This window comes from Streptomyces sp. NPDC097640 (assembly GCF_040302705.1).
Classification (GTDB): domain Bacteria; phylum Actinomycetota; class Actinomycetes; order Streptomycetales; family Streptomycetaceae; genus Streptomyces.
In genome coordinates this window covers 1-55662 of sequence record NZ_JBEOSB010000013.1, presented here as the reverse complement: position 1 = coordinate 55662, position 55662 = coordinate 1, and the positions used below count along the sequence as shown (strand labels likewise).

The window sequence follows — 55662 nt, the reverse complement described above, 5'->3', positions numbered from 1 at the left end:
CCCCATGAGCGACCGCGTACGCGCTGCGCAGCCCGCCGCAGCCGGGGCAGTACACGCCGGTGAGCCTCAGCAGCGGGCAGGCGGGGTAGTGGCCCGGCTCGTTGGGGTCGACGAGCCCGACGAAGGCGAAGGCGGCCAGGACCGCCGCGAGCACCCCCAAGGGAGCGCCCAGCCGACCCACAAGCCCGGCCCCAGGGCCATCCGACGGCGCAGGTGTTTCCTCGGTCACATCGCCGAGTCTCCCCGCGGATACACGAAGGCGCAGCTCAGGGCCCGCGTACCCGCCCCCGTACGGACGTACACCGGACCCCGCGCCACGCGTCGAATCGGATCAGGCGGGTCGCAGCCCCTCGCCCCGGCCTACTACTGGGTCTGCGCCTGCGGCTGCGGCTGGCCCTGCGGCTGCCGCTTCGGCGCCTGCCCGAGGCCGGCCGCGCGCATCGCCATGCCGACGACACCACCGAGGGCCACCACGACCATGCCCGCCCAGAAGCCGATCGGGTTGGCCAGCACGACGAACGCGCCTGCGACACAGAAGCCGATGAAGGCGATGGTGACGCCGGTCCAGGCGGCCGGGGTGTGTCCGTGGTTGTTACCCGCCATGAATACTCCTCGTTGCTCTACTGCCCCCGGGTCCCGGGCGCGCGGGGCGAACGCTCCCACGTCATTGTCCCCGACGCGCGAAACCGCCTTGAGTGGGGGTACCGCTCAGACCGGGGTCGGCCCACCGGGCCGGGCCGGCCACAAACCGCTCACAAACCGCTCAGGCCGAATCCGCCCGCTCCGTCGGGTCCTCGCCGCGGTCGAGGGCCTTCCACAGCTCCTCGGGCCGCTCCGGATCCGCTGCGGGCCCTCCGCGCCGCGCCCGGGCCGCCGGGCCGTGGCTCTCCCCGCCGCCCGCGCGCTCGTAGCGGCCGGACATGGCGGGCCAGTGGCGGCCGTAGCCCAGCGCGAGCAACCCGGCGAGCAGCAGCAGCAGCCCGCCCACCATGGCGACCCAGGGCCACGGGGTGTACGCCACGTCGTGGATGGCGCTGTCGGCCAGGCCGGTCGCTTTGGACGCCTTCTCCTCCAGCGCCGCCTTGTCGGACGCGCCCAGCATCGCGCTGACCACGATCCCCGCCCCGCTGAGGGCCAGCAGCCCGGAGACGACGTAGCGGCCGAGGCGGCTGACGGCGAACACCGCGACGAGCGCGGCGAGGCCGACGATGGCCAGCGCTCCGGGCAGCCCCGTGATGTCGTCACCGTTCGCACGCTGCGGCAGGGTGCCCTGGGCGACCGCGGCCGTGCCCTCGGCCCAAGTACGGCTGGTGGCCAGCAGGACGAGTGCGGCGCCGAGCGCGCCGGACAGCAGCGCTATGCCGAGGCTGCGTCTACGGCCGCGCGCGGCTGAGGCGGTGGGCTCGTGATGGGCCCGGGGCTGGGGTACGGCTGCTGCGCTCACGCGTACCACTATCCCCCACGGGTCGGACAGCCCCGTCGCGGGGATACGTTATGCCTGATTCGACGCCGGACACCCGGAACGTCAACCGCTCCAGAACATCGGCCGCTCCAGAACATCGGCCGACCCGAAACGTCAGCCCCGCTCCAGCCGCCCCGCCGTGTGCACGGCCCGCAGCACCGCCGCCGCCTTGTTCCGGCACTCCGCGTCCTCCGCCACCGGGTCGGAGTCGGCGACGATCCCCGCGCCGGCCTGGACGTATGCCGTCCCGTCCCGCAGCAGCGCCGTACGGATCGCGATCGCGGTGTCGGAGTCGCCCGCGAAGTCGAGATAGCCGACGCACCCCCCGTACAGGCCGCGGCGGCTCGGCTCCAGCTCCTCGATGATCTGCATGGCGCGCGGCTTGGGGGCGCCGGAGAGGGTGCCCGCGGGGAAGCAGGCGGTGAGCACGTCGAAGGCCGTGCGGCCCTCGGCGAGCGTGCCGGTCACGGTGGAGACGATGTGCATGACATGGCTGTAGCGCTCGACCGACATGAAGTCGACGACCTCGACGCTGCCGGGCTCGCAGACCCGGCCGAGGTCGTTGCGCCCGAGGTCGACGAGCATGAGGTGCTCGGCGCGCTCCTTGGGGTCGGCGAGGAGCTCGTCGGCGAGGGCGGCGTCCTCCTGCGGGGTGGCCCCGCGCGGGCGCGTGCCGGCGATCGGGTGCACCATCGCCTGCCCGTCCTCGACCTTGACCAGCGCTTCGGGGCTGGAGCCCACGACGTCGAACCCCTCGAAGCGCAAGAGGTACATATACGGGCTCGGGTTGGTGGCCCGCAGCACGCGGTAGACGTCCAGGGCGCTCGCCTCGCAGGGCGTCTCGAACCGCTGGGAGGGCACGACCTGGAACGCCTCGCCCGCGCGGATGCGCTCCTTGATGTCCTCGACGGCCGCCATGAAGTCCGGCCCGCCCCACAGCGCGGTGTACTCGGGGAGCTCGGAGGCCGGCAGCGCGGTGGGGCCCGTGGGGACGGGGCGGGCGAGGTCGGCGGCCATCGCGTCGAGCCGCGCCACCGCGTCCGCGTAGGCCGCGTCGACGCCCGTGTCGAGGTCGTTGTGGTTGATCGCGTTGGCGATCAGCAGGACGGTGCCGTCCCAGTGGTCGAGCACGGCGAGGTCCGAGGTGAGCAGCATGGTCAGCTCGGGCAGCCGCAGATCGTCCCGGCCGCTCTCGCCGATCTTCTCCAGGCGGCGCACGATGTCGTAGCCGAGATAGCCGACCATGCCGCCGGTGAACGGCGGCAGATGGACCAGCCCGCCGAGGTCGCGCGGGGTGTGCAGGGTCTCGATGGTGGCGCGCAGCGCCTGGAGCGGGTCACCCTCGGTGGGGACGCCGACGGGCGGGGTGCCCAGCCAGCGCGTGCGGCCGTCGCGCTCGGTGAGGGTGGCGGCGCTGCGTACACCGATGAAGGAGTAACGGGACCAGGACCGGCCGTTCTCGGCGGACTCCAGGAGGAACGTGCCGGGGCGCTCGGCGGCGAGCTTGCGGTACAGCCCGACCGGGGTGTCGCCGTCCGCCAGCAGCTTCCGGCTGACGGGGATGACACGGCGGTCGGCCGCCAGCTTGCGGAAGGTCTCGAGGTCCATCGTGTGCGCAGCCTGAGTCATGGCTGGCGAGCCTACTGGCCGAGCGGCAGGACGTCGGAATCGAAGCAGGTGCGGTCGCCGGTGTGGCAGGCCGCGCCGACCTGGTCGACCTTGACCAGGACGGTGTCGGCGTCGCAGTCGAGGGCGACGGACTTGACCAACTGGATGTGGCCCGAGGTGTCGCCCTTGACCCAGTACTCCTGGCGGCTGCGGCTCCAGTAGGTGCAGCGGCCGGTGGTGAGGGTGCGGTGCAGCGCCTCGTCGTCCATCCAGCCGAGCATCAGCACCTCGCCGGTGTCGTACTGCTGGGCGATGGCGGGGACGAGACCGTCGGCGTTGCGCTTGAGGCGGGCGGCGAGGGCCGGGTCGAGGGCGGAGGGGCGGTCTGAGCCGGTCATGCGACCATTCTGCACTCCCGGAGCCCGGGGTCGGGCCGCGCGCCGGGGCGCCGGGAGTGCGTGGGATCCCGATGGCTCGGATGTCGGTGGGATGGGGCATGCTTCGGGCATGACGTTTCCGCCGTCGCCGAACGATCCCAACCGGCCTGGAAACGGCGGGGGGTTCGGGCCACCGCCGGAGCAGGGCTTCGGACCACCTCCCGAGCAGGGCTTCGGGCCGCCCACACAGCCCGGCCCGCCCGCGCCGCAGGGCCAGCTGCCACCGTCGGGCGGCTTCGGGCCGCCCGCCGCCGCGCTGCCACCCGGCGCACCGCCTTCCGGTGCGCTCCCGCCCGGCGCGTTCCAGCCCCCCGGCGCGCTTCCCCCCGGTGCCTATCCTCCGGGTTCACTGCCGCCCCCGCCCCCGCCGGGCCGCGGCTCCAGGACGGCGGCGATCGCCATCGCCGCCGTGGTGGCGGGCGCGCTGGTCATCGGGGGAATCGTCCTCGCCACACGGGACAGCGGCGACAAGAACGAGGCGTCCAACGACACGAAGTCGTCGAGCTCCCCTTCGGGCCCTCCGTCCGCCTCGGCCTCGTCCTCCCCGTCGGCGTCCGCTTCCCCCTCCGACGAGGGGTCCGGCTCGGCCGACCCCGGGCAGGGCGCGCCGCTGGGCGGCGGCAGCGACGTCCCCGACGACGGCACGTCCCCGTCGGCCTCGTCCTCCGACTCCGCGGACCCCGGCGGCCTGGTGCCGTATGCGGTGCTCAAGCCCGGTGAGTGCTTCGACCACCCCGCGCTGGACAGCAGCGTGACGAAGATCGAGAAGCGGGGGTGCAGCAGCCCGCATGACGGCGAGGTAGTCGCCAACGAGACCCTGACCGGGGACTTCTCCACCGAGAAGGAGATCCAGGACAAGGCGCTCACGCTGTGCGAGACGGACGCCAAGAAACGGCTGAAGTCCATACCGAACGACGGCCGGATGTATTACTACTACGCGCTGTACCCGGCGCTGGGCACCTATCGGATCCAGGGCGAGGACCAGGTCTCCTGCGCCCTGACGCTCAGCTCGGGCCCGGGCGGCAAGAAGCTGAGCAAGCCGCTTCCGGGCTGACGGACCGACGGCTGCTGACGGGCTGACGGGCTGACGTGGCCTCATCCGGGGTGGCTCCGGGGGCGTCCCGGAGCCACCCCGGAGGCATCCCACTGGCACCCCGGCCGCGCGATGGCACGGCGTGCCAGTGGCGGGGGCCGAGGGGCGGTCGTAGGGTGGGCGGTATGTCCACTCACGCGAGGCGCGAACGGCTGCTCCTGGCCGACCTGTTGGAGACCGCAGGCCCCGAGGCCCCGACGCTGTGCGAGGGCTGGACCACCCAGGACCTCGCCGCCCATCTGGTCGTGCGCGAGCGCCGCGCCGACGCGGCCGCCGGTCTGCTGCTCAAGCCGCTCGCCAAGCGGCTGGACCGGGTGCAGGCCGAGTTCGCGGCGAAGCCGTACGCGGAGCTGGTCCGGCTGTTCCGCGAGGGCCCGCCGCGGAGCTCGCCGTTCGCCGTCAAGCAGGTGGACGAGGCGGCCAACACCATCGAGTTCTATGTGCACGCCGAGGACGTCCGCCGGGCCCAGCCGGACTGGCAGCCGCGCGAGATCGACCCGGTCTTCGCCGACGCGCTGTGGTCCCGGGTCGAGCGGATCGCCAAGGTGGTGGGCCGCAAGTCCCCGGTCGGCCTGGTGCTGCGCCGCCCGGACGGCCGTACGGTGGTGGCGCACCGCGGCACCCCGGTGGTCACGGTCACCGCGGAACCGGCAGAGCTGGCGGTCTTTCTGTTCGGCCGCCAGGACGTCGCCCGGGTCGAGCTGGAGGGCGACAAGGAGGCGGTGGCCACGATCCAGACCGCGAAGCTGGGCCTCTAGCCCCGCGTCGGTCGGAGCGTCGGCGCACCACCCCCTCACCTCAGCTCACCACGGTCACAGCGCCCGGTTCACCGCGGCCAGGACGGCGTGCACCGAGGCGGTGAGCACGGAGGTGTCCTGACCGGCCCCCCAGCGGACGGTGTCGCCGACGCGGCATTCGACGTAGGCCATGGCGGGGCTGCCGGGCCCCGCGGCGATCGCGTGCTCGGCGTAGTCGAGGATGTCCACGGCGAGCCCGGCGCCCGCCAGGGCGTCGGCGAAGGCGGACAGCGGCCCGTTGCCCGTCCCCTCGTACCGGCGTTCGCCGTCGCCCGCGCGCCGCAGGTCGCAGACGAACCGGTGCTCGCCGGGGGCGGTCTCCTCGGTGCTCCATGACGCGAGGGTGACCGGCCCGTCGTGACCGGGCGCCAGATACGCGCCCCGGAACAGCTCCCACAGCTCCTTCGCCATGGCCTCCCGGCCGCTGTCGTCGGTGGCGGCCTGCACGACGTGGGAGAAGTCGGCGCGCAGCCGCTTCGGCAGGTCGAGGCCGTGGTGCGCCCGCAGCAGATGGGCGATGCCGCCCTTGCCGGACTGGCTGTTGACGCGGATGACCGCCTCGTAGGTGCGCCCCACGTCGGCCGGGTCGATGGGCAGATACGGCACCGCCCATGGCGCCTGCCCCTCCGGCACCCCGGACTCGGCGGCCTGCCGGGCGTGCCTGGCCAGCCCCTTGCTGATGGCGTCCTGGTGGGTGCCGGAGAAGGCCGTGTAGACCAGTTCGCCGCCGTAGGGGTGGCGGGGGTGGACGGGCAGCCGGTTGCAGTGCTCCACGGTGTCGCGGACGGCGTCGATGTCGGAGAAGTCGATCATCGGGTCCACGCCCTGGGCGTACAGGTTCAGGGCGAGCGTGACCAGGTCGACGTTGCCCGTGCGCTCGCCGTTGCCGAACAGACAGCCCTCGACGCGCTGGGCGCCCGCCAGGACGGCCAGTTCGGCGCAGGCGACCCCGGTGCCGCGGTCGTTGTGCGGGTGCACGGAGAGGACAACGTCCGAGCGCCGCTCCAGGTGGCGGTGCATGTACTCGATCTGGTCGGCGTACACGTTGGGGGTGGCGCACTCGACGGTGGCGGGCAGGTTGTGGATCACCGGCCGCTCGGGGCAGGCGTCCCACAGCGCGGTGAGGCCGTTGCAGACCTCCAGTACGAAGTCGGGCTCGGTGAGGTTGAAGACCTCCGGGGAGAACTGGAACCGGATGTCCTCGGGCCGCGCCGCCGCGAGCCGGGCCAGCTGCCCGGCCGCGTCCCGGATCATCCCGTACACCTCGGCGCGCCCGCGGCCGAGCACCACCTCGCGCCAGACCGGGGCGGTGGCGGTGTAGAGGTGCACCACCGAGCGGGGCAGGCCCTCGATCGCGGCGAAGGTCCGCTCGATCAGGTCGCGGCGGGCGGGGGTGAAGACCACCACGGTCACATCGGCGGGGACCGCGTCGCTCTCCGCAAGGTGCCGTACGAAGTCGAAGTCGGTCCGGCTCGCCGAGGGATAGCCGATCTCGATCTCCTTGAAGCCCATCGCGACCAGGAGATCGAACATCCGGCGCTTGCGCGGGGTGTCCATCGGCTCGGCCAGCGCCTGGTTGCCGTCGCGCAGATCCACCGGCACCCACAGCGGTGCCCGCTCGATCCGGCGGGCCGGCCAGGCGCGGTCGCCGGTCAGCGGCACCGCGACCCTGTCGTACACGGACTGGTAGCGGTGGTACGGCATGGCGCTGGGCCGCTGCGGGTTCCAGGAGGGGACGTGGTCGTCATGAAGAGCCATGGGCCGGGGTTTCCTTCTCTCGATCGGAGGGCGACCGGCGAGCAGCACGGCACTCCGCGGCGGGGTGCCGGTCGGATCAGGCCCCGCCGCGGCAGCCGAGAAGGAGACCACGCAGCGTCATGCGGAACAGGCTAGCCACACCTCAGGTCCTCAGACAAGCTGAGGACCTGAGGAATACTGGAGAGCGTCCGGACGTGCCGCGGGGCGGCCGGCCCTGGGAAGCCATGAGCGCTCCTGGGAAGCTATGACCCTCCGCGAACGCGATGAGACAACGCTCGCTGAAAGACGCTCCCTGAAAGGTGAACCGGATGCCGCTGGGCGCCCTCCGTCCCACTCCCCTGGTCGACCAGGCGGCCGCGCGGCTGCGCGAGGAGATCACCGGGGGCCATTGGCCGGTCGGCACCAGGCTCCCCGGCGAGACCACCCTGGCCAAGACGCTGGGCGTGGGCCGCTCCACCGTGCGCGAGGCGGTGCGTGCCCTGGCCGGAGCGGGGCTGGTCCAGGCCCGACAGGGCTCCGGGGTCTTCGTCATCGCCACCGAGCCCGCCGAGGACTGGCCGGCCCGGCTCCGCCGCGCGGCCGTCACGGACGTGTTCGAGGTGCGCATGCTGGTCGAGGTGCAGGCCGCCCGGCTGGCCGCGCTGCGCCGCACCGACGCCGACCTCACCGCCCTCGGCGCGGCCCTGGACGCCCGGAGCGCCGCCGCCGCGGGCGACGACGCCTCGTTCGTCGACGCCGACATCGCGCTGCACGCGGCGGTGGTCGGCGCCGCGCACAACCCCGTACTCACGGACCTGTTCGCCGAGTTCGTCCCCCGGCTGCGGCAGGGCCTGATCGACCTGGTGGACCTGCTCGCCCTGCGGACCGGAGCGGCCGGGACGCCGAACCCGGGCGACGAGGCCCACACCGCGCTGGTCCGGGCCGTCGAGGGGGGCGACGCGGAGACGGCGGGCCGTGTGCTCCAGGCCGAGCTGGAGCAGACCCTGACCCGGCTGCGCGACGGCGACGGCAACGGCGACGACCGCCTCGGCTGAGCGACACCGCGCTGACGGCCAGGGGGCGGCGGCCATCCGGTCGGCGAGCGCGCGCTTCTGCCCCTCGGTGTCGTATCAGCGATCGAACCCCGCTGACGAATCGAGGCTGACTTTGCCCGGCCGCAGCCGGAGTGATGTCATCCGATTCGGCTAGCATGCGTTTTTATTCGCGATGTGCTGCGGCGGGCCAGGGGAGAGACGGCCGCAGCACCGGACGCGCTGATGTCCTCTTCGGGAGGTAACGGGGAAATGTCGTTCGACAGCGAGTGGTCTCAGCTCAAGGCGGACGCGGCCGGGCAGCAGAGCGCCCAAACGCGACTCAACCAGCTTGCCGCGGCCGACGGTGGCGGCGGGGGCAAGGACGGCGGCAAAACCTCCGATCTCATCGTCCACCAGGACGACTTGGACGCCGTGGGGCACGAGGCCTTCATCCTGCACGGGGAGCTGCAGAAGGCGGCCGACATCGCCGGGGCCGAGGGGCTCGGCCGTGAGCGTTTCCGAGATATCCGAGATATCCGAGATGGTGAAGTAGCGGAAACGGGGGAATGACGATGGGGACTCTCACTTACACGGATCTCGTCGGGGTCGATCTGGGAAAGCTCAGTACCGCGGTCACGGACTGGAAGTCCGTTGTCGATGGTTTGAAGAAGCTGGAGAGCGACGCGCGTTCGGGCCTGCTGAAGAAGTCGGAAGAGGCGCGGTGGGCCGGGCTCAACGCGACCGTCACGCATGAATTCGTCAAGAAGACCGTGAAAGAGTTCGAGGACCTGCACAAGGAGGCCAACAGCATCTGGGTCATCCTTGACGACGGGCATTCCGAGCTGACCAGGATTCAGTCCAAAGTCAAGTGGCTCGTCGCAAGGGCGCAGGAAGACGGATTCAAGGTCTCCGACGACTCCGACGGCACCGTGAGTTTCCATGAGTCCGGGGAGGGCGGGTCGAGGTGGTCACTGGACTCCACACAGTCGTACACCGACGCCGTCAATCATGAAATGCGCCGGGCCGCCACGACCGACCTTCTGGTCAAGCGCGCACTGGCCAAGATCCACGGCGGAGACCCGTCCGACGCGGGCCACACCTACTACCACACTCTGCTGGACGTATAACGGGGAGTCGTGACGGTGGAGCCCGGTGGCCACGGGAAGCCCAAGGTGTCTGCGCGCACGGCCGGAGGGGCCGGTGCCGGGTCGGCGCCGGCCCACGTCCCCGCCGACGCCGCCCTGCGCCCTCCCACCCTGCGCCTACGCGACGGCCCCCTCCTGATGACCGATTGGCCTGATGACAGCGAGATGGCGTTCTTGGCCCGCTCAACCGACTCCTCGGAGGCCGACCCGCCGGGATTCTCCGTGGCCAGCGCCTGGTTGAGCGCGACGAACGGCCGCATGCGTCGCTCGTAGTCGTCGAACGCCGCGCCGTGACCGCCGTAATCCCGCACCGGCCAAGAACATTACGGGCGAACCACTGGATCGATCGGCAATCGAACCCCGCTGACGAATCGAGGCTGGCTTTGCCCGGCCGCAGCCGGAGTGATGTCATCCGATTCGGCTAGCATGCGTTTTTATTCGCGATGTGCTGCGGCGGGCAAGGGGAGAGACGGCCGCAGCACCGGACGCGCTGATGCTCTTTACGGGAGGTAACGGGGAAATGTCGTTCGACAGCGAGTGGTCTCAGCTCAAGGCGGACGCGGCCGGGCAGCAGAGCGCCCAAACGCGACTCAACCAGCTTGCCGCGGCCGGCGGGGGCGGCGGGGGCGGCGGAGGCAAGGACGGCGGCAAAACCTCCGATCTCATCGTCCACCAGGACGACTTGGGCGCCGTGGGGCACGAGGCCTTCATCCTGCACGGGGAGCTGCAGAAGGCGGCCGACATCGCCGGGGCCGGGGCGGACAAGGACGGCGTGGGGTCGTCCATGCAGTCGGCCAAGGCTCTCAGCGACCACAACTTCACCATGGGCGCGGAGCTGAGCACGACGGTGTCCGTCTGGACTTCCCAGGTGAACACCATGCTGCAGATGTGCGCCCATATCTCCAATCACCTGGACTACTCGAAGAAGAGTCACGCGAACGACGACGAGCTGATCGCGGCCTCGCTTCGACACCGGGACGGCTCGGCCGTCAGCGTTTCCGAGATATCCAAGATGGTGAAGTAGCGAAAACAGGGGAATGACGATGGGAACTCTCACTTACACGGATCTCGTCGAGCTCGATCTGGGAAAGCTCAGCAGCGCGGCCATGGACTGGAAGTCCGTTGTCGATGGTTTGAAGAAGCTGACGAGCGATGCGCGTTCGGGCCTGCTGAAGAAGTCGGAGGGTGCGCGGTGGGCCGGGCTCAACGCGACCGTCACGCATGAATTCGTCAAGAAGACCGTGAAAGAGTTCGAGGACCTGCACAAGGAGGCCAGCAGCATCTATGCCATCCTGAACGACGCGTATGACCAGCTGGCTGAGATTCAGGACACAGTCAAGGGGATCGTCATAGGGGCGGAGGTCTATGGATACAAGGTCTCCGACAACTCCGACGGCACCGTGCGTTTCGATTCTCCTGAGGGTGACGATTCGCGGTTGGCACGGGACTTGGGGCAGTCGTACGCCAATTCCATCGAGCGAGAAATTGACCAGGCCGTCACGACCGACCATCTGGTCAAGCGCGCACTGGCCAAGATCCACGACGGAGACCCGTCCGACGCGGGCCACGCCCAGTACCACTCTCTCCGGGACGTAGAAAGGGAGTCGTGACCGTGGAGCCCGGTGGCCATGGCGCTCGGCAAACAGCTCGACCAGGCCGAATCCTGGCCGCCGATGACCACCGCACCCATGTGATACACGATGACCGAAGCAGCAGCCCCGGCAGCCGGCCGCCGGAGAAACCCCGGCTATGACTCGGCGGCTCCGTTCCCGGCAGATGGGCGCCAGTGCCCGACGTATCCCTCCCGGAGGGGACCGCCCAGCAACTCGAGCACGCCGCGGGCCGCGGTGATCAGCGGTGCCGGGTCGGCGCGCTCGGCGAGGGCCAGGTGCCCACGGAGCAGTTCCCGGCCGAGGACCGGATCGGCCGCGATCAGGCGCCGGGGCAGCCACTTGCCGACCCCGTTCCAGGCGCGGCGATGAGCGATCAGGAGGTGTGCGGCTTCGTTCAGCGTCCGGTCGGCGATGGCCAGTTGCTCATGTCGGTCACTGCCGAGACCGGTCTCGGCCATGTCGTCCAGAAGGTCGGTGAGCAGGAAGCGGCCGAGCTCGCTCTCGTTCGGGGTAAGGGGTTCGGGCCCGGCAGCGAGCAGGGCCTGGGCCTCGGCACGCAAGGTTTCGACATGGCCATCCGGGTCGTGCAGCAAAACGGACTCGGCGTAGATGAAGAGCGCGGTCGCCCGGCGGGTGGCCCTGGCTGCCGCGAACACCTCCCCCAAGTCGACACGGGTGTGCAGGAACACCTCGGCGAGGCGGCCTTCGTGACGGAGCACTTCCCGGCGGCTGATGCCGTCGTCAGGGAGAAGGACAGCGATGTCGAGGTCGCTGCCGGGGGTGGCCCGACCAGAGGCGCTGGACCCGCCGAGCGTGGCGCCAAGTGCGTCCGGGTAGCGGGCGAAGACCAGTCGCCGGGCTTCTCGAACGTACTCAGCGACCGCGCCGGAACCGGTCGTCTCCGGGAAGGTTGCGGGGTCAGGCTGTGACTGGGCATCCATGGCTGCCATCGTTCCAAGCGGACGGCGTGCTCGACGCCGCTTCCTGCATCCTGCATCCTGGAATACGACTTGGACGCGTGACCGGGCAGTTCGGCGCTCACGTCTCCCGGACCCGGCCGCCGAAGAAGACCTGGGTCTCGGTGATCCTTCCGTCCCGCACGGTGATCAGCTCGACGTTGCGATAGCGTCCGCCGGCCTTCAGCTCGTACTCGTAGAGGAGGAAGACGTCGTCGCCCCCGGCGGGGACCGCTTCCAGGACCTTCTGGTACCGGAGGCGGTCGACCGTGGGGAAGCAGCGTTCGAAGAACGCGGCCTTGTCGATGTGGTCGTCCTGCGGGCTCGTGAAGACGAAGTCCTCGGCGATCAGCCGGTCCGCGGTGTCACGGTCCTGTGCGAGGTAGCTCTCCATGCATGCGCGGACGACGTCGACGTTCGCCATGGCTGCCCTTCCTTCCGGTCCGGGTCTTTCTCCTGGCCCCCAGAAGGGCAGACCGATCCCGCCGCCGGAACTCATCGGCGATCGCCGTCGGCGTGTGTCCGGCCGCGTGTGCGGCGCCGGTAGTAGTGCACGGTGACGACAGCCGGCAGCGGCCCCCACGCCACCATCGGCACGTAGCACGCGTTCATCAGCCACTCCCCCCACTGCGTGACCTCCATATCGGCGTGCAGCGTCGTCCGGACGAAGAGCGCGCCGTAGACCGTGCAGGCGACCGCGCCCAGCGCCGCGGGCACGACCGCGGCGTGCACGGGGATGCGGTGGCCTCTCAGGCGCGGGATCCAGCGCGGCCACACCTCGCCCCACGGCCGCACCAGCCCCAGTGTCAGGAAGGCCAGTGCCTCCTGCACCGCTGACAGCAACGGCAGGACGAGATACCTCCATCCGGGTATGAGCATCGCGTCGTACTCGGACTCGGCGAGCCCCAGTGGAACACCGAGCACCACGCCCAGCCGCCACAGCGCGGAAGGCACGGATGCCCATAAGGTCGCGGCCGCCGCGCGCCTGGCCCACAGGGGGACGGGGGCGGCGGTCGCGAGGGGCGAGGGGGCGGGTGGCGGCGCGCTGGTGGGCAGACCTTGGTCCGCCCGCCGCGTTCGCCGAAGCAGCTCAGTTCAGGGCGGCGAGCAGGCCCACGTGGAAGGGGCTGAGGTCCGCTGTGCGGTCGGTCAGGACCTTGGTGAGCCAGTCGGGGTCGCCGAGCAGGGCACGGCCGACGGCGGCGAGGTCGAACTCGTCGCGCTCCATGCGGTCGAGCAGTTCTCCGATGCCCGTGACCTCGCCCTGCCGGCCCTGGATCACATCGGTGAACTCGTTGTCGAGGCCGATCGCGCCGACGGAGATCGAAGGCTTGCCCGTGAGCTTCTTCGCCCAGCCTGCGAGGTTGAGGTCGGACCCCTCGAACTCGGGCTGGTGGAAGCGGCGGGTGGAGCAGTGGAAGGCGTCGGCCCCGGCGTCCGCCAGCGGGGCGAGCAGGGCTTCGAGTTCCTGCGGCGAGCGCGCGAGCCTGGCGTCGTAGGCGCCCATCTTCCACTGTGAGAACCGGATGGTGATCGGGAAACCCGACGAGACCGCCCGGCGGACCGCGGCGACGACCTCGGCGGCGAAGCGGGAGCGGGCGGCGAGGTTGCCGCCGTAGGCGTCGGTGCGCCGGTTGGTCCGCTCCCAGAGGAACTGGTCGATGAGATAGCCATGGCCCGCGTGTATCTCCACGCCGTCGAACCCGATCCGCTCGGCGGCTTCGGCAGCCGTGGCATAGGCCGCGACAACATCGTCGATGTCCGTCCGCGTCATCGCCCGGCCGGACTCCGTACCGTCGACGGCGATGCCGGAGGGGCCCATGGGCGGGGCGGCGGGCACGGGCGGGGAGCCGGGCTTGCGGTCCATGCCCACATGCCACAGCTGCGACATGATTCTCCCGCCGACGCCGTGCACCGCGTCCGTCACCCCGGCCCAGCCCGCCAGGGCCTGTTCTCCGTGGATACGGGGGACGCGGTCGCTGCTGCCCGCCGATTCATGGCCGATGTACGTCCCCTCGGTGATGATCAGGCCCACTCCGCCCGCGGCCCGCCGGGCGTAGTACGCCGCCACGTCCTCGCCCGGTATGCCGCCGGGCGAGAACTCACGGGTCATCGGCGCCATCACGATCCGGTTGGGAAGGGTGAGGTCGCCCACGGTGAAGGGGCGCAGCAGGACGTCCTTGGCGCGTGCGGCGGAGGTGCTGGACATGGCTGGTCTGCTTTCTCTCTCGGGGCGGTGTGACAAGGTCTCAGTCCGTCGCCGCCGTCGGGATCCGGGCGCGGTCCGCCTCTTCCGCCGGATCGGACTGCTTGGCGGCCGCGTTTCCCCCGACGAACCAGGCGAGGGCGAAGGCGGCCGCGGCGAGGACTGCCGTGCCGATGACGACGCCGCGCAGTCCGCCGATGAACGCCTCCTGGACGGCGTGGCGCACCTGGGCGGGCATGCGGTCGACCGAGGCCGGGGTCACCTCGCCCGTGGAGGTGAGCCTTTCGGCGGTGCGGTGGCCGAGCCGGTCGGCCAGTTCGGCCGTCATCCGGCCGATGTGTACGGCGCCGAGGGCGGCGACGCCGAGTGAGCCGCCGATCGTACGCAGCAGGGTGACGGTGCCGGTGGCGGCGCCCATGTCGCGCGGCGGGGCGGTGTTCATCGTGGTGAGCAGCGTGCTCTGCATCAGCATGCCGACGCCTGCGCCGAACACCAGGGGGAGGGCCGTGGCGGCGAACACCGGGGTGCCGGTGTCGAGCAGGAGCAGCAGGAACACGCCGGTGACGGTGAGGGCGGCACCGGTGATCGGCACCACGCGCTCCAGACCGCCCCGGTCCATCAGCCGGCCGGTGATGAGCTGCGCCGCCAGCATGCCCATCATCAGGGGCAGGCCCTGCATGCCGCTGACGGTGGAGGAGGAGCCCTGCACGAACTGCATGTACTGGGGCAGGTAGCTCGCCACCGAGATCAGCGCGGCGCCGACCAGGAAGCTGAGGGCCTGGGCGAGGGTGAAGTCGCGGCTGCGGAACAGCCGCAGCGGGATGACGGGCTCCGCCGCGCGCCGTTCCACCCGGACGAAGGCGGCGAGGGCCGCGGCGGCCACCGCGCCGAGCAGCACGATCTGCGGTGAGGTCCAGTCGTAGCGGGTGCCGCCCCAGCCGGCCAGCAGGGTGAGGGACAGGATGGCGGCGGTCAGCAGGGCCGTACCGGGGTAGTCGATCCGTCCGCCGGCGCGCGCTTGTGGCAGCCGTACGCCCTTGCCGACGGCGAGCAGCGCGGCGATGCCGAAGGGCACGTTGACGTAGAAGACCCAGCGCCAGTCCAGGACGTCGGTGATGAATCCGCCGAGCAGCGGCCCGCCGACGAAGGCGACGGGCAGCATCACGCCGATCATCGACTGGACGCGGCCGCGTTCCTGAGCGGGGATCAGTACGCCGATGATGGACATCGCACCGACCATGAGACCGCCGGCCCCGAGGCCCTGGGCGGCGCGGAAGGCGATGAGTTGTCCCATGTTCTGCGCGAGGCCGCACAGGACGGTGCCGATCAGGAAGAGCACCACGGACCAGAGGTAGGCGCCTTTGCGGCCGTAGAGGTCGCCGAGTTTGCCCCAGATCGGGGTGGTCGCGGCCAGGGTGAGCAGGTAGGACGTGACGGCCCAGGAGAAGTGGTCGAGGCCGCCCAGGTCGCCGACGATGGTCGGTAGTGCCACGCCGACGATCTGCCCGTCGAGTGTGGCGAGGAAGATGCCGAGCATCAGGCCGAAGATGCCCAGGTAGGGAGCGTTCCGCCGGGCGGGAGGGGGATTGTCCCCCGGGTCGCCGGTCATGGCGTCGTCGGTCGTGGCGTCGCCTGTCATGGCCGCGCTCCCCCGCCTCAGCCGGTGTACGGGCGGGCGGCGCGGGCGTCCCGCAGCGCGAGCCCCCACCAGGTCAGCTGGTCGAGCAGGGACTTGGCCGCGGCGTCGCACTCCGGGTCCAGGGGCTTGCCGTCCGCGTCGAACTTGTCGCCGTAGTTGTGGAAGCTGACGGTGTTGCGGATGGTCACCGCGTGCAGCTCGGCCAGGACGCCCCGCAGGTGCTCGACGGCGCGCAGACCGCCGGAGATGCCGCCGTAGGAGACGAAGGCGACCGGCTTGGCGTGCCACTGCTGGTTGTGCCAGTCGATCGCGTTCTTCAGGGCCGCCGGGTAGCTGTGGTTGTACTCCGGGGTGACGATGACGAACGCGTCGGCCGCCGCCAGCCGCGGAGCGACGGCGCCGAGCAGCGCCACGTTCTCCTCCGACGGCTGCTGCCCGAACGCCGGCATGACGGTCGGGACCGGGGTCTCGACCAGGTCGACAAGGTCGGCTTCCATGTCCTCGCGCTGGGCGATGTGGCCGGCCGTCCACTCGGCCACCACGGGTCCGAAGCGGCCGTCCCGGGTGCTGCCGACGAGGACCGCCACCCGCAGGGGGCTGTCGTTGAGGTTGCTCATGGAGAGGCTCCGTTCGGTGCGTACAACGTATCCGTCGCGATACAACGTACACATCGGTGTGTACGTTGTCCACACACGGATACTCTGTACACTGGGCGGTTCTGAAAGGAGCTCACCCCATGCCTCCTCGGAAAAAGCGGGAGCCGCAGGCGAAGCCGGAGCGGTCCGAGCGGCCGGAGCCCGCCTTCCTCTGGGAGCGGCTGGACCGCCCGGCCCCCGCCCCGCGCTCCACGCTCACCCCCCGGCGCATCGCCCAGGCCGCGGTGGCGATCGCCGACGCGGAAGGCCTCGACGCCGTCACCATGCGCCGCCTCGCGACCGATCTGGGGGTCGCCCCGATGGCCGCGTACCGCTATGTGTCGGGCAAGGACGAGCTCCTCGAGCTGATGGTCGACCATGTCTACGGCGAGATGACGCCGCCCGAGGGCGCCAAGGACTGGCGGGAGGCCGCGCGGGCGCGCGCCCAGCGCACCAGGGCGGTGCTCCTCCAGCACCCCTGGGTGGCCCGCGCGGCGGTGTTCACGCTGACCCCGAACCAAGTGGCCGTGGTCGAAGCCACCCTGGCCTCGCTCGCCGAGCTCGATCTGGACGTCGACACGATGATGGCGGTCTGTCGCGCAGTGGACTCCTATGTGAAAGGCGCCGTGGACCGGGAGATCGGTCTCGCGGAGCTGATGCAGGAGCAGGGGTGGTCCAGCGCCGACGAGACGCGCATCGCCCTCGCCCCGCGCATGAACTGGCTGATGAACACCGGCCGGTACCCGACATTCGCCCGCTACATCAACGAGGCGACCCGCAAGGACGACGCGCAGTGGCAGTTCGAGATCGGGCTCGACGCCGTCCTCGACGGGATCGCGGCCCGCTTGGGGATCTGAGCCATGAGCGGCGGAGTCCGGCCGGCCGCCCCGCCCGCCCCGGCCCGCCCCGCCCCGCCCCGCCCCGCCCCGCCCTTGGCACAACGTGCACCTGGTACCACGTGCAACGCTTCGGCGCCTGTCGTCGTCTCTTCACACGGGCACATGACGTGACCCGGTCACGACTGGGACGGGGGCCGGAACGGTGACATACGAGGGCGACAACGAGGACGGACAGCCGGCGAACCAGCGGCCGCCCGCACCGCCGAGACCGCCGACCCCGCCCGCCGCCGGGCCACAGCCCACGCTGCCCGCCTATCCGCAGCAGCCGCCCGGCGGGCCCGGGCCCGCCCCGGGCCCGCCGTGGCCGACTCCCCCGGCTCCCCCGCCGCCCCCGCGGCGCGGCGGGGGCAGGGTCACGGCCATCCTCGCCATCGTCGTGCTGCTGCTGGCGGGCGGCATCGCGGTCGCGCTGTTCGAGCACGCCGGCTCCGGCGACCCGGCGGCGAAGAAGTCGTCGCGTCCGGCCCATGCCCTGCGGCAGAAGTGGGAGACGCGGCTGCCCGACGCGCACGTCCGCGGCACCCTCAGCGGACTGCCCGCCCTCTGGACCACCTCGCGCGGCCCCGTCTACGCCGACGACAACGGCGTACGCGCCTTCGACCCCGAAACCGGCAGGACGCTGTGGACGGTGCGAACGCCGAAGGGGGCGAGCGAGGTCTGTGCCATTGCCCCGCACCCGAACTCCGACGGTGTCGCCGCCGCCGTCTATGACGCCGGCGGCAATGACTGCGCGTACCTCGTCGTCTTCGACACGGACACCGGGCAGACCCTGTGGTCCAAGAACCTGGCGGGCGACAGCAAATCCTTCACGCCGCATGTCGAGGTCGGCGAGGACGTGGTGGTCGCGGGGATCGGCCCGGTGTCGGCCTATGCCATCTCCGGGGGCGAGAAGAAGTGGACGCTGACGTCACGCGGCCGCGACTGCGGGACCGACATCGCGTGGTCCGCCGGCTATCTGGCCGCCTCCAGCAGTTGCAGCGACGTCACGCCGGAAAACCAGCTGAGCATCCTGGATCTACGGGACGGAAATGCCGGCTCCTGGAAGTTCCCGAACGAGAAGCGGGACGTGGAGCTGGTGGTGGGGAACGACCCGCTGACGCTCATGCTCGCCGAGGAAAAAGACAGCAACGACACCAAGCGCTATCTCCAGACCTACACAAAGGACGGAAAGCCCGACAAGACCTTCCCGATGACGGGCAAGCTCAAAAACCTCCAGTTCGACCCCGCGGCCACCGCCATGGGGGACGACTCGGTACTGCTGTCCTCCTACGACAACACCTCGGGCCTGGGGGCCACCGACCTCAGGACCGGCACGGTGCTGTGGTCCAAGGCGGACACGATCCAGATCGGCCTGGAGTCCGGCAAGGTGCTCGCCGTGAAGGCCCCCGAGCAGCCGGGGCAGGATCCGAGCGTCGTCTCCATCGGGCTGCGGGACGGCAAGGAGGAGTCCCGGGGTCTGCTCCCCACCCCCCGGCACTCCCTGAGCCGCGTACAGAGCCTGACGGCCGGCGTGTGGGGAAACACGCTCTACGTGGTCAACCAGGAGATCGACGACCCGAAGGGCGGGCGAGTGCTGCGCGCCTACGACATCAGCGGGTGACACCCCCTACAGGCGCACCGGGTGCCCCGCCTCCCGCAGCGCCTCCTTGACCTGGCCGATGCGCAGGTCACCGAAGTGGAAGACCGAGGCGGCGAGCACCGCGTCCGCGCCGGCGTCGATCGCCGGGGAGAAGTCGGCGAGCTTCCCGGCGCCGCCGCTGGCGATGACGGGGACGGTGACGTGCTTGCGCACCGCCTCGACCATCGCGGTGTCGTAGCCGTCCTTGGTGCCGTCGGCGTCCATCGAGTTCAGCAGGATCTCCCCCGCGCCCAGCTCGGCGGCGCGGTGGGCCCACTCGACGGCGTCGATGCCGGTGCCGCGGCGGCCGCCGTGGGTGGTGACCTCGTAGCCGGACGGAGTGACCGTGCCCTCACCGCAGCGGCGGGCGTCGACGGACAGGACCAGGACCTGGCTGCCGAAGCGCTCGGCGATCTCCCGGATCAGCTCGGGGTGGGCGATGGCGGCCGTGTTGACGCCGACCTTGTCCGCGCCGGCCCGCAGCAGCTTGTCGACGTCGTCCACGGTCCGGACCCCACCGCCCACGGTGAGCGGAATGAAGACCTGCTCGGCGGTGCGGCGCACCACGTCGTAGGTGGTCTCGCGGTTGCCCGAGGAGGCCGTGATGTCGAGGAAGGTCAGCTCGTCGGCGCCCTCCTCGCCGTAGATCTTGGCCATCTCGACGGGGTCACCCGCGTCCCGCAGGTTCTGGAAGTTGACTCCCTTGACGACCCGGCCGTTGTCCACGTCCAGGCAGGGGATGACTCGGACCGCCAGGGTCATGACGCTCGGGCTCCTCGGAATGCTTCTACTTCGACTTCCACCAGGACGCGCGAGTCGACGAAGCCGGACACCACGACCAGGGTCGCGGCGGGGCGTACGGCGTCGAAGAGCTCCTTGTGGGCGCGGCCCACCTCGTCCACATCGCGCGCGTGGGTGAGATACATACGGGTACGGATGACCGATTCGACGCCGAGGTCGAACTTCCGCAGCGCGTCCAGCGCGTTGCGGAAGGCCGCCAGCGTCTGTTCGTACGGATCGCCCTCGCCCTGGAGGACCCCGCCCACCAGCGGCATCGTCCCGGCGACCAGGACCCGGTCACCGGCCGCGACGGCCCGGGCGAAGCCGATGGTCTCTTCCCAGGGGCTGTCCGCCTGGACGCGCCGCACGCTCTCGGCTGAGGTCATACGGATACCGCCTCCAACGCCTCTTCCAAGGTGAACGCCTTGGCGTAGAGGGCCTTGCCGACGATGGCGCCCTCCACACCCTCCGGTACCAGGGTCGCAAGGGCACGCAGATCGTCAAGGGAGGAAACGCCGCCGGAGGCGACGACCGGCTTGTCGGTCGCGGCGCAGACGTTCTTCAGCAGCTCCAGGTTGGGGCCCTGGAGGGTGCCGTCCTTGGCGATGTCGGTGACGACGTAGCGGGCGCAGCCCTCGGAGTCCAGGCGGGCCAGGGTCTCGTACAGGTCGCCGCCGTCGCGGGTCCAGCCGCGGCCGCGCAGGGTGGTGCCGCGGACGTCGAGGCCGACCGCGATGCGGTCCCCGAACTCCGCGATGATCTTGGCGACCCACTCCGGGGACTCCAGCGCGGCGGTGCCGAGGTTGACGCGGGTGCAGCCGGTGGCGAGGGCCGCGGCGAGCGAGGCGTCGTCGCGGATGCCGCCGGAGAGCTCGACCTTGATGTCCATGGTGCGCACGACCTCGGCGATCCGCTCGCGGTTGTCGCCGGTGCCGAAGGCCGCGTCCAGGTCCACCAGGTGCAGCCACTCGGCGCCGGCCCGCTGCCAGGCGAGGGCGGCCTCCAGCGGGTCGCCGTAGGACGTCTCGGAGCCGGACTCGCCGTGGACCAGGCGTACGGCCTGGCCGTCGCGGACATCGACGGCGGGGAGGAGTTCGAGGCGGTGGGTGCTCATGGGAGACCTTACGGTGAGGTGCGGGCAGGTACGGGAACGCCTGGCCAGGGCGGGGCGGGCCGCCGGTCAGAGCGTGTCGAGCCAGTTGCGCAGCAGCTGCGCTCCGGCGTCACCGGACTTCTCGGGGTGGAACTGGGTGGCCCACAGCGGTCCGTTCTCGACCGCGGCGACGAACGGCTCGCCGTGAGTGGCCCAGGTGACCTTGGGGGCGCGGATGTTCGGGTTGGTCACTTCGAGCTCCCAGGTGCGGACCGCGTAGGAGTGCACGAAGTAGAACCGGGCGTCGTCGTCCAGGCCCGTGAAGAGCTGGGAGTCCTCGGGGGCCTCGACCGTGTTCCACCCCATGTGGGGGACGACGGGGGCCTTCAGCTGCTCGACGGTGCCGGGCCACTCGTCCAGGCCCTCGGCCTCGACGCCGTGCTCGATGCCGCGCCCGAAGAGGATCTGCATGCCCACGCAGATGCCCATGACCGGGCGCCCGCCGGACAGCCGGCGCCCCACGATCCAGTCGCCGCGGGCCTCGCGCAGCCCCTTCATACAGGCGGCGAAGGCGCCGACGCCGGGCACCAGGAGGCCGTCGGCGGCGGTGGCGCGGTCGTAGTCACGGGTGATCTCGACATCCGCGCCGACATGGGCGAGGGCCCGCTCGGCGGACCGTACGTTGCCGAAGCCGTAGTCGAAGACGACGACCTTCTTGGCGCCGGCCGTCAACTCCACACCTCCAGCCGAAGGATTCCGGCCGTGAGCGACATCGCCGCGCCGATGCCGAGCAGCACGATGACGCTCTTGGGCAGGCCCTGCTTGACGAAGGAGTAGACCCCGCCGAGCAGAAACAGACCGAGAACGATGAAGACAGTGGAGAGACCGCTCACAGGGCGCCCTTCGTGGAGGGGAGAATTCCGGCGGCCCGGGGGTCGCGCTCGCTCGCGTAGCGCAGCGCCCGCGCCAGCGCCTTGAACTGGCATTCGACGATGTGGTGCGCGTTCCGCCCGTACGGGACGTGGACGTGCAGGGCGATCTGCGCCTGCGCGACAAAGGACTCCAGGATGTGCCGGGTCATCGTCGTGTCGTAGCTGCCGATCATCGGCGCCATGTTCTCCGGCTCGGTGTGCACCAGGTACGGGCGGCCCGAGAGGTCGACGGTCACCTGGGCCAGCGACTCGTCCAGCGGCACCGTGCAGTTGCCGAAGCGGTAGATCCCCACCTTGTCGCCGAGCGCCTGCTTGAAGGCGGCGCCGAGCGCGAGGGCGGTGTCCTCGATGGTGTGGTGGGAGTCGATGTGCAGGTCGCCCTCGGTCTTGACGGTGAGGTCGAAGAGACCGTGGCGGCCGAGCTGGTCGAGCATGTGGTCGTAGAAACCGACACCTGTTGATACTTCCACATCGCCGTTACCGTCGAGGTCGATCTCGACGACGACCGAGGTTTCCTTGGTGGTGCGCTCCACACGGCCCACGCGGGTCATGCGCTTCTCTCCTTCATCAGCTCGCGGACCGCGTCGAGGAACGCGTCGTTCTCGGCCGGGGTACCCGCGGTGACCCGCAGCCTGCCCGGCACTCCGTTGTCACGGACCAGAACCCCCCGGTCCAGCAGGGCCTGCCACGCCACGTGGGCGTCCTCGAAGCGGCCGAACTGCACAAAGTTGGCGTCCGAATCGGTCACCTCGCAGCCGAGTGCGCGCAACTCGCTCACCAGCCGGTCCCGCTCGGCCTTGAGCGCCTCGACGTACCCGAGCAGGGTATCGGTGTGCTCGAGGGCGGCCAGCGCGGTGGCCTGGGTGACGGAGGACAGGTGGTAGGGCAGGCGGACCAGCTGGACGGCGTCCACCACCGCCGGGGTGGCGGCGAGGTAGCCGAGGCGCAGCCCGGCAGCGCCGAAGGCCTTGGACATCGTCCGGGAGAGGACCAGCCGGGGCCGTCCCTCGATCAGCGGAAGCAGCGAGGGGCGGTGGCTGAACTCGCCGTACGCCTCGTCGATCACCACCAGCGCCCCGGCCGCGTTCGCCCGCGCCGCCTGCGCCGCGTCGTGGAGGGCCAGGACGGTCTCGGCCTCGACGGCGGTGCCGGTCGGGTTGTTCGGCGAGGTGATGAAGACGACGTCGGGGCGGTGCTCGGCGATGGCCGCGCGGGCCGCGTCGACGTCGATGGTGAAGTCGGCGTTCCGCGGGCCGGAGATCCAGCGGGTGCCGGTGCCGCGGGAGATCAGCGCGTGCATCGAGTACGAGGGCTCGAAGCCGATGGCCGAGCGCCCGGGCCCGCCGAAGGTCTGGAGCAGCTGCTGAAGCACCTCGTTGGAGCCGTTGGCGGCCCACAGGTTGGCCACGCCGACCTCGTGCCCGGCGGTGCGGGTCAGATACTTCGCCAGCTCGGTGCGCAGCTCGATCGCGTCCCGGTCCGGGTAGCGGTTGAGGTGGCGGGCCGCCTCGGTGACCCGCTCGGCGATCCGGGCGACCAGCGCCTCGGGCAGCGGGTACGGATTCTCGTTGGTGTTCAGGCGCACCGGCACATCCAGCTGGGGAGCGCCGTACGGGGACTTGCCGCGCAGCTCGTCCCTGATGGGGAGATCGTCGATCCGAGTGGTCACTTTTCCCCTGGCACCTTCCAGTCGAACCTTGCCTTCACCGCGGCGCCGTGGGCGGGCAGATCCTCCGCCTCGGCGAGCGTCACCACATGGCCGGCCACTTCCGCCAGCGCCTCCCGCGTGTAGTCCACGACATGGATGCCGCGCAGGAAGGACTGCACCGAGAGCCCCGAGGAGTGGCAGGCGCAGCCGCCGGTGGGCAGCACATGGTTGGACCCCGCCGCGTAGTCGCCGAGGCTGACCGGCGCGTACGGGCCGACGAAGATCGCTCCGGCGTTCCGCACCCGGGCCGCGACCGCCGCCGCGTCCCTCGTCTGGATCTCCAGGTGCTCGGCGGCGTAGGCGTCCACGACCGCCAGCCCCTGGTCGAGGCCGTCGACCAGCACGATGCCGGACTGGCGCCCGGACAGCGCCGGGCGGATCCGGTCCTCGACGTGTTTGGTGGCGGCGACCTGGGCGTCCAGCTGCTTCTCGACCGCCGAGGCCAGCTCCTCGGAGTCGGTGACCAGCACCGAGGCGGCCAGCGGGTCGTGCTCGGCCTGGCTGATCAGGTCGGCGGCGACATGGACCGGGTCGGCGGTGGCGTCGGCGAGGATCGCGATCTCGGTGGGGCCGGCCTCGGCGTCGATGCCGATGCGCCCCTTGAGCAGCCGCTTGGCGGCGGCCACAAAGATGTTCCCCGGCCCGGTGACCATGGACACCGGGCGGCACTCCTCGGTGCCGTACGCGAACATGGCGACCGCCTGGGCGCCGCCCGCCGCGTACACCTCGTCCACGCCGAGCAGCGCGCAGGCCGCCAGGATGGTGGGGTGCGGCAGCCCGCCGAAGTCACGCTGGGGCGGCGAGGAGACGGCCATCGAGCCGACCCCGGCCTCCTGCGCGGGCACCACGTTCATCACTACGGAGGACGGGTAGACGGACCGCCCGCCCGGCACATAGAGCCCCACCCGCTCGACCGGCACCCAGCGCTCGGTGACCGTGCCGCCCGGCACGACCTGCGTGGTGTGGTCGGCGCGCCGCTGCTCGCGGTGGACCAGCCGGGCCCGCCGGATGGACTCCTCCAGGGCCGCCCGCACGGCGGGGTCCAGCTCCTCAAGGGCGCGCGTCAGCGCCTCCTCGGGCACCCGCACCCGCTCGATCGTCACACCGTCGAACCGCCGCGCGTAGTCGATCAGCGCCGCGGTGCCGCGATGGCGCACGTCGTCGCAGATCGGCCGCACCTTCTCCAGGGCGGCCTCGACGTCGAGCTCGGCACGGGGCAACAGGTCGCGGTCGATCCCGCCCTCCGGGAAGGCGGCGCCGCGCAGATCGATACGGGAGATCACGCGATCAATTGTCTCAGACCCGCACTGTCGGCCCGCCCCCCGTATCAGTGAGTGATACGCACCCCCTAAGTTGACCCTGACCGCAAGCGTTCAAGCGGTTACTCAGCGGGAATGGGGATCCGTACGGGGGTACGGAGAACAGGAGGGGACACGGCTGTGACCGAGCCACGCGACGGCGATCCACCCCCGGGGCTCGACCTGACCACCGCGGAGTGGGGCATGTGGCAGGCGTTCCGCAACGGCAGCACCCACGATCTGCGCACCGCCCACCCTCAGCGCAACGACCCCTCCGGCCCCTACGCCTGGGGGCCTGAGCGCAGTGTGCGCGCCCGGGTCGTCGCCCTCCTGCTGCTCGCCGGCCCTCCCCCGCAGCCGGGCCGGGTGGCCGCGCTCAAGCTCAACGGGGTGCACATCACGGGCCAGCTGGACCTGGCCGGCGGCTCCATCGAGCCGTATGTGGAGATGAAGAACTGCCGCTTCGAGCAGGAGGTGCTGCTCCCCGAATCCCACTTCACCACCCTCCGTCTGGTCGGCTGCGCCCTGCCGCGGCTGGAGGCGGCCCGGCTGCGCACCGAGGGCGATCTGCATCTGCCGCGGTGCATCGTGGAGCACGGCATCCGGCTCACCGACGCCCATATAGGCACGGACCTGCTCCTCAACCAGTTAGTGGTGCGCCGGGACCGCCGGGGCCAGTCGATCAGCGCGGACGGGCTGACCGTCGGCCAGGATCTCCAGGCCGAGATGATCGAGTCGCACGGCGAGCTGAGCATGCGCGGCGCGCAGATCGGCGTGTCGCTCAGCCTGCGCGGCGCCCAGCTGCGCAATCCGTACGGCCGCCGGGCGCTGAACGCCCCGCAGCTGACCGTCGAGCGCAGCCTCTACCTGACCGCCGCCGGGGTGAGCAGCTACGGCAGCTCCACCCCGCCGTACGGCACCAGCAACACGCCGACGCGCGGGACGCGCATCCAGCGCTTCGAGTGCGAGGGCGGCATGCGCCTGGACGACGGGCGGTTCAACGACGCGGTCGACTTCGACCAGGCCCGCTTCATCATGGAGAACGACCAGGAGCTGTCGCTGCGCCGCATCCAGACGCCGGAGCTGCGGTTCGTCGGGGAGCGGCCGCAGCGCGGGCGGGTGATCCTCTCCGGCGCGCGGGTGGTCAACCTGGTCGACAAGTCGGTCAGCTGGCCGGGCCCCGGCGGGCTGGCCATGGCGGGCTTCTCCTACGAGTGTCTGATCCCGGTCGGCCACTTCCCGCTCTCCCGGCGGCTGGAGTGGGTGGCGGCCGCGACCCCGGAGTTCTCCCGGGGGCCGTACGAGACGCTCGCCACGGCCATGCGCACCAGCGGCGAGGACGCGGAGGCGCGCGAGGTGCTGCTCGCCAAGGAGCGGCGGCGGCGCGAGACGCTGCCATTAGCCGGAAAACTCTGGGGATATCTCCAGGACTGGACCGTGGCCTACGGCTACCGCCCCGGCCGGGCGGCGGTGTGGATGGCGGTGCTGTGGGCGATCGGCTCGGTGTTCTTCGCCCACAACCGGCCGGATCCCATCAAGCCGGGCGAGTCGCCGAACTGGAACGCCTCGCTGTACACCCTCGACCTGCTGCTTCCGGTGATCGACCTGGGCCAGGACGGCTACTGGAAACCCGACGGCGGGGTGCAGTGGGCGGCCATCGTGATGGTCATGCTCGGCTGGATACTGGCCACCACGGTCGCCGCCGGCGCGTCCCGGCTGCTGCGCCGCCAGTGATCGGAGCGCGCGGGGCCATTAGGCTTAACGCCCGTGACCTCCGCGCGCCTTCCGCTCTTCCCGCTGAACACGGTGCTGTTCCCGGGGCTCGTCATGCCCCTGAACGTCTTCGAGCAGCGGTATCGCGCCATGATGCGCGATCTGTTGGCGCTCCCCGAGGACGCGCCGCGCCGCTTCGGCGTCATCGCCATCCGGGACGGCCGCGAGGTCGCGGCCACCGCGGTCGGCCTTCCGGACCCCACCGCCGAGCCCGAGCGCGGCGCGGCGGCCGGGTTCGGGCCCGACCCGATGAAGTCCTTCCACGCCGTCGGCTGTATCGCGGACGCGGCCACCATCCGCAAGCAGAAGGACGGCACCTTCGAGGTGCTCGCCACCGGCACCACCCGCTTCGAGCTGCGCTCGGTCGACTCCTCCGGGCCGTATCTGACGGCCGAGGTCGACGAGCTCGACGAGAAACCGGGGGACGGCGCCGGGGCGCTGGCCTCGGGGGTCGTACGCGCCTTCCGCACCTACCAGAAGCGGCTCGCGGGGGCCCGCGAGCGCACCCTGGCCGCCCAGCAGGAGCTGCCGGGCGAGCCGTCCGTGCTCTCGTACCTGGTCGCGGCCGCCGCCGTGCTCGACACGCCCGCCAAGCAGCGGCTGCTCCAGGCCCCCGACACCGCCACCCGGCTGGCCGAGGAGCTGAGAATGCTGCGCGCGGAGAGCGCGGTCATCGGTAAGCTCCCGTCGCTACCGGCGGTCGATCTGACCCGCCACCCCACCAGCCCCAACTGAGCACACCACCGGATATGGCCAAGAAGAAGTCCTCCGCCGGTACCCCGGCCACCACCGCCCTGACCGCGGCGGGCACCGACTTCACGGTGCACGCCTACGAGCACGACCCGGCGGCCCCCTCGTACGGCGAGGAGGCCGCGCAGGCCCTGGGCGTGGACCCCGCCCGGGTCTTCAAGACCCTGATCGCGAACGTCGACGGCGGCCTCACCGTCGCGGTGGTGCCCGTCTCCGCCACGCTCGACCTCAAGGCCCTGGCGGCGGCGGTGGGCGGCAAGCGCGCGGCGATGGCCGACCCGGCGGCGGCCGAGCGCACCACGGGCTATGTGCTGGGCGGGATCTCCCCGCTCGGCCAGCGCAAGCGCCTGCCCACGGCCCTGGACGCGTCGGCGGCCGCGTACGAGACGATCTGCGTCTCGGCGGGCCGCCGCGGGCTGGAGGTCGAGCTGTCGCCGAAGGATCTCGCCACGCTCACGGACGCGGTGCTGGCGCCGATCGCGCGCTTCGACGCCCGGCACGCGCCGCCCGTGGTCTGAGACGCCGAAGGCGCTCGCGTCAGGACGAGGACGCCGTGCGCTTCACGTCCGCGGCGGTGGCCTCGACGCAGAACTTCCGCCACTTCGGGCTGCCGTCGGAGTCGTCGGGCTCGGCGCAGGCCTGGAGCCGGAACTTCCCTTCGGCCGGGACCATCGAGGTGTGGTTGTCGTTCCCGGTGGCGATGACGTCCCGGGCCGGTTTGCCGCCCTCGGGCGTGATGACGACCTGGTCGCCCACCTCGGCGCTGGTGATCTTGGCCCAGGCCGCCTCGCAGTACGGGCTGTACTTGAGCTGGAGGACCACTGGCTGATCCTTTTGGCGCAGCACCTGGGCGTCGTCGTCGCAACCGGCCTCGGCGGGCTTCAGCGTCCGGCACCGCTCGCCCCTGCACTCCTCGGCCTTACCGCCGGTCAGGCCGGCCGCCGAGGACGGCCGCGCCTGGTCGTCGCCCCCGCTGTCGCTCTCGAACAGCCCGGACACCACAGCCGCGGCCACCGCGGCGACCACCGCGACGACCGTGGCACCCACGAGTGTCTGCGGTCCATGGCTGCCGATCCAGGAGCCGATCCGCCGTAAACGGCTCCGCGCGCCTCCGCTGCCGCTCGGCGCCGGGTCCGGGGCCGGGGTGGGGTCCGGGGCTGGGTCCGGGGCTGGGTCCGATCCCGGGGACGGAGACGTGGACGCTCCACCGTTGTCCGATCCCATGGCCACCTCCCAGAGGGGTTCCACTACGCCAGACTGGTTCACCCGAAGTATCACAGTGATGACCGACAGTGAACAGAGCGCATGTCAGCCGGTCCGTGGTGCGCTATCCGCCGCCGACCACGGTCAGCGCCCGCACCACATGTCCGTCGCGGATCTCCACATCCAGCTCGGCGCCGGCCCCGAGCGGGGTCCGTACGGCGAGCGCCACCCCCGTCAGCCGCCCGCTCTGCCGCGTCCACTCCAGCCCGACCAGCACGTCGGCGGCCAGTGCGCCGGGGTCGGGGCCGCTCGGCCGGGGTGGGCGCCACACGGGCGCCGGGCGCCCCCAGGGCTCGCTCACCCCCTCGATCCGGCGGAGATAGGCGCGTCTCGACCAGGCGGGCGAGGCGAGGTGGGCCAGGGCCGACCGGACCGCCGCCGGGGTCTCCAGCACCACCTCGGCCCGGCCTTCCGCCAGCGCCGTCTCCAGCAGCGTCTCCGGCACGGCCCGGGGCCCGGCGCCGGTCGGGCCGGCCTTCAGCACGACCCCCGTCCGCCGGTCGTCCGCCGGGGTCGCGAGCCGGCCGGAGGGCCGGCCGGCGTCCGGCGGGACCGGGTCCGCCCCCGCCGCCAGGCGGCGTACCTCGGCGACGAGCGCCGTGAGGTCTTCGCATGAGGTGACGACGCCGGTCGGGCCGGTCACCAGCCAGCCCCCGCTCCCCGCCGTCACCCGCACCCCGGGCCGGGCGCCCGCGCGCAGCGCCGCGGCGGCCACGGCCCGACGGGCCGCGAGCCCGCTGGTCCACGGCCGCGCCCAGTCGAACGCGCCGCGCTCTCCGCACGCCCCGCACATCCCGCGTCTCCTTCCTCCCGGCCGGACCGTCCGACCGCACCGACCGGATACGGCCTACGGCATGACGTCGCCGCTGTTGGGGCCGAGGGTCTGGCCGACGTACAGATTGCCACCGGGGTCGCTGGCGAGCAGGACGGCGGTCGGCGCGACCTCCTCGGGCCGGCCGAACCGGCCCAGCGGCAGCTCCGCCTGTTTGGCGGCCTTCCACTCCGGGGTGATCGCGGCGACCATCGGCGTCTCGATCGGCCCCGGCGCGATGGCGTTCACCAGCACGCCCCGCTCCGCGACCTCCAGCGCCAGCGACTTGGTCAGCCCGATGACCCCGGCCTTGGCCGCGGCGTAGTGGGCCAGCGAGCGGCCGCCCTTGATGCCCAGCTGCGAGGCGATGTTGATGACCCGCCCCCAGCCGCGCTCCGCCATCTGCGGGACGGCGTAGCGGCAGCAGAGGAAGACCCCGGTGAGGTCGACCGCGATGGTCTCGGACCACTGCCGCGGGTCCATCTCCAACAGCGGCGCCTCGGTGAGGATGCCCGCGGCGTTGACCAGGATGTCGATGCCGCCGTACTCGCTCACCGCCGCCGACATCGCCGCCTCGACGACGGCCGCGTCGCTCACGTCCAGGGCCGTGTACCCGGCCGCGCCGCTCTCGGCGGCCACGGCCTTCGCGCGCTCCGCGTCGCGGTCGGCGACCACGACCCGGGCCCCTTCGGCCGCGTACGCCTCGACGACGGCCCGGCCGATGCCGCTGGCCCCGCCGGTGACGAGCGCGGTCCGTCCTGCCAGCACACCGCTCCTCATGTCGCGCCCCGTGTCCTTCCTTCTGTCCTCCGTCATGCCGGCATCCGCACGGTGAGTCCGCCGTCCACGACCAGGCTCTGCCCCGTGATGTACGAGGCGTCGTCCGAGGTCAGATAGGCGATCGCGGACGCGATCTCCTCGGGCCGCCCGACCCGCCCCATCGGGATGCCCGCCGCGGCGCGGGAGAGCCCGGCGGGGCCCAGCGAGTTGACGGGGTCGGTGGACTGCGGGGTTTCGATGAGCCCGGGGATGAGGGAGTTGACCCGTATCCCCCGCGGGGCGAGTTCGACCGCGAGGCTGCGGCACAGCCCCAGCACACCGGCCTTGGCGGCGGCGTAGTGGGCATGGTCGTCCCAGCCGTAGACCCCGCCCGCGATGGAGGACACCGCCACCATCGCGCCGGATCCGGCCATCCGCCGGGCGGCGGAGCGCAGGGTGCGCAGCACTCCGGTGAGGTCGACCGAGAGCATGTCGTCCCAGGCCTCGTCGGTGAGTTGGTCGAGCGGCGCCCGGCGCAGCACCCCGGCGTTGGCGACGGCGATGTCCAGGCGGCCGAAGGCGGTCAGGGCGCGTTCCGCGAACGCCTCGACCTGCGCGGGGTCGCGGACGTCCACCTCGTGGCGGACGCACTCCCCGCCCGCCGCGCGCACCAGACGCTCGGTCTCCCCAGGGTCGTGGGGGTCGCCGGGGTAGCTGCCGATGACGGTGCGCACCCCGCGGCGGGCGTACTCCACCGCGAGCGCGCGGCCGATGCCGCTGGCCGCGCCCGTGATGACGGCGACCGGCTGGTCGGACTGGTCTGTTCGTACCACTGTTGGTCTCCGGGTGGGTTCAGTCGTCGACGGTGTCGACGCTGCGGGCGGCGAACATCACGAAGCCGGACAGGAAGGTGCCGACCGCGCCGACGAGCAGTGCCGTCTGGTTCCAGTGCGCGCCGGAGGCGAGCATCGCGGTGGCGATCGCGCCGGCCGCGATGGCCCCGGGCTGGCTGAAGGCGTTGATGAACGAGGTGCCGGTGGCCCGGCACTGGGTGTCGTAGCACTCACCCATGTAGAAGAGCATCGCCGCGTACGGGCCGATCAGGAAGAACATCCCGAGCGAGTACAGGATCACCACGGAAACGGTGCCGTGGGCGACGGTCAGCATGAGGGCGAACAGGATCCCCGAGAGGATCCAGCCGAAGGCGATCACATTGCGGCGTCCGTAGCGGTCGCCGGCCCAGCCGTGGAAGAGATATCCGGCGAAGCCGACGGCGTTGATGACGATGAACAGCACCAGGGAGTTGGCGAAGCTGATGCCCTTGGCCTTGGTGAGGACCGTGGTGCCCAGGACGCTGAAGATCTGGATGCCGAACCAGTTGACCAGCCAGGCGAAGCTCAGCACCAGGGTGTTGCGGCGGGCGCGGCCGCGGAAGATCTCCACCAGCGGGGCGGCGGGGGTCTCGTCCACGCCGTACTCGGCGGCGAGCTGCCGGGCCTCGTCGGCCTTGCCCTCCTGGCGCAGCTTGCGCAGTCGCCGCTGGAGCTCGAACTGCGGGGTCTCGGGCAGGCCGCGGCGCAGCAGGGCGATGACGATGGCGGGGAAGGTGGCCAGCAGGAAACAGCCGCGCCAGCCGACGAGCGGGAGGAATATGGCCACGAAGGCGGCGGCGACCAGGGTGCCGACCGGCCAGCCGGACTGCACCAGGCTGTAGACGAAGCCGCGGCGCTTCTTGATCGCCTCGTCTTCGGTGACGGCGTAGATCTCGTTCAGGTAGGTGGTGTTGACGGCCTGTTCGGACAGTCCGAGGCCGCCGAGGGAGCGGATGCCGACCAGGTAGGAGGCGCTCATGGTGCCGGCCGAGGCGGCGGAGGCCAGGGCGGTGCCGGACACCGTGAGGATCATGCCCCTGCGGCGGCCGAGCCGGTCGACGAGCGGGCCGACGCCGAGGACGATGACGGCCGTTCCGACCGAGATCAGGGTGGAGACCAGGGCGGCGTGTTCCTCGCTCCACCCGAAGCGGTCGGAGATCTCCGGCAGGAGGGTGCCGAACAGGATGTAGTCGTAGACGGCGAAGACCCAGGCGCAGAAGGCGATGGCCGTCGCTCGTCTGGTGGTGCGGACCCCGATGCGCGGCAGTCTGCGGGTGGGGGTGGGCGTGGTGGGTTCGGAGGAGACGGTGGTCATGACAGGTGCCCCTTGTCGGAAGCGGGGGTTCGCCGCGCCGTCGCGGCGAGAGCGGGAGGGTGAGGGGGTTGCTTCGGCCGGGGGTGGGGCCGGGAGCCCGGCGGCGTATCGCCTGTCGTCCGGGGAGGGGTACCGGGGAGGGGTACCGCGCCCGGACGCGGGGTGGCCGCGCCCGGGGGCTGGGTCGAGCAGATGTCGGGCCCTGGGGAATGGGGCCCTGGGAAAACGGGCCCTGGGGAAGCGGGCCCTGGGGAAGCGGGCCCTGGGGAAGCGGGCCTGAAAGGGGAAGCGGGCCTGAAAGGGGAAGCGGGCCCTACGAAAGGGGGGTGCGGGTCTTGAAGTCGGTGGCGATCTCGTCGAACGTGGACCAGCGCACGCCCTCGTGACCGCTGATGTACTCGATGAGCCGCTCCAGCATGAGGAGCATCTGGGGCCGGCCGGAGACATCGGGGTGGATCGTCATGGTGAACGCGGCGTAGTCCATCTCGCGGTACACCCAGTCGAACTGGTCGCGCCAGGTCTGCTCCAGGTCGCGCGGGCTGACGAAGCCGTGGCTGTTCGCGCTCGCCTTGATGAACATCATGGGCGGCAGGTCGTCGAGGTACCAGTTGGCCGGGATCTCGATGAGCCCGGTCTCCTCCCCGCGCACCAGCGGCTTCATCCACTCCTCGGCCGGCCGCGAGTAGTCGATCTTCGTCCAGCTGTCCCCCACCCGGACGTGGTACGGCGTGAAGTCGTTGTGCATCAGCGAGTGGTCGTAGGTGATGCCGCGCTCGATCAGCAGCTCGTTGGTGACCGGCGAGAACTCCCACCAGGGGGCGACATAGCCGGTGGGGCGGCGGCCCGCGACCTTCTCGATGAGGTCGATGCCGCGGTCGAGTACGGCGCTCTCCTGGGCCCGGGTCATGGCGATGGGGTTCTCGTGCGAGTAGCCGTGGGCGCCGATCTCATGGCCCGCGTCGACCACCTGGCGGGTCTGGTCGGGGAAGGTCTCCACGGAGTGGCCGGGGATGAACCAGGTGGTGCGCAGCTCCTTCCGCTGGAACAGGCGGAGCAGCCGGGGCACCCCGACCTCTCCGGCGAACAGGCCGCGGGAGATGTCACAGGGCGAGTCCTCGCCGCCGTAGCTGCCCAACCAGCCCGCCACCGCGTCGACATCCACGCCGAACGCCACAAAGATCTCTTTAGCCATGGTGGTTCCTCTCCAGTGAGTTGTTGAGTTCGGCCCGCACCCGCGCCGGGTCGCCGTAGCAGCCGAGCAGGGCGATGAGCAGGATCCGCGCCTGGGACGGGCGCAGCGTGCCGGTGGGTACGGCCCCGGCCCGCAGCAGATCGGCGCCGCCGCCGTTGCCGTACACCGCGGCGACGGGCCCCGCCTGCACCCGGGTGGACAGGGCGACCACGACGCCGGAGGCGGTGAGCCGGGCCACCTCCTCGGCGACCGCCGGGTTGGCGTTGCCCGCGCCGGTGGCTTCGAGCACCACCGCCCGGGCGCCCGCGTCGGCCACCGCGCGCAGCGCCCGGGTGTCGCAGCCGGGGTAGCAGGCGACGATGTCGGTGCGCACCCGGTCGGGGTCGGGGCGGAAGGCCGCGAGGTCGAGCGGCTTGGGGCGGACCGGCACCGCCGAGATCGCCACCTCGCCGTCGCTCACCCGCCCCAGCGGGCCGCCGTCGGGGGCGGCGAAGGCGGCGGGGGCGGTGGTGTGCGCCTTACGGGTGCCCCGCGCCGGGTAGATCTGGCCGTCGAAGGAGACCAGCGCGCCCAGGTCGCGCGCTTCGGCGGCGGCCGCCACGGCGATGGCGTCCGCGAGGTTGCGCGGGCCGTCGCTGTCCGCGGCGTCCGCCGGGCGCATGGCTCCGGTGAACACCACGGGCCGCGGATCGTTGTGGAAAAGGTCCGTCAGATACGCGGTCTCTTCGAGGGTGTCGGTGCCGTGGGTGACGACGACCCCGCTCACCGCCTCGTCCGCCAGCGCCTCGCGGGCGGCCACGGCGACGCCGTGCATATCGGCCGGGGTCAGCAGATAGCTGCCCAGGCAGAACACGTCCTTCGCTTCGACCGCCACCCCCACGGGCCAGGGGAGCCGCTCCAGCAGAGCGTCCGCCGGATCGGCGGCGAGCCTGGTGCCCTGGGCGTCATGGCGCGTGGCAATGGTTCCGCCCGTCGACAGCACGACGATTCTGCGCACCCCTGCCTCCTCATCCACGGATAACTGCGGCCACGGAAAGCCGTGGCGCAAAATCACGCCACCGTGGCTCGATTCATTGCCCAAACGTTTGGCGCAATCGTTTGGGTAGGATGTGCGTCACCGACGGCGGGTGTCAAGGGGTCCGCTGTTACCATCGCGCTAACTGGCTGTACCGAGGTCCGTGTACGGCAGTGGACAACCGGAGGCCGAGCCGAAGTGGGCACGCAGCGAGCAAGACCGGTCACCCTGCGGACCATCGCCGACCAGCTCGGTCTGCATGTCTCCACGGTCTCGCGGGTGTTGCACGCCAAACCGGATGAAAGCCTGCGCGCCGCCTCGAGCACCACGGTCGAGCGCATCCGCCGGCTCGCCGACGAACTCGGCTACCAGCCCAACCCTCATGCGACGAGCCTGCGCACGCGGCGCAGCAATCTGGTCGGCGTGCTGGTCCCCCGGCTGTCCGACATCGTGCTCGCGACGATCTACGAGGGCGTCGAGGAGGCCGCCGCCGAACACGGCCTGTCGACCTTCGTCGCCAACACGGGCGACAACCCCGAGACCCAGCGCGCCCGCACCAACATGGTCATCGGGCGGCGCGTCGACGGCATGATCTTCGGCGACGCGTATGTGGACGGGCGCTTCCTCGACGAGGTGGCCGGCCGGGACGTACCGTTCGTCCTCGTCAGCCGCACCGCGGCCGCCCACCCCTCGGTGACCTGCGACGACTACCTCGGCGGCCGTCTGGTCGCCGAGCATCTGCTGTCGCTCGGCCACCGCGATGTGGCCGTGGTCGCGGGCGAGCCGTACGCCAGCACGGGCATCGACCGCACGGCCGGGCTCGTGGACCGCTACCGCGAGGCGGGGTTCCCCGTTCCGGCGGACCGCATCACACACTCCCGCTTCGACGTCTCCGGCGGCCACGAGGCGACCGCGCGGCTGCTGGACACCCCGGACCCGCCGACGGCGGTCTTCGCGGTCAACGACTTCGCGGCCATCGGCGCGATCGGCGCGCTGCGCAACCGGGGGCTGCGGGCCGGAGCGGATGTGGCCGTCGTGGGCTTCAACGACACGCCTCTGGCGGCGGAGTTGCCGCTCCCGCTCACCACGGTCAGATCGCCCATGCTGGACATGGGCCGCCGGGGGCTGAGGCTTCTGGTCAGGCTGCTGGAGGGAGAGCCGGTGGAGTCCGAGCGCCTCGCCCCGGAGCTGATCGTCCGGGCCTCCAGCGTCCCGTCCTGAACGAAGCGGAGCGCGCCGGCCCGGAGCGCACCGGGCCGGGCACCCGCGCCCGGATTACTTCGGCCCCTGCGGTCCCAAGGGCCCCTGCGGCCCCAGCGGACCCAGCTCCGCCGGCTCCTCGTCCCGCGGCCCGAACAGCGCGGTGAGCCCCAGATGCACCGCCATGGCCGCCAGCGACCAGGCCAGTAGCGCGCCCTTGGCCCCCAGCTTCAGCGGCTCGTCGAACGTCACGCCCCGGCCCACCGCCCTGGCGTGGGCCTCGATGCTCGACTCCGGCCCGAGCCACACGCCGAGCCGCCAGGCGATCACAGAGGCCAGCACCCCGCCGATGGCGAGCCCCACGACCAGCGCGATCCCGCCCCGCCGGAAGAACCAGAAGACGACGGCCGCGGACACCGCGCCGAAGGCCAGCGCCCACAGGGCGAACACCGCGTCCGCCCCCATCGCCTGCTCGCCCTCCGCGTCCTTCGGGTAGATATCGTCGCCGATCCAGACCAGCGGCACCCGCGGCGCGAGCCACAGCCACACCAGCCCGAGCAGCACCCCGGACACCGCCACCCCGATCGCCACCAGCGCCGCCTGCACCAGCTCGGCGCGCAGCTCGGGGCCGGGCTCGGACTGGTCCGGAGCCGAGGGGCCCGGCCCGGAGTGGTCCGGAGCGGAGGGGTACGGCACGGCACCTCCATACGGAGCCTGATGCGGCTGATGCGGCTGTTGGGGCTGATCGTGCGGAGTCAACGGTGCGGTCACCCCGTCATGGTGCCAGGCGATGGGCGTACTGCGGTCGGCGGGAGGCCCGCCGTGGCGCGTCACCGCACGGCTGCCCGCCGATACGCCCAGGTCGCGGCGGTCAGCGAGATCACCGCCACGCCCGCGCACACCCCGAGGTCCACACAGACCACGAGCCAGTCGGGCCGTCCGTCGAAGGACCGCGCCAGTGCCTCCACACCGTACGTCGACGGCAGCAGATCGCGCAGGTACGACACCGGGGCAGGCATCCGCTCGGCGGGCAGCACGCCCAGCAGCAGCGCGGCCGACATGCCCAACTGCCCGCACAGCGTGGCCAGTTCCTGACGGGGCGCGAGCAGCCCGAGCGCCGCGCCCAGACCCGCGAGCGCCGCGCCGGACAGCGGGATCACCGCGACCAGCACCCACAGATGCGCCATCGGCAGCTGGAACAGCACGCTCCCCACCACCGCGGTGACCACCGTCCCGGGCGCGGTGAAGGAGGCGTACGCGGCGGCCGCGCCGAGCACGACGGCGGCGGGCGGCACCGGCAGGGTCGCGTAGTGGTCGAGCCCTCCGCTCGCCCGCAGCTGCCCGAAGTACTGTGCCAGCAGGTTCAGCGCGACGAACGCCACGACCAGCACGCTGGACCCGGCGACCACGGACCGCGCCTCCACCCCGCCGTCCACGACCCCGCGCATCAGGACCATGATCCCGACGGACTGGAACGTCGCCACGAACAGCAGCGGGATCCGGGCCACCCGGGCCCGGGACAGCTGCGCCCGGTAGACGGCGGCCAGCGCGGGCAGCAGCCGCGCCGGCGCCGCGAGCGGGGCGGGCGCGGCGTCGCCGCCGGGCCACGGCGCCCCGCCGGCCCCGGCCAGGGCGTCTTCGCCGGACACGGCCTCCGCGGGCACGACACTCACCTTGCGCTGCTCCTGTTCCCCGCGATGGCCGCGGCGCCTGTGGTCACCACGTCTGTGGTCCTCACGCCTGTGGTCGTCACGCCTGTGGTCGTCACGCCTGTGGTCGTCACGCCTTCACCAGCCCCTCCGCCCCCTCCGAGCGGCCGCCGAGCGCGAGATAGACGTCCTCCAGGCTAGGGGTCGTCAGCGTGAAGTCGTCGAGCGCGGCGAAGGCGGGGCCGCCGGTCACCGTGGCGATGGCCGCCCGGGCCTCGTCCGGGGCCATCCGCAGCGTCCAGCGCCGCCCGGAGGCCTGCGCGGCCTCCCGGAGCGCCGCGACCCCGGGCACGTCCAGCGGAGGCTCGTCGCGCCAGACGAGTTCCACCCGGACCTCGTCGGCGACCAGCGTCTTCAGCCCGGCCGGGGTGTCGCAGGCGATGACCCGGCCCCGGTCCAGCACCGCCACCCGGTCCAGCACGGTCTCCGCCTCGATCACGTTGTGGGTGACCAGCAGCACCGTCGCCCCGCGCTCCGCGCGCCGCCGGTCGACCGCGGCCCACACCGCGCGCCGGGCGATGGGGTCCATCCCGGTGGTCGGCTCGTCCAGCACCAGCAGCGGCCGCTCCCCCACCAGCGCGGCGGCGAAGCAGGCCAGCCGCCGCTGCCCGCCGGAGAGCTTCTTGAGCGGGCGCCCGGCCAGCTCGCCGAGGCCCAGCTCCTCGATCACCGCGTCCCGCTCCGCGCGGGCCGCGCGCACATCAAGACCGCGCAGCCGCCCCGTCGTCTCGGCGGCGAGCGCGACGGTCAGCTCGTCCAGCGCGGTCGAGTCCTGCCCCAGATAGCCGAGGAGGCGCGCCGCGCGCTCGGGGTGGCGTACGAGATCGTGGCCGAGCACCCGGACGCTGCCCTCGTCGGGGCGGAGCAGCCCGGTGAGCTGGCGCACCAGGGTGGACTTTCCGGCGCCGTTCGGGCCGAGCAGCCCGAACACCTCACCGCGGCGCACGTCGAGGTCGATGCGGTCGCTGGCCCGGACGGCGGGCGCGGCGGGCACCCCTCGGCGGCCGCGCGCGGCGGGATAGGTCTTGACCAGACCGCGCACGGTGCACACCACATCGCCGCCCACAGCCTGTTTCGCGCCCGTCCTCACGAGCTATGAGAGTACGCGCCCAATCACCCGAGCCCGCCCTCGGGTCGCCCACAGCCACCACTGGGCAGAGCGCTCCCAGCCGGATGGCGGTCTCAGTCCGGCGCCGGGGCGTGCTCGGCGGCCGTGCGGGTGTCGATCTCGCGCCAGAACCCCGCCCGGATCGCATAGCGGTCGTGCTCGTCGATCTGGTCGTCCTTATGGGCGAGCAGCCCGAAGCGCGCGGCGTAGCGGAGCAGTTCCCCGTCGATGCGGTGCGGGATGCGGGGGTATTCGGTGGAGAGCTGCTGGAGGTGGCCCGGGTCGGAGAGCCGCTCGATCCAGCGGCGGGCGAAGACCTGGCCCACCTCGAAGGGGTCGCCGCTGACGGTGGTGATGTCCTCCTCCCGGTCGGCCCAGCGCTGCTCCGGGCTGGTGAGCTGGGCCAGCATGGGCAGCCCCGCGGTCTCCGGCGGCTCGCCGAGCCCGGTGCCCGAGCCGCGCTCGATCCAGCCCTTGTCGGAGGACCAGCGCAGCGTGGCGCTGGGGGCCGGGTGGGGGCCGGGGTGGCTCCCGGCGGGGCCGCGGCCGAGGTCCGCGAGGTCCTTGGGCGTGGGCACCCCTCTGCCGCCGGGGGCGGAGCCCGTCTCCGTGCCGTCCGCCGGGGCGGTGGCCGTGCCGGGGCCGGCGGCGTCGGAGCCGCCGGCCGGGGCCGCGTCGGCGGCGGACCGCCCGGGGGCGTCCGCGGCGCGGGCGGGGCCGCCGCGCCGCGCGGTGCCGTTGCGGCCGGGGGCCAGCTCGCCGGGGACGCCCGGCACCCCGGCGACCGCCCCGGTGGCGGCCGCGGCGGCGGTCTCGGGCAGCGGGGCGGAGAGGATGGCCGCGATCTCCGGCCGGGGCTCGGAGACGGGCGCGCAGACCCCGGTGAGGTCCTTGGCGCGGACGGCCCGGGTGATCCACGCGCGGTCCAGGACCCGCCGCTCATCGGCCTCGGCGACGAGGTCCTCGGACTGGTTGTAGTCGCCGTCGGCGGCCTGGACGGCCCACAGGTGGACGGCCACGCCGTGTTCCTTCGCGGACATCAGGCCGGGCAGCAGGTCGCCGTCGCCGGTGACGAGCACGATGTCGGAGCAGGCGCGGTTGCGGGCCAGCTCGGTGAGCTCGGCGTGCATGGCGGCGTCCACGCCCTTCTGCGCCCAGCGGCCGTCGCTGCGGGTCAGGGCGCCCAGCCGGACGGTGACGCGGGGCATGACGCGCAGCCGCCGGTGCTCGGGCTGGGGGACGCGGTCGGGGGCTCCGTCGAACCAGTAGATGCGCAGCAGTGGTCGCTCGGTCTCGGCTTCGGCGCGCTCGCGCAGTCCCTGGATGAGGGTCGCGTGGTCGACTGAGATGCGGGACCGGGCTGGCTCCCCGGCGAGCAGGCTCGCGGCGGCGCCCAGCAGATAGCCGGCGTCCACCAGGACGACGCAGCGGTCCACGTTCCACCCTCTTTCCTGAAGTCCAGTCCTCTGTCGCCCCCCGTGCGCAGCCGTGCCTCAGATTCGCGTGTTCGGCCTTATCTGGAGTGTGCCCGACGATGCGGGGGTTATCAGTCCGAACTGGATCACTGGCGTGGCGGATACGGCCTACCCTCGAAGACCCTCCTTCTCACTCACCGTAATTGCCCGAAATGCAGCCTTCGCTCGGACGTGCCAGTGTTCTTCACGGAGGGCTCTTCCTCTGGGGGGGGCGATCCCAACTGGAGGCACAGCACCATGGCTAAGAACAAGAACCGCGACCGCAAGCAGCAGCAACAGCAGCAGCGGCAGGGCCGCGGGATGGCCGAACGCCAGGGCGAGCAGTCCCAGGACTCGTCGACGGACGAGCAGTCGCAGGCCATGCGGTCGGAGGGCGGCCAGGCGGCCCCTTCGGCCACTGCCCGTAAGGACCGGCAGAAGAGCTTCGGCCACAATTGACAGCCGCCGGAAAGCGGTTGAGGGGCGCGCCCGGTGCGGGCGCGCCCCTCTCGCGAATGATGGTCCGTCAGCCGGCCAGGCAGGACGGGCCCAGCAGCACCTTCAGGTCGCCGAACAGTGCGGGGTCGGCGGTGACGCGGTGCCGGTCGAGCCGGAGGACCGTCGTCTTCCGCGCCCCCTGGAGCTTGATCCGCACCTCGGTGGAGCCCCGGTGGTGGGTGAGCACCTCGCCGAGCTTCTCGACCAGCGGCGGGGTGACCTTCACCGTGGGGATGGTGATCGTGACGGGCGCGTTGGCCCCGGCCTCGGAGAGGTCGGGGACCATGAGCTCCATGGCGACCAGCCGGGGCACGTCCTCGCGCTTGTCGAGGCGTCCCTTGACGAACACGACGGTGTCCTCGACCAGCTGGGTGGAGACCAGCTGGTAGGTGGCGGGGAAGAACATGCAGTCGATGGAGCCCGCCAGATCCTCGACGGTGGCGATGGCCCAGGCGTTGCCCTGCTTGGTCATCTTGCGCTGGAGACCCGAGATGATGCCGCCGATGGTGACCACTGCCCCATCGGCATGCTCACCACCGGTGAGCTGGGCGATGGCGGCGTCGGCCTTGTCGTTGAGGACGTGCTCGATGCCGAAGAGCGGGTGGTCGGAGACGTACAGGCCGAGCATCTCGCGCTCCTGGGCCAGCAGATACGCCTTGTCCCACTCGATGTCGGAGAACTCGACGTCGAGCCCGAAGCCCGGCCCGTCGCCCCCGCCGTCGTCGCCGCCCATCCCGCCGAAGAGGTCGAACTGCCCCTCGGCCTCCTTGCGCTTCACCGCGACCACGTTGTCGATCATGGTCTCGTAGTGGGCCGTCAGCCCCTTGCGGGTGTGGCCCATCTCGTCGAAGGCCCCGGCCTTGATCAGCGATTCGGTGGTGCGCTTGTTGCACACGACCGCCTCGACCTTGTCCAGGTAGTCCGGGAACGAGGCGTACTTCCCCTTCGACTTACGGCCCCGGATGATCGCCTCGACGACGTTGGCGCCCACGTTCCGGACCGCGGTGAGACCGAAGAGGATCACATCGTCACCCTGGGCGGCGAAGTTCGCCTCGGACTCGTTGACGTTCGGCGTGAGCACCTTGATGCCCATGCGGCGGCACTCGTTGAGGTAGATCGCCGACTTGTCCTTGTCGTCGCGCACCGAGGTGAGCAGCGCGGCCATGTACTCGGCGGGGAAGTTGGCCTTCAGATACGCGGTCCAGTACGTGACCAGGCCGTACGCGGAGGAGTGGGCCTTGTTGAAGGCGTAGCCGGCGAACGGGACCAGCACGTCCCACACCGCCTGGATGGCCGCGTCGGAGTAGCCGCGGTCGCGGCAGCCCTTCTGGAAGGGCACGAACTCCTTGTCGAGGACTTCCTTCTTCTTCTTGCCCATCGCGCGCCGCAGCAGGTCGGCCTGGCCGAGCGAGTAGCCCGCGAGCACCTGGGCGGCCTTCTGCACCTGCTCCTGGTAGACGACCAGGCCGTAGGTGATGCCGAGGACCTCCTTGAGCGGCTCCTCCAGCTCCGGGTGGATCGGGGTGATCTCCTGCTGGGCGTTCTTCCGCAGCGCGTAGTTGATGTGCGAGTTCATGCCCATCGGGCCCGGCCGGTAGAGGGCCGAGACGGCGGAGATGTCCTCGAAGTTGTCGGGCTTCATCATGCGCAGCAGGGAGCGCATGGGGCCGCCGTCGAACTGGAAGACGCCGAGCGTGTCACCCCGGCACAGCAGCTCATAGGTCTTGGGGTCGTCCAGCGGCAGCTCGAGCAGCTTGAGGTCGACGCCCTTGTTCTGGCGCACCATCTTGACCGCGTCATCCATGATGGTCAGGTTGCGCAGGCCGAGGAAGTCCATCTTCAGCAGGCCGAGCGACTCGCAGGTGGGGTAGTCCCACTGGGTCACGACCTGGCCGTCGTTCTTCGGCGAGAAGACCGGCACATGCTCGGTCACGGTCTCGCTGGACATGATCACGCCCGCGGCGTGCACACCCATCTGCCGCACCAGGCCCTCGATGCCGCGGGCGGTGTCGATGACCTTCTTGACATCCGCCTCGTTCTCGTACATCCCGCGCACCTCGGCCGCCTCGCTGTAGCGGGGGTGCTTCTCGTCGGTGATGCCGGACAGCGGGATGCCCTTGCCGAGCACATCGGCGGGCATGGCCTTGGTGATCCGGTCGCCCATCGCATACGGGTAGCCGAGCACCCGGGCCGAGTCCTTGATCGCGTTCTTGGCCTTGATGGTGCCGTACGTGCCGATCTGGGCGACCTTGTCGGCGCCGTATTTCTCGGTGACGTACCTGATCACCTCGCCGCGCCTGCGCTCGTCGAAGTCGATGTCGACATCGGGCATGGACACGCGCTCGGGGTTCAGGAACCGCTCGAAGATCAGACCGTGGTCGATCGGGTCGAGGTCGGTGATGCCCATCGCGTACGCGACGATCGAGCCGGCCGCGGAGCCACGGCCGGGGCCCACCGCGATGCCGTTGTTCTTCGCCCACATGATGAAGTCGGCGACCACGAGGAAGTAGCCCGGGAACCCCATCTGGATGATGACGTCCATCTCGTACTCGGCCTGCTTCTGGCGGTCATCCGGGACCCCGGCCGGGTACCGGCGCTCCATGCCGCGCTTGACCTCCTCCTGGAACCAGGAGACCTCCGTGTAGCCCTCGGGCACGTCGAAGCGCGGCATCAGGTCGCGCTTGTCGAACCACCCGGTGGCGTCGATCTGCTCGGCGACCAGCAGGGTGTTGCGGCACCCCTCCTGCCAGGCGTCGGAGGAGTCGATGGCGTACATCTCGTCCGTCGACTTCAGGTAGTAGCCGGTGCCGTCGAAGCGGAAGCGGTCGGGGTCGGAGAGGTTCTTGCCGGTCTGGACGCACAGCAGCGCGTCATGGGCCACGGACTCACGGGAATAGGTGTAGTGCGAGTCATTGGTGACCAGCGGGGGGATGCCGAGCTTCTTGCCGATCTCCAGCAGGCCGTCGCGGACCCGGTGCTCGATCTCGATGCCGTGGTCCATCAGCTCCAGGAAGTACCGGTCCTTGCCGAAGATGTCCTGGTACTCCGAGGCGGCCTTGAGAGCCTCGTCGAACTGGCCGAGCCGCAGCCGGGTCTGCAACTCGCCGGACGGGCAGCCCGTGGAGGCGATCAGGCCCTCCGACCACTGGGCGATGGTCTCCTTGTCCATCCGGGGCCACTTGACGAAATAGCCCTCCATATAGGCGTCCGAGGAGAGCCGGAAGAGGTTGTGCAGACCGGCCTTGTTGGAGGCCCAGATCGTCTTGTGGGTGTAACCGCCGGAGCCGGAGACGTCGTCCCGCTTCTGGTGCGGCTGGCCCCACTGGACCCGTCGTTTGTAGCGCCGCGACTCGGGGGCGACATACGCCTCGATCCCGATGATCGGCGTGATGCCCGCGCCGGTCGCCTGCTGGTAGAAGTCGTACGCGCCGTGGAGGTTGCCATGGTCGGTCATGGCGATGTGCGTCATGCCCATTTCCTGGCAGGCGTTGAACATGTCCTTGAGCCGCGCCGCACCGTCCAGCAGCGAGTACTGGGTGTGGACATGCAGGTGCGTGAAGGGCGGCTTGGTCACGGTGGCAGACCTCCGGCGAACGGTCGATGAAGGGTGTGCGGAACAGCTCCGAAGGTTACCCCTCCGGACTGACAGCGGACGGGCACCCACGAGTAGCCTCAGGCGTTGGGACGGACGGACGGGCCGTCCCGTTCGCGATCTTCGTCATGCTCTTCTTCGCGTACTCACGTACTTTCTCCACGACACCAGGAGGCGCCCCGCGATGCCGACCCAGCAGACCCTGGCGGGACAGCGTGGCGAGCACATCCTCGCCGTTTTCGACACCGCCTTCGGCGAGCTGCTCGCCGCCGACCCGGCCGCCTTCCGTGTGAAGTTCCGCAAGATGGCCGCCTCGGCCTTCGCGTTCTACCGCGGCACGGCCTCGCTGTTCTACGCCGATGTGGAGCAGGAGCGCGACGGGGGCCCCTACCTGGACGAGCGCACGGGCCGGGTATGGATCCACGGTGACCTCCACGCCGAGAACTTCGGCACCTATATGGACGCCAACGGCCGTCTGATCTTCAATGTGAACGACTTCGACGAGGCGTATGTCGGCCCCTTCACCTGGGACCTGAAGCGCTTCGCGGCCTCTGTCGCGCTGATCGGCTACACCAAGGCGCTCAGCGACGAGAAGATCAGCGAGCTGGTGCGCATCTACGCCGCCGCCTACCGCGAGCGTATCCGCGCGCTGGCCGTCGGCGCCAAGGACGACGAGGTGCCGCCGTTCACCCTGGAGACCGCCGAGGGCCCGCTGCTGGACGCGCTGCGTGACGCCCGCTCGCTGACCCGCTTCGGGCTGCTGGACTCGATGACCTCGATCCGCGACTTCGAGCGGCGCTTCTCCGCCGGCGGCGGCTCGGTCGAGCTGGACGCGGCGACCCGCTACAAGGTCCTGGCCTCGTTCGACGGCTATCTGGAGACGCTGCCCGAGTCCAGCCTGTCCCGGCCGGACTCCTACCGCGTCAAGGACGTCGTCGGCCGCCGCGGCATCGGCATCGGCAGCGCCGGGCTGCCCTCGTACAACATCCTCCTGGAGGGCAACAGCGACGCCCTCGAGAACGATGTGGTGATCTACATGAAGCAGGCGCAGACCCCGGCGGTCTCCCGGCACATCCTGGACGAGCGGGTGCGCTCGTACTTCCACCACGAGGGCCACCGCACGGTCATCTCGCAGCGCGCCCTCCAGGCGCACGCCGACCCGTGGCTGGGCTGGACCGAGCTGGACGGCACGGGGCAGCTGGTCGCCGAGGTCTCCCCGTACGCGGTGGATCTCGACTGGTCCGACATCGACGACCCGGCCGAGATCGCGGCGGTCGTCGCCGACCTGGGGCGGGCGACGGCCACCATGCACGCGGCCGCTGACGACCAGAGCGGCCACTCCCTGGTGCCCTTCTCCACCGAGCGGGCCATCGACGCGGTGATCGCGGCGGACGAGGGCGGCTTCGCGGAGCTGCTGGTGGACTTCGCGCACTCCTACGGGGCGCGGGCGCGGGCCGACCACCAGATCTTCGTGGACCTCTTCCGGAACGGCCGCATTCCCGGCCTGTAGGACCCGCTCAAGTAATAGGAGGTCAGGGCGGGGAGTGATCCCCGCCCACGATCTTGACGCCACCCCTACAGCCGGCCGTGTGACAATCGATCCTTATGGACGGTACGGGACCACTGCTGAGGGCACTGCGCGCGGCGCTGTTCACAGCGCTGTGCGTCACGCTGTCCTCGGGCGCCCACGTTCTGCTGTCGCGCACACCGCTGCCGCTGTCGACCGTGGCGGTGCTGTCCGCCGTCGTCTTCGTGATCGCGTACGCCCTGGCGGGCCGGGAGCGCGGCTACTGGAGCATCGCCGCCCTCCTGGTCCCCCTGGAGCTCGCCGCCGACACGGTGTTCACCACCGGCCAGAGCGCCTGTTACGGGCCCTCCGGCGGCCCCGTGGCGGGCTCCCTGCGCTCCCTGGGCGTGGACCTCCTGTGCGGCAGCGGCGGCATCGGCTCCCCGCTGGCCCGGGTCACCGGGCCGGACGGGAGCGGAGCGCTCGCCTCCGTCGTGGGCTCCGCCACCCCCTGGCTGCTGCTCGCCGCCCATGTCGCGGTCGGGCTGCTCGCCGCGGCCTGGCTGCGGCGCGGCGAGGCCGCCATGGCCCGGCTGCTGACCTCGCTCGCCGCCTTCGCCTTCCGCCCGCTGCTGCTGGCCGTCGCGGTCGTCACCGCGGCCTTCGCGCCCCGGCACCGGGCCCCGCGGCCGGAGCGCTCCGCGAGTCCGGTCCCGGCGCTCCCCCTCCTCGTGCACTCCGTCGTGCGGCGTGGTCCGCCGTGCTCAGCCACCGCCTGAGCACAGCGATCCCCACCCTTTCGCAGACCTTCACACGACGGAGACCGATCCATCATGAGCAACCGCAACAACCACCAGAACAAGCAGGCCGCACGCGAGCGGATGCGCGCCGAGCGCGACCGCCAGGCCAAGAAGGACCGGACGCGCCGCCAGCTGATCGTCGGCGGCGCGGTCGTCGGCATCCTGGCGATAGCGGGCGGCATAGGCTACGCCGTCACCCAGATGAACAGCGGCGGAAACGCCAGCCAGGAGTGGAAGACGGCCGCCGAGAAGAAGGCCCTGGTCAAGCCCGCCCACACCACCGGCCCCCAGGGCACGACCGTGATCATCGGCAACAAGAGCGCCAAGAACACCCTGCATGTCTACGAGGACATGCGCTGCCCGATCTGCGCCCAGTTCGAGCAGTACACGGGCACCACCGTGGCGAAGGACATCAAGAACGGCACCTTCAAGGCGCAGTACACGATGGGCACCTTCCTGGACGACAAGCAAGGCATGGTCGGGGCCGGCTCGAAGAACGCCCTGAGCGCCCTGGGCGCGGCCCTCAACGTCAGCCCCGACGCCTTCCTGGAATACAAGTCGGCGCTCTTCTCGGCCAAGAACCACCCCAAGCAAGAGAGCGACGACGCCTTCGCCAGCGATCAGAAGCTGATCGCCATCGCCCAGCAGGTCAAGGCGCTCAAGGGCAACACGACCTTCGAGAAGGCCGTGACCAACGGCACCTACGACCGGTGGGCGCTGGCCATGTCGAAGACGTTCGACGACACCAAGGACGTGACCGGCACCCCGACGCTGAAGCTGAACGGCAAGATCCTGACGACGGACCAGGGGGGCGTCCCGCTCACCCCGGACCAGTTCACCCCGCTGGTCCAGCAGAACCTCAAGAAGTAGGACCGAGGGGCCCGAGTGGCTCAGGGGCTTACCCCTCCGCCACCTCCGAGAGGAAGCCGAGCGCCACCTTCCAGGTGGCCTCGGCGGCCTCCTCGTCGTAGTCCGGCAGCTCCGGGTCGGTGAACACGTGCCCGGCGCCCGGGTAGCGGTAGATCTCCACGTCGGCCCCGGCCCGGCCCATCCGCAGGTACCACGCGTTCAGCCAGTCGTGCGGCTCGAAGGGGTCCGGGTCCGCGACGTGCAGCTGCACCGGCAGGCCGTCCGTCGCCGCGTCGTCGGGGAGGTCCGAGGTGCCGTGCAGAAGCAGCAGCCCGCGCGCCTTCTCGTCGCCCAGCGCGAGGTTCTGGGCGATCGACCCGCCGAGCGAGAACCCCGCGTACACCACGCCGCGGTCCGACAGCGGCGCGGCGGCGACCACGGCCCGCCGCAGCAGTTCGTCCCCGCCGATCTCCTCCTTCAGCGCCATGCCCTCCTCGGCGCTGTCGGCCGTCCGCCCCTCGAACAGATCGGGCACATGCACCTCGTGCCCGGCGGCGCGCAGCCGGTCGGCGGCCGCGTGCGCGGCGGGCCGCAGCCCGTACATCGAATGGAGAAGCAGGATCGGGGAACGGGTCACTTCGTCACTTCCTTGTCGCACGGGGAGGATCAGGATAAGTGTCCATGGAGGACGTACTGCGTCCGCTCGCCGTCATCGGCGGCTCGCTCGCCATCACCCTGAGCGTCGGCTGGGCGGTCGACCGGCTGCTTCGGCGCACCGACGCCCGCCACGCGGAAACGCCGCTGTGGGGTCTGCTGCGCCGCTGCCGGTTTCCGCTCCAGGTGACGGTGTGCACGGCGCTGCTGCGCGGCTCGTACGACCAGACGCACGCCCGGGTGGTCCGGGAGCACGCTTCGGGTATCGCCCAGTTCCTGGCGCTGGTGTTGATCGCGGCCACGGCATGGCTCGCGGTGCGGGTCTCGGCGGCGGTGGTGGAGTCCTCGTACTACCGCTATGCCGCCAGCGCGCACGACCCGGCGCGGGTGCGCCGGGTGCGCACCCAGGTGACGCTGATCCAGCGGGTGGTGACCGCGGTCGTCGGGGTGGTCGCGGCCTCGGCGATGCTGCTGACGTTTCCCGCGATGCGCACGGTGGGCGCCTCCGTGCTGGCCTCCGCCGGGATCCTGGGCATCGTCGCCGGTGTCGCCGCGCAGTCGACGCTGGGCAATCTCTTCGCCGGGCTGCAGATCGCCTTCGGCGACATGGTGCGGATCGGCGACACGGTGGTGGTGGACGGCGAGTGGGGCACGGTCGAGGAGATCACGCTGACCTTCCTGTCGGTGCGGACCTGGGACGAGCGCCGGATCACCATGCCGGTGTCGTACTTCACGGCCAAGCCGTTCGAGAACTGGTCGCGCGGCGGGGCACAGAAGACCGGCTCGGTCCTGTTCCACCTCGACCACTCGGCGCCGGTCGCGGCGATGCGGGTGAAGCTGGGCGAGATCGTGCGGATGTCCCCGGCGTGGGACGGCCGGGACTGGACCCTCGCGGTCACGGACACCACGCCGTCCACGATGGTGGTGCGGGCGCTGGTCACGGCGCGGGACGCGGACGACGCGTGGACCGTGCGCTGTGAGGTGCGGGAGCAGATGATCACGTGGCTGCGGGAGCACCATCCGTACGCGCTGCCGCGCATCACCACGGCCACCGTCCAGCCGCCCCGGACCTCGCCCGAGTCCGAGGACCGCCGCCTCACCCGCCTCGACGACGACCTGAGCAGGGACGGCACGCGCCAGGCCTAGAGCGCCCTGCGCATGGCTCGGTGCGGGATGCCGCTGCCCTCGTCGAACTCCGGACCGTACGCGGCGTAGCCGAGCCGCTCGTAGAAGCCGAGGGCGTGGGTCTGGGCCTCCAGGTAGACCTCGGCCAGCCCGCGCCGCCGCGCCTCCTCCTCGACCGCGCGGACGAGCTCCGCGCCGAGCCCGGTGCCGCGCGCGGTCCGCAGGACCGCGAGCCGGCCGAGGACCGCGGTCGTGGCGCCGTCCACACCCGCGCCGCCGTACTTCTTGTCCGCGGCCGCCCCGTGCAGAAAGCGGACGGTGCCCACCGGACCCCCGGGGCCGGTGGCCAGGAGGTGGACGGCGTGCGCGTCGTACTCGTCCATCTCCTCCGGCTCGGGAATCCGCTGCTCGACGACGAAGACCTCGCGGCGGACGTCGTGGCAGGCCGCGAGGGCGTCCGCGGCCACGACCTCGATCCGGTGGGTCATGCGCTGTCCGCGCGCACGGTGTCCAGCGCCGTCTGGAGGTCGTCCGGGTAGCGGCTCTCGAATTCCACCCAGCCGACGCCCCCGGGGTGCTCGAAGCCCAGGCGCACGGCGTGCAGCCACTGCCGGGTCAGCTTCAGCCGCTTGGCGAGCGTGGGGTCGGCGCCGTACGTCAGGTCGCCGACGCACGGGTGGCGGTGGGCCGCCATGTGGACGCGGATCTGGTGGGTGCGCCCTGTCTCCAGCTTGATGTCGAGGAGGCTGGCGGCGCGGAACGCCTCGATGAGGTCGTAGTGGGTGACGCTGGGCTTGCCCTCGGCGGTCACGGCCCACTTGTAGTCGTGCTGCGGATGGCGGCCGATCGGCGCGTCGATGGTGCCGCTCAGCGGGTCGGGGTGGCCCTGGACGAGGGCCTGGTAGCGCTTGTCGACCGTGCGCTCACGGAACTGCTGCTTGAGCAGGGTGTAGGCGCGCTCGGACTTGGCGACGACCATGAGGCCGGAGGTGCCGACGTCCAGCCGGTGCACGATGCCCTGCCGCTCGGCCGCCCCGGAGGTCGAGATCCGGAAGCCCGCGGCGGCCAGGCCGCCGATCACGGTCGGGCCGGTCCAGCCGGGGCTGGGGTGTGCGGCGACGCCGACCGGCTTGTCGATCACCACGACGTGCTCGTCGTCGTGCACGATCTCCATGCCCTCGACGGGCTCGGCGACGATCCGTACGGGCGGCGCGGCCTGCGGCATCTCCACCTCGAGCCAGGCGCCGCCGGAGACCCGGTCGGACTTGCCCGCGACGCTGCCGTCGACCTGCACCTTTCCCGCGGCGGCCAGCTCCGCCGCCTTGGTCCGAGAGAAGCCGAACATGCGCGCGATCGCGGCGTCGACACGCTCGCCTTCGAGGCCGTCGGGTACAGGGAGGGTGCGGATCTCGGGAATCGTACTCACCCGTCGAGTATGCCGGACCGCGCACCCCGGTTCGTACGTCAGTCCTTGTGGACGGTCCCGTCCGGATCCAGGCCGCGGAAGGACAGGATGACGATCAGGATGCCGCCGCAGACGATGGCCGAGTCGGCGAGGTTGAAGACCGCGTAGTGACGGGGCGCGATGAAGTCGACCACCGCGCCCTGGAGCCCGCCGGGGGCGCGGAAAATGCGGTCGGTGAGGTTGCCGAAGGCGCCGCCCAGCAGCAGCCCGAGCGCCGTCGCCCAGGGCAGGCTGTAGAGCTTGCGGGCCAGCCGGGCGATCACCACGATGACGCCGGTCGCGATCACCGTGAAGGCGATGGTGTAGGCCTCGCCGAAGCCGAAGGCCGCGCCCTTGTTACGGACCACCTCGAACTGGAGCCAGGTGCCGATCACCTCGATCGGTTCGCGGTGCTCCAGCTTGGCGACCACCAGCAGCTTGCTGCCCAGGTCGAGCAGGTAGGCCAGCGCGGCGACCGCGAGCAGCACCCCGACGCGCCGCGTGCGCCCGGCGCCCGCGCCGTCAGCGCCCGCGACGGCGCCTTCCTCGGCCTTCCCCGCTTCTGGCGTACCGATGGCCTGCTCCGCCTCTGTCACGTGAGTCCCTCAAACATCGTCCGGGGCCAGTCTCCCCCTGGCTGAGGACGAGGGTACGGCACTTCCGGCAAGCGGTCAGCGCCGCTCCTGCCGCTGCTTGCACTCCACACAGAGCGTGGCCCTGGGAAACGCCTGCATCCGGGCCTTGCCGATGGGGTTGCCGCAGTTCTCGCACAGCCCGTACGTCCCGGCGTCCAGCCGCTCCAGTGCGCGCTCGGTCTGGTGCAGCATCTCGCGGGCGTTGCCGGCCAGGGCCAGCTCGTGCTCACGGGTGATGTTCTTGGTGCCGGTGTCGGCCTGGTCGTCGCCGGCGCCGTCCCCGGAGTCCCGCATCAGCCCGCTGATCGCCTCCTCGGAGGCGAGGATCTCGGTGCGCAGCCGTCCGGCCTCGGTCAGCAGCTCGGAGCGCGCCTCGGCCACCTCCTCCGGCGACCAGGGCTCCTCGCCCGGGCGTACGGCGAGGTCGGCGGCGGCCACGGCGCCGGCGCGGGCCTTGGGGACGGCGCCGGGCGCCTCGGGGGCCTGCTTCGCGGTCGGCGCACCGCTCGGAGTCTTCTTAGCAACCACTTTCCTGGCTCCCGTCTTCTTCGCGGGCACCGCCTGTTCGGCCGGTGCGGCCTTCTTGGCTGTGGCTTTGGCCGTGGTCCTGGCTGTGCTCTTCTTCGCTGCCGCCCCGCGGGCCTCGGTCCCGGCGGCGGTCTTCTTGGCGGCGGTCTTCTTGGTCGCGCCCTTCTTGGCGTCCGCTTTCCTGGCGTCGGCCTTCTTGACGCCCTTCTTGGCGTCGGCATTCTTGGCGTCGGCCGTCTTCCCCACCGGGCTCTTCGCGGCCTCATCGGCCGCCGTGGCGGCGGTCGCGGCCTTCGTCGCCTTCGCCGTGCTCTTCTTCACGGCGGTCTTCCTAGCCACCATGGCCGCGGCCCCTTCACATATTGTGATCTTGCACGCGAATCGTTCCGGAACGATAAATCGACTCCAGGCACGCGGCAACGGGGCACGCCGCCCGATTCGCCCGGCTTGCCCGCGGGACAAGCCGGTCTCATCGGTTGTGCCCCACCGCCCGCCCGGTAATCCGGCCATGAACCGGTACCGCGTGGTGACGCCCCGGCCGGGCGGACTCCGACACCCGGCGTATCGCCATTCGGGTCACCGCCCGGGCGGCCCGTACCTCAGTCGGCGCAGCCCGGAAACCGGTCGGCCCGACACCGCCCGGACGCGTACACTGGGCGAAGCGAAAGGCATGGAAGGGGACGAGTAGCGTCGTACGCAGCCATGAGCGACCCGGGGACGGTGCGAGCCCGGGGGCGAGCGCGATGTGAAGGATCACCCCTGAGCCGCCGGAAGAACGCCCGCCCAGGGCCAGTAGAACCGGCGTCGCGACCCCAATGAGGGGGCCAGGAGCTTCAAGGCGCTCCCGGCCAAGGAGGGTGGTACCGCGGGAGCGCGAGCTCTCGTCCCTCCGACGGAACGCAACCAGCACGTGTCCGCCGGAGGAAGAATCCGATGACGCAGTACCGCCAGGTGCCCGCCCAGGTCGACCTGCCCGCTCTCGAACACGCCGTGCTCGACTTCTGGCGGGAGAACAAGATCTTCGCCCGGAGCCTCGAGCAGTCGGCGGGGCGGCCGGAGTGGATCTACTACGAGGGCCCGCCGACCGCCAACGGCATGCCGGGCGCCCACCACATCGAGGCCCGCGTCTTCAAGGACGTCTTCCCGCGCTTCCGCACCATGCGCGGCTATCACGTCGAGCGCAAGGCGGGCTGGGACTGCCACGGCCTGCCGGTCGAGCTGGCCGTCGAGAAGGAGCTCGGCTTCAGCGGCAAGCAGGACATCGAGGCGTACGGCATCGCCGAGTTCAACGACAAGTGCCGCGAGTCGGTCGGCCGGCACATCGACGCCTTCGCCGAGCTCACCAAGCGCATGGGGTTCTGGACCGACCTCGACGGCGCGTACTGGACCATGAACCCCGAGTACATCGAGTCGGTGTGGTGGTCGCTGAAGGAGATCTTCAACAAGGGGCTGCTGGTCCAGGACCACCGGGTCGCCCCCTGGTGTCCGCGCTGCGGCACCGGCCTGTCCGACCACGAGCTGGCGCAGGGCTATGAGACGGTCGTCGACCCCTCCGTCTTCGTGCGCTTCCCGCTGACCTCCGGACCGCTGGCGGGCGAGGCCGCGCTGCTGGTGTGGACGACCACGCCCTGGACGCTGGTGTCCAACACCGCCGTGGCCGCGCACCCCGAGGTCCGGTACGTGGTCGCCACGAACGGCGAGGAGAAGCTGGTCGTCGCCGAGCCGCTGCTGGAGAAGGCGCTCGGGGAGGGCTGGACCGCGACCGGCCAGGCCTTCACCGGAGCCGAGATGGAGCGCTGGACGTATCAGCGTCCCTTCTCCCTCGTGAACTTCGACAGCGACGCGCACTTCGTGGTCAACGCCGACTACGTGACCACCGAGGACGGCACCGGCCTGGTCCACCAGGCCCCCGCGTTCGGCGAGGACGACCTGCTGACCTGCCGCGCGTACGGCCTGCCGGTGGTCAACCCGGTCCGCCCGGACGGCACCTTCGAGGAAGGCCTGGAGCTTGTCGGCGGCCAGTTCTTCAAGAAGGCCGACGAGGCGCTGACGGCCGATCTGGCCGCCCGCGGCCTGCTGTTCCGGCATGTGCCGTACGAGCACAGCTACCCGCACTGCTGGCGCTGCCACACCGCGCTGCTCTACTACGCCCAGCCGTCCTGGTACATCCGCACCACCGCGATCAAGGACGCGCTGCTGCGCGAGAACGAGCGGACGAACTGGTTCCCCGACTCGGTCAAGCACGGCCGCTACGGCGACTGGCTGAACAACAACATCGACTGGGCCCTGTCCCGCAACCGCTACTGGGGCACGCCGCTGCCCATCTGGCGCTGCCAGGAGAACCACCTCACCGTCGTCGGCTCCCGCGCCGAGCTCTCCGAGCTCACCGGCGCCGACCAGAGCGGACTGGACCCGCACCGGCCGTTCATCGACGAGATCACCTTCACCTGCACCGCCGAGGGCTGCGAGCTGGAGGCCACGCGGGTCCCCGAGGTCATCGACGCCTGGTACGACTCGGGCTCGATGCCCTTCGCCCAGTGGGGCTACCCGTACCGCAACAAGGAGATCTTCGAGAAGCGCTACCCCGCGCAGTTCATCTCCGAGGCCATCGACCAGACCCGCGGCTGGTTCTACACCCTGATGGCGGTCGGCACGCTCGTCTTCGACAAGTCGAGCTACGAGAACGTGGTCTGCCTCGGACACATCCTGGCCGAGGACGGCCGGAAGATGTCCAAGCACCTGGGCAACATCCTGGAGCCGATCCCGCTCATGGACCAGCACGGCGCCGACGCCGTCCGCTGGTTCATGGCCGCCGGCGGCTCGCCCTGGGCGGCGCGCCGGGTGGGCCACGGCACCATCCAGGAGGTCGTCCGCAAGACCCTGCTCACCTACTGGAACACGGTCGCCTTCCAGGCCCTGTACGCGCGCACCTCGGGCTGGGCCCCGAGCGCGGCCGACCCGGCCCCGGCCGACCGGCCGCTGCTCGACCGCTGGCTGCTGAGCGAGCTGGGCGTGCTGACCGACCAGGTGACGCAGGCTCTGGAGGCGTTCGACACCCAGCGCGCCGGCAAGCTGCTGTCGGGCTTCGTCGACGACCTGTCCAACTGGTACGTCCGCCGCTCCCGCCGCCGCTTCTGGCAGGGCGACGCGGCCGCGCTGCGCACGCTGCACGACGTGATCGAGACGGTCACCCGGCTCATGGCCCCGCTCGTCCCCTTCATCACCGAGCGGGTCTGGCAGGACCTGATCGTCCCGGTCGTCCCGGACGCCCCGGAGTCCGTGCACCTCGCCTCGTGGCCGGAGGTCGCCGAGGGCCAGGTCGACCCCGCCCTCTCGACGCACATGACGCTGGTGCGCCGGCTGGTCGAGCTGGGCCGCGCGACCCGCGCCGAGTCCGGGGTCAAGACCCGCCAGCCGCTGTCGCGCGCGCTGGTCGCGGCGTCCGGCTTCGAGTCGCTCTCCGCGGAGCTGCGCACGCAGATCGAGGAGGAGCTGAACGTCTCCTCGCTGGCCTTGCTGAGCGAGGTCGGCGGCTCGCTCGTCGACACCACGGCGAAGGCCAACTTCCGCGCCCTCGGCAAGCGCTTCGGCAAGGGCACCCAGCCGGTAGCCAAGGCGATCGCCGAGGCGGACGCGGCCGCGCTGTCGGTGGCGCTGCGCGAGGGGACGGCGTCGGTGGTCGTGGACGGCGAGACGGTCGCGCTGTCCCCGGACGAGGTGATCATCACCGAGACGCCGCGCGAGGGTTGGTCGGTCGCCTCCGACTCGGGCGCCACGGTGGCCCTCGACCTGGAGATCACCCCGGAGCTGCGGCGCGCGGGGCTCGCCCGTGACGCGATCCGGCTGATCCAGGAGGCCCGCAAGAACAGCGGCCTCGACGTGGCCGACCGGATCGCGCTGCGCTGGAGCACGGCCGACGAGGAGGTCCGTACGGCGCTGACCGACCACGCGGCGCTGATCGCGGACGAGGTCCTCGCGACGGACTTCGCGTCCGGTGACGGCGACTCCGGCTACAGCGAGGAGTTCGCCGACGCGGCGCTGGGCCTCACGTTCCGCCTCCGCAAGGCGTAACCCGCCCCCTGTACCAAAGCGCCGGAGTGGCTGGTGAATCCAGCCACT

Annotated in this window: 56 protein-coding genes (1 of these 56 only partly in view); 19 read left to right on the top strand and 37 right to left on the bottom strand. The window is 71.4% G+C overall.

Translation table 11 applies throughout. The features are described from left to right. The 5 genes from ABTY62_RS21485 to hisI all read right to left on the bottom strand — a co-directional run. On the bottom strand, positions 1-160 hold the beginning of the coding sequence (locus tag ABTY62_RS21485; protein ID WP_502997495.1) for a DUF2752 domain-containing protein. Its footprint begins 215 nt before the window's first position; only the first 160 of its 375 coding nucleotides appear in the window; it begins with the start codon at positions 158-160; its stop codon lies off the left edge, out of view. A 203-nt stretch (positions 161-363) separates the two neighbouring features. Next, positions 364-603 carry an HGxxPAAW family protein gene (locus ABTY62_RS21480; protein ID WP_352131030.1) on the bottom strand — a complete coding sequence of 80 codons (240 nt, stop codon included), beginning with the start codon at positions 601-603 and terminating at the stop codon, positions 364-366. A gap of 160 nt (positions 604-763) precedes the next feature. Further along, positions 764-1444: a TIGR02234 family membrane protein gene (locus ABTY62_RS21475; protein WP_352131029.1), complete on the bottom strand. Its 681-nt coding sequence runs from the start codon at positions 1442-1444 to the stop codon at positions 764-766. A 132-nt stretch (positions 1445-1576) separates the two neighbouring features. Beyond that, positions 1577-3091, bottom strand: a complete 1515-nt coding sequence (locus ABTY62_RS21470) for an anthranilate synthase component I (RefSeq protein WP_352131028.1) — start codon at positions 3089-3091, stop codon at positions 1577-1579. An 11-nt stretch (positions 3092-3102) separates the two neighbouring features. Further along, the gene (gene hisI, locus ABTY62_RS21465) at positions 3103-3468 is read right to left on the bottom strand and encodes a phosphoribosyl-AMP cyclohydrolase (protein ID WP_311724807.1); all 366 of its coding nucleotides are present in this window, start codon (positions 3466-3468) and stop codon (positions 3103-3105) included. Between the two features lie 109 nt (positions 3469-3577). Here hisI and ABTY62_RS21460 point away from each other — a divergent pair, with 109 nt between their 5' ends. Both ABTY62_RS21460 and ABTY62_RS21455 read left to right on the top strand, forming a co-directional pair. Next, positions 3578-4561, top strand: a complete 984-nt coding sequence (locus ABTY62_RS21460) for a hypothetical protein (RefSeq protein ID WP_352131027.1) — start codon at positions 3578-3580, stop codon at positions 4559-4561. Between the two features lie 164 nt (positions 4562-4725). Beyond that, the gene (locus ABTY62_RS21455) at positions 4726-5358 is read left to right on the top strand and encodes a TIGR03085 family metal-binding protein (RefSeq protein ID WP_352131026.1); all 633 of its coding nucleotides are present in this window, start codon (positions 4726-4728) and stop codon (positions 5356-5358) included. Positions 5359-5412: 54 nt separating this feature from the next. On the opposite strand, the gene leuA is transcribed toward ABTY62_RS21455, so the two are convergent. Further along, entirely contained in the window at positions 5413-7155 is a 1743-nt protein-coding gene (gene leuA, locus ABTY62_RS21450; RefSeq protein ID WP_352131025.1) for a 2-isopropylmalate synthase, read from the bottom strand. 308 nt (positions 7156-7463) lie between these two features. Here leuA and ABTY62_RS21445 point away from each other — a divergent pair, with 308 nt between their 5' ends. The 5 genes from ABTY62_RS21445 to ABTY62_RS21425 all read left to right on the top strand — a co-directional run bounded on the left by ABTY62_RS21445 (position 7464) and on the right by ABTY62_RS21425 (position 10923). Further along, complete coding sequence (locus tag ABTY62_RS21445; protein WP_352131024.1) at positions 7464-8189, top strand: FadR/GntR family transcriptional regulator; 726 nt, start codon at positions 7464-7466, stop codon at positions 8187-8189. 249 nt (positions 8190-8438) lie between these two features. Then, positions 8439-8738 carry a hypothetical protein gene (locus ABTY62_RS21440; protein WP_352131023.1) on the top strand — a complete coding sequence of 100 codons (300 nt, stop codon included), beginning with the start codon at positions 8439-8441 and terminating at the stop codon, positions 8736-8738. A 2-nt stretch (positions 8739-8740) separates the two neighbouring features. Then, a complete protein-coding gene (locus ABTY62_RS21435) occupies positions 8741-9295 on the top strand; it encodes a hypothetical protein (RefSeq protein ID WP_352131022.1) in 555 nt (184 codons plus the stop codon). 538 nt (positions 9296-9833) lie between these two features. After that, a complete protein-coding gene (locus ABTY62_RS21430) occupies positions 9834-10337 on the top strand; it encodes a hypothetical protein (protein ID WP_352131021.1) in 504 nt (167 codons plus the stop codon). Positions 10338-10356: 19 nt separating this feature from the next. After that, positions 10357-10923, top strand: a complete 567-nt coding sequence (locus ABTY62_RS21425) for a hypothetical protein (protein WP_352131020.1) — start codon at positions 10357-10359, stop codon at positions 10921-10923. A gap of 137 nt (positions 10924-11060) precedes the next feature. On the opposite strand, the gene ABTY62_RS21420 is transcribed toward ABTY62_RS21425, so the two are convergent. The 6 genes from ABTY62_RS21420 to ABTY62_RS21395 form a co-directional block, all read right to left on the bottom strand. Continuing rightward, complete coding sequence (locus tag ABTY62_RS21420) at positions 11061-11867, bottom strand: nucleotidyltransferase domain-containing protein (protein ID WP_352131019.1); 807 nt, start codon at positions 11865-11867, stop codon at positions 11061-11063. A 97-nt stretch (positions 11868-11964) separates the two neighbouring features. Then, positions 11965-12306: a nuclear transport factor 2 family protein gene (locus tag ABTY62_RS21415; RefSeq protein ID WP_352131018.1), complete on the bottom strand. Its 342-nt coding sequence runs from the start codon at positions 12304-12306 to the stop codon at positions 11965-11967. A 71-nt stretch (positions 12307-12377) separates the two neighbouring features. Then, complete coding sequence (locus ABTY62_RS21410; RefSeq protein ID WP_352131017.1) at positions 12378-12836, bottom strand: hypothetical protein; 459 nt, start codon at positions 12834-12836, stop codon at positions 12378-12380. Positions 12837-12972: 136 nt separating this feature from the next. Then, positions 12973-14091 carry an NADH:flavin oxidoreductase gene (locus tag ABTY62_RS21405; protein ID WP_352131016.1) on the bottom strand — a complete coding sequence of 373 codons (1119 nt, stop codon included), beginning with the start codon at positions 14089-14091 and terminating at the stop codon, positions 12973-12975. A gap of 40 nt (positions 14092-14131) precedes the next feature. After that, a complete protein-coding gene (locus tag ABTY62_RS21400) occupies positions 14132-15727 on the bottom strand; it encodes an MDR family MFS transporter (protein WP_352131015.1) in 1596 nt (531 codons plus the stop codon). Positions 15728-15744: 17 nt separating this feature from the next. After that, positions 15745-16344, bottom strand: a complete 600-nt coding sequence (locus tag ABTY62_RS21395; RefSeq protein ID WP_352131014.1) for an NADPH-dependent FMN reductase — start codon at positions 16342-16344, stop codon at positions 15745-15747. 119 nt (positions 16345-16463) lie between these two features. Here ABTY62_RS21395 and ABTY62_RS21390 point away from each other — a divergent pair, with 119 nt between their 5' ends. Then, positions 16464-17219: a TetR/AcrR family transcriptional regulator gene (locus ABTY62_RS21390; RefSeq protein ID WP_352131013.1), complete on the top strand. Its 756-nt coding sequence runs from the start codon at positions 16464-16466 to the stop codon at positions 17217-17219. A 184-nt stretch (positions 17220-17403) separates the two neighbouring features. After that, entirely contained in the window at positions 17404-18861 is a 1458-nt protein-coding gene (locus tag ABTY62_RS21385) for an outer membrane protein assembly factor BamB family protein (protein ID WP_352131012.1), read from the top strand. Between the two features lie 6 nt (positions 18862-18867). Here ABTY62_RS21385 and hisF read toward each other — a convergent pair whose 3' ends face one another. The 8 genes from hisF to hisD form a co-directional block, all read right to left on the bottom strand. After that, positions 18868-19641 (bottom strand): imidazole glycerol phosphate synthase subunit HisF, encoded by a 774-nt coding sequence (hisF, locus tag ABTY62_RS21380; protein ID WP_352131011.1) that lies wholly within the window; start codon positions 19639-19641, stop codon positions 18868-18870. After that, entirely contained in the window at positions 19638-20045 is a 408-nt protein-coding gene (locus tag ABTY62_RS21375; protein WP_352131010.1) for a RidA family protein, read from the bottom strand. The genes hisF and ABTY62_RS21375 overlap by 4 nt, the downstream gene beginning before the upstream one ends. Continuing rightward, entirely contained in the window at positions 20042-20773 is a 732-nt protein-coding gene (gene priA, locus ABTY62_RS21370) for a bifunctional 1-(5-phosphoribosyl)-5-((5-phosphoribosylamino)methylideneamino)imidazole-4-carboxamide isomerase/phosphoribosylanthranilate isomerase PriA (protein WP_352131009.1), read from the bottom strand. Before priA ends, ABTY62_RS21375 begins: the two co-directional genes overlap by 4 nt. A gap of 66 nt (positions 20774-20839) precedes the next feature. Beyond that, complete coding sequence (hisH, locus tag ABTY62_RS21365) at positions 20840-21484, bottom strand: imidazole glycerol phosphate synthase subunit HisH (RefSeq protein WP_352131188.1); 645 nt, start codon at positions 21482-21484, stop codon at positions 20840-20842. Continuing rightward, positions 21481-21645, bottom strand: a complete 165-nt coding sequence (locus ABTY62_RS21360) for a CG2302 family histidine operon protein (protein ID WP_311724784.1) — start codon at positions 21643-21645, stop codon at positions 21481-21483. The genes hisH and ABTY62_RS21360 overlap by 4 nt, the downstream gene beginning before the upstream one ends. Next, positions 21642-22235: an imidazoleglycerol-phosphate dehydratase HisB gene (gene hisB / locus ABTY62_RS21355; RefSeq protein WP_311724782.1), complete on the bottom strand. Its 594-nt coding sequence runs from the start codon at positions 22233-22235 to the stop codon at positions 21642-21644. Before hisB ends, ABTY62_RS21360 begins: the two co-directional genes overlap by 4 nt. Further along, on the bottom strand, positions 22232-23353 hold the full coding sequence (locus tag ABTY62_RS21350; RefSeq protein ID WP_352131008.1) for a histidinol-phosphate transaminase: 1122 nt from the start codon (positions 23351-23353) through the stop codon (positions 22232-22234). Before ABTY62_RS21350 ends, hisB begins: the two co-directional genes overlap by 4 nt. Next, positions 23350-24675, bottom strand: coding sequence for a histidinol dehydrogenase (gene hisD, locus ABTY62_RS21345; RefSeq protein ID WP_352131007.1), 1326 nt, complete (start codon positions 24673-24675; stop codon positions 23350-23352). Before hisD ends, ABTY62_RS21350 begins: the two co-directional genes overlap by 4 nt. A gap of 156 nt (positions 24676-24831) precedes the next feature. Here hisD and ABTY62_RS21340 point away from each other — a divergent pair, with 156 nt between their 5' ends. From ABTY62_RS21340 to ybaK, 3 genes are read left to right on the top strand one after another with little or no spacing between them, the layout of a single operon-like run. After that, positions 24832-26424 carry an oxidoreductase gene (locus ABTY62_RS21340; RefSeq protein ID WP_352131006.1) on the top strand — a complete coding sequence of 531 codons (1593 nt, stop codon included), beginning with the start codon at positions 24832-24834 and terminating at the stop codon, positions 26422-26424. Between the two features lie 33 nt (positions 26425-26457). Continuing rightward, positions 26458-27198 (top strand): LON peptidase substrate-binding domain-containing protein, encoded by a 741-nt coding sequence (locus tag ABTY62_RS21335; protein WP_352131005.1) that lies wholly within the window; start codon positions 26458-26460, stop codon positions 27196-27198. A 14-nt stretch (positions 27199-27212) separates the two neighbouring features. Next, positions 27213-27731: a Cys-tRNA(Pro) deacylase gene (gene ybaK / locus ABTY62_RS21330; RefSeq protein WP_352131004.1), complete on the top strand. Its 519-nt coding sequence runs from the start codon at positions 27213-27215 to the stop codon at positions 27729-27731. Between the two features lie 19 nt (positions 27732-27750). On the opposite strand, the gene ABTY62_RS21325 is transcribed toward ybaK, so the two are convergent. The 7 genes from ABTY62_RS21325 to ABTY62_RS21295 all read right to left on the bottom strand — a co-directional run bounded on the left by ABTY62_RS21325 (position 27751) and on the right by ABTY62_RS21295 (position 34422). Then, positions 27751-28260, bottom strand: coding sequence for a DUF2690 domain-containing protein (locus tag ABTY62_RS21325; protein ID WP_352131003.1), 510 nt, complete (start codon positions 28258-28260; stop codon positions 27751-27753). 280 nt (positions 28261-28540) lie between these two features. Further along, complete coding sequence (locus ABTY62_RS21320) at positions 28541-29269, bottom strand: hypothetical protein (RefSeq protein ID WP_352131002.1); 729 nt, start codon at positions 29267-29269, stop codon at positions 28541-28543. Positions 29270-29323: 54 nt separating this feature from the next. Continuing rightward, positions 29324-30103, bottom strand: coding sequence for an SDR family NAD(P)-dependent oxidoreductase (locus ABTY62_RS21315; RefSeq protein WP_352131000.1), 780 nt, complete (start codon positions 30101-30103; stop codon positions 29324-29326). Beyond that, positions 30100-30879 carry an SDR family NAD(P)-dependent oxidoreductase gene (locus ABTY62_RS21310; RefSeq protein WP_352130999.1) on the bottom strand — a complete coding sequence of 260 codons (780 nt, stop codon included), beginning with the start codon at positions 30877-30879 and terminating at the stop codon, positions 30100-30102. Before ABTY62_RS21310 ends, ABTY62_RS21315 begins: the two co-directional genes overlap by 4 nt. Positions 30880-30898: 19 nt before the next feature. Then, positions 30899-32233 carry an MFS transporter gene (locus ABTY62_RS21305; RefSeq protein WP_352130998.1) on the bottom strand — a complete coding sequence of 445 codons (1335 nt, stop codon included), beginning with the start codon at positions 32231-32233 and terminating at the stop codon, positions 30899-30901. A 313-nt stretch (positions 32234-32546) separates the two neighbouring features. Then, complete coding sequence (locus tag ABTY62_RS21300) at positions 32547-33425, bottom strand: polysaccharide deacetylase family protein (protein ID WP_352130997.1); 879 nt, start codon at positions 33423-33425, stop codon at positions 32547-32549. Then, positions 33418-34422 carry an asparaginase gene (locus ABTY62_RS21295; RefSeq protein WP_352130996.1) on the bottom strand — a complete coding sequence of 335 codons (1005 nt, stop codon included), beginning with the start codon at positions 34420-34422 and terminating at the stop codon, positions 33418-33420. Before ABTY62_RS21295 ends, ABTY62_RS21300 begins: the two co-directional genes overlap by 8 nt. A gap of 216 nt (positions 34423-34638) precedes the next feature. On the opposite strand from ABTY62_RS21295, the gene ABTY62_RS21290 reads away from it, so the two are divergent. Next, positions 34639-35661, top strand: a complete 1023-nt coding sequence (locus tag ABTY62_RS21290; protein WP_352130994.1) for a LacI family DNA-binding transcriptional regulator — start codon at positions 34639-34641, stop codon at positions 35659-35661. A 54-nt stretch (positions 35662-35715) separates the two neighbouring features. Here the strand turns inward: ABTY62_RS21290 and ABTY62_RS21285 are convergent, their stop codons facing one another. The 4 genes from ABTY62_RS21285 to ABTY62_RS21270 all read right to left on the bottom strand — a co-directional run bounded on the left by ABTY62_RS21285 (position 35716) and on the right by ABTY62_RS21270 (position 39893). Further along, positions 35716-36336, bottom strand: a complete 621-nt coding sequence (locus tag ABTY62_RS21285) for a DUF2567 domain-containing protein (protein ID WP_352130993.1) — start codon at positions 36334-36336, stop codon at positions 35716-35718. A gap of 134 nt (positions 36337-36470) precedes the next feature. After that, positions 36471-37304, bottom strand: coding sequence for an ABC transporter permease (locus ABTY62_RS21280; RefSeq protein WP_385351051.1), 834 nt, complete (start codon positions 37302-37304; stop codon positions 36471-36473). A gap of 115 nt (positions 37305-37419) precedes the next feature. Further along, positions 37420-38439 carry an ABC transporter ATP-binding protein gene (locus ABTY62_RS21275; protein ID WP_352130992.1) on the bottom strand — a complete coding sequence of 340 codons (1020 nt, stop codon included), beginning with the start codon at positions 38437-38439 and terminating at the stop codon, positions 37420-37422. A gap of 92 nt (positions 38440-38531) precedes the next feature. Then, positions 38532-39893: an NYN domain-containing protein gene (locus ABTY62_RS21270; protein ID WP_352130991.1), complete on the bottom strand. Its 1362-nt coding sequence runs from the start codon at positions 39891-39893 to the stop codon at positions 38532-38534. Between the two features lie 276 nt (positions 39894-40169). On the opposite strand from ABTY62_RS21270, the gene ABTY62_RS21265 reads away from it, so the two are divergent. Then, a complete protein-coding gene (locus ABTY62_RS21265; RefSeq protein ID WP_352130990.1) occupies positions 40170-40370 on the top strand; it encodes a hypothetical protein in 201 nt (66 codons plus the stop codon). A gap of 67 nt (positions 40371-40437) precedes the next feature. Here ABTY62_RS21265 and dnaE read toward each other — a convergent pair whose 3' ends face one another. After that, positions 40438-43983: a DNA polymerase III subunit alpha gene (gene dnaE / locus ABTY62_RS21260; RefSeq protein ID WP_352130989.1), complete on the bottom strand. Its 3546-nt coding sequence runs from the start codon at positions 43981-43983 to the stop codon at positions 40438-40440. A gap of 202 nt (positions 43984-44185) precedes the next feature. Here dnaE and ABTY62_RS21255 point away from each other — a divergent pair, with 202 nt between their 5' ends. From ABTY62_RS21255 to ABTY62_RS21245, 3 genes are all read left to right on the top strand, one after another. After that, positions 44186-45511, top strand: a complete 1326-nt coding sequence (locus tag ABTY62_RS21255; protein ID WP_352130988.1) for a DUF2252 domain-containing protein — start codon at positions 44186-44188, stop codon at positions 45509-45511. Between the two features lie 95 nt (positions 45512-45606). After that, positions 45607-46287, top strand: a complete 681-nt coding sequence (locus ABTY62_RS21250) for a hypothetical protein (RefSeq protein WP_352130987.1) — start codon at positions 45607-45609, stop codon at positions 46285-46287. Between the two features lie 54 nt (positions 46288-46341). Beyond that, positions 46342-47178 (top strand): thioredoxin domain-containing protein, encoded by an 837-nt coding sequence (locus ABTY62_RS21245; RefSeq protein WP_352130986.1) that lies wholly within the window; start codon positions 46342-46344, stop codon positions 47176-47178. 28 nt (positions 47179-47206) lie between these two features. Here ABTY62_RS21245 and ABTY62_RS21240 read toward each other — a convergent pair whose 3' ends face one another. Continuing rightward, entirely contained in the window at positions 47207-47794 is a 588-nt protein-coding gene (locus tag ABTY62_RS21240; RefSeq protein ID WP_352130985.1) for a dienelactone hydrolase family protein, read from the bottom strand. A 44-nt stretch (positions 47795-47838) separates the two neighbouring features. Here ABTY62_RS21240 and ABTY62_RS21235 point away from each other — a divergent pair, with 44 nt between their 5' ends. Continuing rightward, complete coding sequence (locus ABTY62_RS21235) at positions 47839-48957, top strand: mechanosensitive ion channel family protein (RefSeq protein WP_352130984.1); 1119 nt, start codon at positions 47839-47841, stop codon at positions 48955-48957. Here ABTY62_RS21235 and ABTY62_RS21230 read toward each other — a convergent pair. The 4 genes from ABTY62_RS21230 to ABTY62_RS21215 all read right to left on the bottom strand — a co-directional run bounded on the left by ABTY62_RS21230 (position 48954) and on the right by ABTY62_RS21215 (position 51885). Further along, positions 48954-49424 (bottom strand): GNAT family N-acetyltransferase, encoded by a 471-nt coding sequence (locus tag ABTY62_RS21230; RefSeq protein ID WP_352130983.1) that lies wholly within the window; start codon positions 49422-49424, stop codon positions 48954-48956. The two genes, ABTY62_RS21235 and ABTY62_RS21230, sit on opposite strands and share 4 nt — an antisense overlap. Continuing rightward, positions 49421-50362 (bottom strand): RluA family pseudouridine synthase, encoded by a 942-nt coding sequence (locus ABTY62_RS21225; RefSeq protein WP_352130982.1) that lies wholly within the window; start codon positions 50360-50362, stop codon positions 49421-49423. The genes ABTY62_RS21230 and ABTY62_RS21225 overlap by 4 nt, the downstream gene beginning before the upstream one ends. 38 nt (positions 50363-50400) lie before the next feature. Beyond that, positions 50401-50976, bottom strand: a complete 576-nt coding sequence (gene lspA, locus ABTY62_RS21220) for a signal peptidase II (protein WP_311724753.1) — start codon at positions 50974-50976, stop codon at positions 50401-50403. Between the two features lie 75 nt (positions 50977-51051). Beyond that, on the bottom strand, positions 51052-51885 hold the full coding sequence (locus ABTY62_RS21215; protein WP_352130981.1) for a TraR/DksA family transcriptional regulator: 834 nt from the start codon (positions 51883-51885) through the stop codon (positions 51052-51054). 591 nt (positions 51886-52476) lie between these two features. Between ABTY62_RS21215 and ileS the strand changes: the two genes are divergently transcribed. After that, positions 52477-55614: an isoleucine--tRNA ligase gene (ileS, locus tag ABTY62_RS21210; protein WP_352130980.1), complete on the top strand. Its 3138-nt coding sequence runs from the start codon at positions 52477-52479 to the stop codon at positions 55612-55614. Positions 55615-55662: the final 48 nt, after the last annotated feature.

Bases quoted from the DNA above. Each gene is read 5' to 3' on its own strand.
- priA (WP_352131009.1), bottom strand. From the start codon at position 20,773: ATGAGCACCCACCGCCTCGAACTCCTCCCCGCCGTCGATGTCCGCGAC.
- ABTY62_RS21215 (WP_352130981.1), bottom strand. From the start codon at position 51,885: ATGGTGGCTAGGAAGACCGCCGTGAAGAAGAGCACGGCGAAGGCGACG.
- leuA (WP_352131025.1), bottom strand. From the start codon at position 7,155: ATGGCTCTTCATGACGACCACGTCCCCTCCTGGAACCCGCAGCGGCCC.
- hisI (WP_311724807.1), bottom strand. From the start codon at position 3,468: ATGACCGGCTCAGACCGCCCCTCCGCCCTCGACCCGGCCCTCGCCGCC.
- hisB (WP_311724782.1), bottom strand. From the start codon at position 22,235: ATGACCCGCGTGGGCCGTGTGGAGCGCACCACCAAGGAAACCTCGGTC.
- ABTY62_RS21435 (WP_352131022.1), top strand. From the start codon at position 8,741: ATGGGGACTCTCACTTACACGGATCTCGTCGGGGTCGATCTGGGAAAG.
- ABTY62_RS21390 (WP_352131013.1), top strand. From the start codon at position 16,464: ATGCCTCCTCGGAAAAAGCGGGAGCCGCAGGCGAAGCCGGAGCGGTCC.
- ABTY62_RS21250 (WP_352130987.1), top strand. From the start codon at position 45,607: ATGGACGGTACGGGACCACTGCTGAGGGCACTGCGCGCGGCGCTGTTC.
- ABTY62_RS21265 (WP_352130990.1), top strand. From the start codon at position 40,170: ATGGCTAAGAACAAGAACCGCGACCGCAAGCAGCAGCAACAGCAGCAG.
- ileS (WP_352130980.1), top strand. From the start codon at position 52,477: ATGACGCAGTACCGCCAGGTGCCCGCCCAGGTCGACCTGCCCGCTCTC.
- ABTY62_RS21470 (WP_352131028.1), bottom strand. From the start codon at position 3,091: ATGACTCAGGCTGCGCACACGATGGACCTCGAGACCTTCCGCAAGCTG.
- ABTY62_RS21315 (WP_352131000.1), bottom strand. From the start codon at position 30,103: ATGACGGAGGACAGAAGGAAGGACACGGGGCGCGACATGAGGAGCGGT.
- ABTY62_RS21235 (WP_352130984.1), top strand. From the start codon at position 47,839: ATGGAGGACGTACTGCGTCCGCTCGCCGTCATCGGCGGCTCGCTCGCC.
- ABTY62_RS21245 (WP_352130986.1), top strand. From the start codon at position 46,342: ATGAGCAACCGCAACAACCACCAGAACAAGCAGGCCGCACGCGAGCGG.
- ABTY62_RS21255 (WP_352130988.1), top strand. From the start codon at position 44,186: ATGCCGACCCAGCAGACCCTGGCGGGACAGCGTGGCGAGCACATCCTC.
- ABTY62_RS21430 (WP_352131021.1), top strand. From the start codon at position 9,834: ATGTCGTTCGACAGCGAGTGGTCTCAGCTCAAGGCGGACGCGGCCGGG.
- ABTY62_RS21440 (WP_352131023.1), top strand. From the start codon at position 8,439: ATGTCGTTCGACAGCGAGTGGTCTCAGCTCAAGGCGGACGCGGCCGGG.
- ABTY62_RS21375 (WP_352131010.1), bottom strand. From the start codon at position 20,045: ATGACCTCAGCCGAGAGCGTGCGGCGCGTCCAGGCGGACAGCCCCTGG.
- ABTY62_RS21455 (WP_352131026.1), top strand. From the start codon at position 4,726: ATGTCCACTCACGCGAGGCGCGAACGGCTGCTCCTGGCCGACCTGTTG.
- ABTY62_RS21415 (WP_352131018.1), bottom strand. From the start codon at position 12,306: ATGGCGAACGTCGACGTCGTCCGCGCATGCATGGAGAGCTACCTCGCA.
- ABTY62_RS21230 (WP_352130983.1), bottom strand. From the start codon at position 49,424: ATGACCCACCGGATCGAGGTCGTGGCCGCGGACGCCCTCGCGGCCTGC.
- ABTY62_RS21300 (WP_352130997.1), bottom strand. From the start codon at position 33,425: ATGGCTAAAGAGATCTTTGTGGCGTTCGGCGTGGATGTCGACGCGGTG.
- ABTY62_RS21460 (WP_352131027.1), top strand. From the start codon at position 3,578: ATGACGTTTCCGCCGTCGCCGAACGATCCCAACCGGCCTGGAAACGGC.
- ybaK (WP_352131004.1), top strand. From the start codon at position 27,213: ATGGCCAAGAAGAAGTCCTCCGCCGGTACCCCGGCCACCACCGCCCTG.
- hisF (WP_352131011.1), bottom strand. From the start codon at position 19,641: ATGACCCTGGCGGTCCGAGTCATCCCCTGCCTGGACGTGGACAACGGC.
- ABTY62_RS21395 (WP_352131014.1), bottom strand. From the start codon at position 16,344: ATGAGCAACCTCAACGACAGCCCCCTGCGGGTGGCGGTCCTCGTCGGC.
- ABTY62_RS21400 (WP_352131015.1), bottom strand. From the start codon at position 15,727: ATGACAGGCGACGCCACGACCGACGACGCCATGACCGGCGACCCGGGG.
- ABTY62_RS21480 (WP_352131030.1), bottom strand. From the start codon at position 603: ATGGCGGGTAACAACCACGGACACACCCCGGCCGCCTGGACCGGCGTC.
- ABTY62_RS21445 (WP_352131024.1), top strand. From the start codon at position 7,464: ATGCCGCTGGGCGCCCTCCGTCCCACTCCCCTGGTCGACCAGGCGGCC.
- ABTY62_RS21320 (WP_352131002.1), bottom strand. From the start codon at position 29,269: ATGTGCGGGGCGTGCGGAGAGCGCGGCGCGTTCGACTGGGCGCGGCCG.
- ABTY62_RS21420 (WP_352131019.1), bottom strand. From the start codon at position 11,867: ATGGATGCCCAGTCACAGCCTGACCCCGCAACCTTCCCGGAGACGACC.
- ABTY62_RS21425 (WP_352131020.1), top strand. From the start codon at position 10,357: ATGGGAACTCTCACTTACACGGATCTCGTCGAGCTCGATCTGGGAAAG.
- ABTY62_RS21405 (WP_352131016.1), bottom strand. From the start codon at position 14,091: ATGTCCAGCACCTCCGCCGCACGCGCCAAGGACGTCCTGCTGCGCCCC.
- ABTY62_RS21305 (WP_352130998.1), bottom strand. From the start codon at position 32,233: ATGACCACCGTCTCCTCCGAACCCACCACGCCCACCCCCACCCGCAGA.